Origin of the sequence: Fangia hongkongensis FSC776 = DSM 21703 (genome assembly GCF_000379445.1) — a bacterium.
Lineage (GTDB): Bacteria > Pseudomonadota > Gammaproteobacteria > Francisellales > Francisellaceae > Fangia > Fangia hongkongensis.
The window spans coordinates 1-51,277 of sequence record NZ_KB902247.1 but is presented as its reverse complement, the minus strand read 5'-3'; the positions used below and the strand labels follow the sequence as shown (position 1 = coordinate 51,277).

Annotated in this window: 38 protein-coding genes, 1 tRNA gene and 1 pseudogene; 29 read left to right on the top strand and 11 right to left on the bottom strand. The window is 37.2% G+C overall.

What is annotated here, in order from left to right:
• Both A37Q_RS0105445 and A37Q_RS0105440 read left to right on the top strand, forming a co-directional pair.
• Nucleotides 1–309 (top strand): IS1 family transposase (locus A37Q_RS0105445; RefSeq protein ID WP_018299271.1); only part of this gene is annotated, 309 nt, incomplete at its 5' end.
• Nucleotides 310–385: 76 nt separating this feature from the next.
• Nucleotides 386–814: a hypothetical protein gene (locus A37Q_RS0105440; RefSeq protein WP_035404797.1), complete on the top strand. Its 429-nt coding sequence runs from the start codon at nucleotides 386–388 to the stop codon at nucleotides 812–814.
• Here A37Q_RS0105440 and A37Q_RS0105435 read toward each other — a convergent pair.
• Genes A37Q_RS0105435 through tssK form a run of 3 tightly spaced genes read right to left on the bottom strand, consistent with a single transcriptional unit; the run spans nucleotide 792 to nucleotide 4,289 of the window.
• On the bottom strand, nucleotides 792–1,577 hold the full coding sequence (locus A37Q_RS0105435; protein ID WP_018299269.1) for a hypothetical protein: 786 nt from the start codon (nucleotides 1,575–1,577) through the stop codon (nucleotides 792–794). The genes A37Q_RS0105440 and A37Q_RS0105435 overlap by 23 nt on opposite strands.
• Entirely contained in the window at nucleotides 1,574–3,016 is a 1,443-nt protein-coding gene (gene iglH, locus A37Q_RS0105430; protein ID WP_018299268.1) for a type VI secretion system baseplate subunit TssF/IglH, read from the bottom strand. The genes A37Q_RS0105435 and iglH overlap by 4 nt, the downstream gene beginning before the upstream one ends.
• A 4-nt stretch (nucleotides 3,017–3,020) precedes the next feature.
• Nucleotides 3,021–4,289, bottom strand: a complete 1,269-nt coding sequence (tssK, locus tag A37Q_RS0105425) for a type VI secretion system baseplate subunit TssK (protein WP_018299267.1) — start codon at nucleotides 4,287–4,289, stop codon at nucleotides 3,021–3,023.
• Between the two features lie 475 nt (nucleotides 4,290–4,764).
• Between tssK and tssC the strand changes: the two genes are divergently transcribed.
• The 13 genes from tssC to A37Q_RS0105355 all read left to right on the top strand — a co-directional run bounded on the left by tssC (nucleotide 4,765) and on the right by A37Q_RS0105355 (nucleotide 25,996).
• On the top strand, nucleotides 4,765–6,369 hold the full coding sequence (tssC, locus tag A37Q_RS14690; RefSeq protein WP_018299265.1) for a type VI secretion system contractile sheath large subunit: 1,605 nt from the start codon (nucleotides 4,765–4,767) through the stop codon (nucleotides 6,367–6,369).
• A gap of 44 nt (nucleotides 6,370–6,413) precedes the next feature.
• Complete coding sequence (locus A37Q_RS0105410) at nucleotides 6,414–7,049, top strand: hypothetical protein (protein ID WP_018299264.1); 636 nt, start codon at nucleotides 6,414–6,416, stop codon at nucleotides 7,047–7,049.
• A gap of 35 nt (nucleotides 7,050–7,084) precedes the next feature.
• Nucleotides 7,085–7,654, top strand: coding sequence for a type VI secretion system contractile sheath small subunit (gene tssB, locus A37Q_RS0105405; protein ID WP_018299263.1), 570 nt, complete (start codon nucleotides 7,085–7,087; stop codon nucleotides 7,652–7,654).
• 115 nt (nucleotides 7,655–7,769) lie between these two features.
• Nucleotides 7,770–8,459 (top strand): DotU family type IV/VI secretion system protein, encoded by a 690-nt coding sequence (locus tag A37Q_RS0105400; protein ID WP_018299262.1) that lies wholly within the window; start codon nucleotides 7,770–7,772, stop codon nucleotides 8,457–8,459.
• Nucleotides 8,459–10,393 (top strand): hypothetical protein, encoded by a 1,935-nt coding sequence (locus tag A37Q_RS0105395; RefSeq protein ID WP_018299261.1) that lies wholly within the window; start codon nucleotides 8,459–8,461, stop codon nucleotides 10,391–10,393. Before A37Q_RS0105400 ends, A37Q_RS0105395 begins: the two co-directional genes overlap by 1 nt.
• 11 nt (nucleotides 10,394–10,404) lie before the next feature.
• On the top strand, nucleotides 10,405–13,656 hold the full coding sequence (locus tag A37Q_RS0105390) for a hypothetical protein (RefSeq protein ID WP_154648631.1): 3,252 nt from the start codon (nucleotides 10,405–10,407) through the stop codon (nucleotides 13,654–13,656).
• Nucleotides 13,657–13,665: 9 nt separating this feature from the next.
• Nucleotides 13,666–14,064: a type VI secretion system lipoprotein IglE gene (gene iglE, locus A37Q_RS14685; protein ID WP_018299259.1), complete on the top strand. Its 399-nt coding sequence runs from the start codon at nucleotides 13,666–13,668 to the stop codon at nucleotides 14,062–14,064.
• A 15-nt stretch (nucleotides 14,065–14,079) separates the two neighbouring features.
• Nucleotides 14,080–16,791, top strand: coding sequence for a PAAR-like protein (locus tag A37Q_RS0105380; RefSeq protein ID WP_018299258.1), 2,712 nt, complete (start codon nucleotides 14,080–14,082; stop codon nucleotides 16,789–16,791).
• A 30-nt stretch (nucleotides 16,792–16,821) separates the two neighbouring features.
• A complete protein-coding gene (locus A37Q_RS0105375) occupies nucleotides 16,822–17,289 on the top strand; it encodes a hypothetical protein (protein ID WP_018299257.1) in 468 nt (155 codons plus the stop codon).
• Nucleotides 17,290–17,299: 10 nt separating this feature from the next.
• Nucleotides 17,300–18,373 carry a type VI secretion system protein IglI family protein gene (locus tag A37Q_RS0105370; protein ID WP_018299256.1) on the top strand — a complete coding sequence of 358 codons (1,074 nt, stop codon included), beginning with the start codon at nucleotides 17,300–17,302 and terminating at the stop codon, nucleotides 18,371–18,373.
• A gap of 81 nt (nucleotides 18,374–18,454) precedes the next feature.
• Nucleotides 18,455–21,241, top strand: a complete 2,787-nt coding sequence (locus tag A37Q_RS0105365; protein ID WP_018299255.1) for a hypothetical protein — start codon at nucleotides 18,455–18,457, stop codon at nucleotides 21,239–21,241.
• Entirely contained in the window at nucleotides 21,238–24,582 is a 3,345-nt protein-coding gene (locus A37Q_RS0105360; RefSeq protein ID WP_018299254.1) for a hypothetical protein, read from the top strand. Before A37Q_RS0105365 ends, A37Q_RS0105360 begins: the two co-directional genes overlap by 4 nt.
• A gap of 46 nt (nucleotides 24,583–24,628) precedes the next feature.
• Complete coding sequence (locus A37Q_RS0105355) at nucleotides 24,629–25,996, top strand: hypothetical protein (protein ID WP_018299253.1); 1,368 nt, start codon at nucleotides 24,629–24,631, stop codon at nucleotides 25,994–25,996.
• Here A37Q_RS0105355 and A37Q_RS0105350 read toward each other — a convergent pair.
• The 4 genes from A37Q_RS0105350 to A37Q_RS0105335 form a co-directional block, all read right to left on the bottom strand.
• Nucleotides 25,990–26,508: a hypothetical protein gene (locus A37Q_RS0105350; RefSeq protein WP_018299252.1), complete on the bottom strand. Its 519-nt coding sequence runs from the start codon at nucleotides 26,506–26,508 to the stop codon at nucleotides 25,990–25,992. The genes A37Q_RS0105355 and A37Q_RS0105350 overlap by 7 nt on opposite strands.
• 2 nt (nucleotides 26,509–26,510) lie before the next feature.
• Nucleotides 26,511–26,978 (bottom strand): hypothetical protein, encoded by a 468-nt coding sequence (locus tag A37Q_RS0105345; protein WP_018299251.1) that lies wholly within the window; start codon nucleotides 26,976–26,978, stop codon nucleotides 26,511–26,513.
• 169 nt (nucleotides 26,979–27,147) lie between these two features.
• Nucleotides 27,148–27,648 carry a hypothetical protein gene (locus A37Q_RS0105340; protein ID WP_018299250.1) on the bottom strand — a complete coding sequence of 167 codons (501 nt, stop codon included), beginning with the start codon at nucleotides 27,646–27,648 and terminating at the stop codon, nucleotides 27,148–27,150.
• 131 nt (nucleotides 27,649–27,779) lie between these two features.
• A complete protein-coding gene (locus A37Q_RS0105335; protein WP_018299249.1) occupies nucleotides 27,780–30,122 on the bottom strand; it encodes a hypothetical protein in 2,343 nt (780 codons plus the stop codon).
• Nucleotides 30,123–30,349: 227 nt separating this feature from the next.
• Between A37Q_RS0105335 and A37Q_RS0105330 the strand changes: the two genes are divergently transcribed.
• Nucleotides 30,350–31,411: an efflux RND transporter periplasmic adaptor subunit gene (locus A37Q_RS0105330; protein WP_018299248.1), complete on the top strand. Its 1,062-nt coding sequence runs from the start codon at nucleotides 30,350–30,352 to the stop codon at nucleotides 31,409–31,411.
• 3 nt (nucleotides 31,412–31,414) lie between these two features.
• Nucleotides 31,415–34,447, top strand: coding sequence for an efflux RND transporter permease subunit (locus A37Q_RS0105325; RefSeq protein WP_018299247.1), 3,033 nt, complete (start codon nucleotides 31,415–31,417; stop codon nucleotides 34,445–34,447).
• A gap of 5 nt (nucleotides 34,448–34,452) precedes the next feature.
• Here A37Q_RS0105325 and A37Q_RS0105320 read toward each other — a convergent pair whose 3' ends face one another.
• Together A37Q_RS0105320 and A37Q_RS0105315 are read right to left on the bottom strand one after the other, a co-directional pair.
• Nucleotides 34,453–35,265 carry a class I SAM-dependent methyltransferase gene (locus A37Q_RS0105320; RefSeq protein WP_018299246.1) on the bottom strand — a complete coding sequence of 271 codons (813 nt, stop codon included), beginning with the start codon at nucleotides 35,263–35,265 and terminating at the stop codon, nucleotides 34,453–34,455.
• Between the two features lie 30 nt (nucleotides 35,266–35,295).
• Nucleotides 35,296–35,372 (bottom strand) — tRNA-Arg (locus tag A37Q_RS0105315).
• Between the two features lie 101 nt (nucleotides 35,373–35,473).
• Here A37Q_RS0105315 and A37Q_RS14680 point away from each other — a divergent pair.
• The 8 genes and pseudogenes from A37Q_RS14680 (at nucleotide 35,474) to nadB (ending at nucleotide 45,360) form a co-directional block, all read left to right on the top strand.
• Entirely contained in the window at nucleotides 35,474–35,752 is a 279-nt protein-coding gene (locus A37Q_RS14680) for a superinfection immunity protein (RefSeq protein ID WP_018299245.1), read from the top strand.
• A gap of 4 nt (nucleotides 35,753–35,756) precedes the next feature.
• Nucleotides 35,757–37,934: pseudogene (gene uvrD, locus A37Q_RS0105305) on the top strand (DNA helicase II); the annotation flags it as partial.
• Nucleotides 37,935–38,090: 156 nt separating this feature from the next.
• Nucleotides 38,091–39,683, top strand: a complete 1,593-nt coding sequence (locus A37Q_RS0105300; RefSeq protein WP_018299243.1) for an ABC transporter substrate-binding protein — start codon at nucleotides 38,091–38,093, stop codon at nucleotides 39,681–39,683.
• 72 nt (nucleotides 39,684–39,755) lie between these two features.
• Nucleotides 39,756–40,766 (top strand): ABC transporter permease subunit, encoded by a 1,011-nt coding sequence (locus A37Q_RS0105295; RefSeq protein ID WP_018299242.1) that lies wholly within the window; start codon nucleotides 39,756–39,758, stop codon nucleotides 40,764–40,766.
• A gap of 12 nt (nucleotides 40,767–40,778) precedes the next feature.
• Nucleotides 40,779–41,684, top strand: a complete 906-nt coding sequence (locus A37Q_RS0105290) for an ABC transporter permease subunit (protein WP_018299241.1) — start codon at nucleotides 40,779–40,781, stop codon at nucleotides 41,682–41,684.
• An 8-nt stretch (nucleotides 41,685–41,692) separates the two neighbouring features.
• Nucleotides 41,693–42,661: an oligopeptide/dipeptide ABC transporter ATP-binding protein gene (locus A37Q_RS0105285; protein WP_018299240.1), complete on the top strand. Its 969-nt coding sequence runs from the start codon at nucleotides 41,693–41,695 to the stop codon at nucleotides 42,659–42,661.
• Nucleotides 42,654–43,688 carry an ABC transporter ATP-binding protein gene (locus tag A37Q_RS0105280; RefSeq protein WP_018299239.1) on the top strand — a complete coding sequence of 345 codons (1,035 nt, stop codon included), beginning with the start codon at nucleotides 42,654–42,656 and terminating at the stop codon, nucleotides 43,686–43,688. The genes A37Q_RS0105285 and A37Q_RS0105280 overlap by 8 nt, the downstream gene beginning before the upstream one ends.
• A gap of 97 nt (nucleotides 43,689–43,785) precedes the next feature.
• Nucleotides 43,786–45,360 carry an L-aspartate oxidase gene (nadB, locus tag A37Q_RS0105275; protein ID WP_018299238.1) on the top strand — a complete coding sequence of 525 codons (1,575 nt, stop codon included), beginning with the start codon at nucleotides 43,786–43,788 and terminating at the stop codon, nucleotides 45,358–45,360.
• Here nadB and A37Q_RS14675 read toward each other — a convergent pair.
• Nucleotides 45,357–45,725: a DUF4870 family protein gene (locus A37Q_RS14675; RefSeq protein ID WP_018299237.1), complete on the bottom strand. Its 369-nt coding sequence runs from the start codon at nucleotides 45,723–45,725 to the stop codon at nucleotides 45,357–45,359. The genes nadB and A37Q_RS14675 overlap by 4 nt on opposite strands.
• Before the next feature lie 146 nt (nucleotides 45,726–45,871).
• On the opposite strand from A37Q_RS14675, the gene pheS reads away from it, so the two are divergent.
• The 4 genes from pheS to A37Q_RS0105250 all read left to right on the top strand — a co-directional run bounded on the left by pheS (nucleotide 45,872) and on the right by A37Q_RS0105250 (nucleotide 51,086).
• Entirely contained in the window at nucleotides 45,872–46,885 is a 1,014-nt protein-coding gene (pheS, locus tag A37Q_RS0105265; protein ID WP_026196539.1) for a phenylalanine--tRNA ligase subunit alpha, read from the top strand.
• A gap of 67 nt (nucleotides 46,886–46,952) precedes the next feature.
• Complete coding sequence (pheT, locus tag A37Q_RS0105260; RefSeq protein ID WP_018299235.1) at nucleotides 46,953–49,340, top strand: phenylalanine--tRNA ligase subunit beta; 2,388 nt, start codon at nucleotides 46,953–46,955, stop codon at nucleotides 49,338–49,340.
• Between the two features lie 433 nt (nucleotides 49,341–49,773).
• Nucleotides 49,774–50,415 (top strand): hypothetical protein, encoded by a 642-nt coding sequence (locus A37Q_RS0105255; RefSeq protein WP_018299233.1) that lies wholly within the window; start codon nucleotides 49,774–49,776, stop codon nucleotides 50,413–50,415.
• Between the two features lie 50 nt (nucleotides 50,416–50,465).
• Nucleotides 50,466–51,086: a hypothetical protein gene (locus tag A37Q_RS0105250; protein WP_018299232.1), complete on the top strand. Its 621-nt coding sequence runs from the start codon at nucleotides 50,466–50,468 to the stop codon at nucleotides 51,084–51,086.
• A gap of 29 nt (nucleotides 51,087–51,115) precedes the next feature.
• On the opposite strand, the gene A37Q_RS15815 is transcribed toward A37Q_RS0105250, so the two are convergent.
• Nucleotides 51,116–51,277, bottom strand: a 162-nt coding sequence (locus A37Q_RS15815) for an IS1 family transposase (RefSeq protein WP_018299231.1), incomplete at its 5' end; no start/stop codon positions are given.

Sequence of the window (51,277 nt, the reverse complement as noted above, 5' to 3'; positions counted from 1 at the left end):
CAGATTGTTGCTTATTGTTTTGGTAGGCGAACGGATAACACATTTGAAGTGCTGCTTAAAACATTACAGCATTTTAAGGTAAAGTGCTTTTTCAGTGATGACTGGGGCAGCTACACGAAATATATTCCTGAGAGATATCATGAGATAGGGAAGCGAAATACACAAAAGATTGAGCGTAAGTTTCTAACCTTTAGGACAAGGATTAAAAGGCTTGCTAGAAAGAGCATTTGTTTTTCAAAAAGCGAGTTTATGCATGACACTGTGATTGGTCTTTACATCAATCGAGTCGAATGGGGAAGAAACATATAAAAGACAAAGGGAAACACCACCTTATTATGAAGGTGAAAAGCGGCTATCCCAGTGTGATATGATGGAGTATTATCGTATGTGTCGGTACAGAGGTTTTGTGCTAAGTTGTTCACCTATGACTATGTTGTATGCAATGCATAAAAGCAACAATGTATATAGTGCGATGGAAGTTGCATATGCTGTTTCAGGTGGGGTTGTATATAAAGATACATATGCTCTTCAAGTGACAAAGAATACTTATGAAGAGATGGAGGAGAAACTCTATAAGCTTAAATTAGCAACTAAAGCTAAAACAGTTGCTTATAAGAAAGGGCTGCATCGGGCGGCAGAAGCCTTAATCTTAAAAGGGAAGCGCTTTATTTTTTCCCCTGATGGGCATGTCACATATGTAGATGACAGTGCAAGAGAGGTTTGCTGGAACTTGTCTGATGGAAATCTTCATCTACGCGTGTTGAATGTAAAAAAATATAGCGATAAAGGTATTATTTATCTTTGGGAAAATTAACTAGCGCCTTAGTCCAAAGACGTGACCCAATATGAAGCGCGCCAAGCTTACCGCCAACACCGTGATAATTATAGACTTGAACCGTATGTATAAGCTGGATTTTTTTGTTGGGTAAAAAAGTGTCTAGCGATTCTAAGAACATATCTGTTTGCGCATTTAAAGATTGAATATCCGTGCTACTGCTTAAGGCGGTATTAATATGTATTTGCAGCACTTTAGTAAGTTTTCTTTTACTGATTGAACTTCGGCCAATTTTGTATGACTTTTTGGTTATATTTGCTGGGATATAATTATTGGTTATATATGTATTGGAGGGGTGGATAATGATGGTCTGAAGGTGTTTTTGTATGTCATTTTGCGTGATTTTTTGCCTAGATCGCACATGTTCAAAGAATTGGGTAAGTTGTGGATTAAACTCAAGGATTAAAGAGCGAATAAAAATATTTAATAGCATATTATAAAAATGCTCAATTTTATCTTCCATGAGTGGAAACCGGCGCTTTATATGCTCAAATGTTTGAAATATTTCTCTTCCTTCAATTGGGATGAAGCAGTGTAAAGATAGTTTTCCATTTGACAGTGAGAGCTTTTGAACATAGCGAAATATGCTTTGAGTATATTTTTTTTCGCCTGCTAGAATAATCAAATCATGCGCTTTTAAGTTAAGTATTTTTAAACTATCCAAAATAAGCTCGGGGTGAATATTCTTATGTTGATTAAAAAAATCAACCAGCAATTGCAGCTTACTTCTTTCGGTTGTCATGATATATGACTCTCTAATATACTGATATCTTTGAGAAAAAGATCAATGTTGTCGATGATGTCTTCAATAAAGGCAGCATAATAGCTGGTAAGTTGTTTATAAGGCTTTTTTTGATAAAACTTTTGCCAATTCATGCTTGGCTCAAGGTTGCTTATGTAATTGAGTATTTCATCATAGAATGCGCAATCTTTAAGATGGGGAACAATCGTTCTGACTTCATTCACTGTTAATTGCTGATAGTTTAGGTTTTCTAACCCCTCTAGATAAGATAAAGATTTAAACTTAAAAGGAATTTGTGGGTAAAGGCGAAAAATATGTAAGTGGTACGCATCAATAGAGATGCTTTTAAAGTTTAGTTTAGCAAATTTAATCTCGCTGGGAGATAAGAGAATGTTGTCATGACAAGCGCTGTGGATAAGCCAGCGTTGATTGGTGGAGGGGGTGCTTTTTTCAGCTTGGTTAACATGGTGCAATAAGTAATGACCTGTTAGTGTGAGTTGATATTGACTGGTGTCATTGCAGGAAATTTTATAAAAGCTTTTTGGGATGAGTTGGTGATTTTCATCGGTAACTTTAAAGATCTGATTAATAGCAGTGTTCTTTTGATTATTTAGTTTAAGCTGATATTTTTTCTGAGCAAAGTGCGTTGATATGGTGTCAGGGTTGTCTCGATAGATATTCTCAAGGGGCAGCAAATTGGTGTGCAACATCTTTTGAATATCTGTGCCATTTAATGCATCACTATCTACATTGATGGGGAAGTGCAAGGAAAAATGACGGCAAGGGCGAAGTGCAATGTCACTTGGGAGGCTTATTGTTAGCCTTTGCTGTGTCTCAGGTGCCTTGAGAGTCTGATAGAGTGTATGATAAGAACACTGGTGGTGAAAGATGCTCTTTTGAATATTAATTTGGCCTGTATATCTAAATTGTGAAATGGTTATATAAGGCTCGGATTTAAGTAGTTTAAGATACAACCAAGATGCCAAGGTTTGCTCTTTTAGCGTGCTATTGTGCGAGGCCATGTGAAGATCAAATATCTCAGGCAATAAACATTCATGTTCCGAGTTAAAATCAATAACACACTCATGCGGCAATATTTTTACATTGGTAATGTTAAAGGGGTGTAGATAGGTGGCGCACATTGGGGTTAATGTGACGGTTTGTTTATTTGAAATCAGTGAGATCTGGTCTTCATAGCCCAGATAAATTGGTTTATTAACAAGAGAGTGAAAGTTTAACTTAGCCAAAACTTTAAGTGGGGAGCCGCCAAAAAACCAAGGGTACTGCTCAAGAAGGTGCGCGTTTCGCTCGTGTGTGAGTCGGTCATAAAAAGCCTGCTCTAATTTATCTTTTGTCTCTAGTAAAAGCTCCTCCAACGTTCTGACAAGCATGGCTTCTGTGTCAGGCAGTATATTTCCATGCGATGTGCTTTTTTGCATAAAACTACTCACTTTTAGTTGAATTTAAATCCATATATTGCTTAGGTAGCTCGTAGAATAAAAAGTAGTGACAGTTTTGATGCGCTGGATGATCAAAGTGTAAGCTGATTGATTTCTCTTCAATACATTGTTGCCATTGAGCGCTTAATTCAAGCTTATAAATATCGCACACAACCTTGTTAAATGTGTGATCTGATAGCTGTCCGTGATACTGGGTTAACTGAATGCCCGGCAAAGAGAGCTGCGCCATTTTTTGTATGTCACTGTTTGCAGACAAAAGTAGATCAGAAGGAAGAATATTTGCTTTAATATCTTGCTTGCGTAAGATCAAAAATACATTTTTAGCGTAGCGTGCAGCCTCATCAATATTGCAGCTATAGAGTGCTTTATCTTGTGAGTTTGGTAAAAGACGTGAATAGCTGTTGCTGGTGAGCTTCAGCTCAAATAGCGATTCAATATTATGAATGAGTTTTTTAAAGGCACCGTAAACATCCTCAGGTGTGAATGATAAAATCTCTGGGTCTTCTAACGCTTTGAGAAAGACAGTGTGTGTGTATATTTGGTACAAAACATCATAGAAAGAACTAATTAAAATTGAGCGTTTATGTGCCTTAATATCATTGATTATAGTCAGAATGCAAAAACAGCTGCGCTTGATATCTACAAGCTGTGTATAGGTGTTGATCTGATTCGCTGGAAGATGTTGAATTTCATTGTTTATAAAATGCTTAATCCTTTCAATGCAATGCAAAGTCTTCTCTAACATGGGTTGAAAAAGGGTGTGATTTGCATATAAAAGTGGGGGAATATAGCTTGTGTCAATGCTCCAGCTGTGCTCTTCTTTGGTAAATTTTAAAAGGCGGATGCAATACTTGGCGCTATCATCTTCACTAATAGCAAGCTTAGGATGTAGGCAATTAACTGGAATCTCTTTGTTATTATAAGGTATCTTTGTATTTTTTTCATGAAAATTAATAAACACATCAATACTTTCTTGGTCGCTATAAAGCTCAAGGTCGATTGGTGGTTGTTTTGTAAACCATTTGTCTGAAAAGTGGATAATTTTACCAGTGCTATCAATCAGGCATATTTCTGTTAGTTGAACTTTACTTTCTTTTAAGTAGCTATAATCAAAAAACAGACTTGAAATAAAATGTTTTTGATAAGGGAGAAAGCTAAGAGCCAGCGTAGATGCTTCATTTTGACGTATTCTATCATTCAGTTTTAATATTTGCTCTGATAGAATAAGCCCATTTTCCCAATTAATTAACATAACAAATCAACCTCTTTTTAAACACAACAAAATGCTTTGCAATGTGTATACCACCCGCAAACCATTTTACCCTATTTCTGCCATTGAATTTCTTGTTCTTTTGAGTCATCAAATATTGCTAATAGTCCCAGCTATTACCTGCAATCCAATGACTCAAAACTATCAAAAACTTCTTCAACATTAAACACCGCAAAATGATTCGCGAGTGATATATATCAAATGGATGTTACTTCTTATATTCATTTTGTGTCAATAAGAGATATGCGTTTTAGCTTCATTTATTACAAAATAAAAAATTTTAAAATATTTAGCATAATTTGCATTGATTTAGTTTTGCGTTAGGGTGTAATCTTTGTTTCAACAGATTTAAAGTTAATTTGATTACTAATATTCACATAATTAATTTTAAAGATGTGTATTAAAATAAGGCAAATAATGATTGCCTATCAATCAATTAGACTGCAGAGGTAGGATAATGAGTAAAACAGTAGAAGCATTGCTTGGCACTGCAAATGTTAGTCAGAATCAAGGCTTATTAAACCAAACGCTTGATCATACTGGATTTAATCAAATAGCGCTTGTCAAAAAAGAAGATTCAGAAAAGCAAGACACGCAAGAGTTTTTAATTGCGCTAAATACTATCTTGGCAGATTTACAAAATGGTGAGAACTTTTCTAAAGAGATTACCTCTAGAATCAAAGCAAAAATAGACCAAATCGTCGATGCACAATTAAATGAAGTCTTAAAAAATAAAGATTTTCGTTATTTTGAGTCTATGTGGCTTTCTTTAAATGATGTATTTATGGAAGCAGAGGACGCAGAAGATGTGGAAGTGTGTTTGTATGAGGTTACTAAGCAGGATCTGATTGATGATTTTGAGTTAAATAGTGCAGATTACACAGGCTCCAATCTGTTTAAAAACATTTACTCCTCTGAGTATGATCAGTTTGGGGGCGAGCCTTACTCACTGGTTGTCGGCATGTTTGATATTCAGCGTAATTATGATGATTTTTTCATGTTGTCAAATATTGGCAAAGTCTGTGCTTCTGCTCATGCACCTTTTTTGAGTAATGTGGGGGCTGAGTTTTTTGGTTATGAGTCATTTGATGCCTTCTCTGAAGTTAATGATGTTGCAGGCTTACTAGACAGCTCTAAATATTCACTTTGGAAGCGTTTTAGAAAAACAGAGGAAGCGGCATATGTTGGCTTAACCTTTCCGCGTTATTTGTTGAGAAGACCTTATGAAAGTGACTCTCCAGAGTTATTTGGCAATAGAGGTAGAAATCAATATTCAGTGAGCTTTTTTAGTGAAAAGCAAGATGATCCTTTTGATCAAAACTCATATCAGTGGGGGTATGCGTCTGGTTTGATGGCAAGAAATATCATCAAGTCATTCAAAAAAACCGGATGGACGCAGTATATTAGAGGACCTCTGGGAGGGGGGCTTATTGATGATTTACCAACGTATGAATTTGACTTGGCAGGGTATACGCAAAAAACAGGCAGCGTTGAGTATTTTATTTCTGACTCACAAGAATATGCATTTGCTAGATCTGGGTTTATGCCTTTTGTTGGTGACAAGCGAGCACAAGGCGGCTGTTTTTTCAGTGTGCAATCAGCGAAATATATTCCGGAGCATTTAGATGATTTAGATATGCTTGAGACTATTCAGGCCAATGCTAATTTGTCTTATACCTTATCGGTATCTCGTGTTGCACATTATTTAAAATCAATGGTGAGAGACAGAATTGGGAGCACCTATGACATTGAATCGGTTAACGGCTTTATTAGTGATTGGCTCAATAGCTATGTCACTATTGCAAGTAATCCAACTGATGTGACATTAGCATACTATCCATTTAAACAAGCCAGTGCACGTGTTGAGTCGCAGCCAGGGAAGCTTGGTTGGTATTCATGTAATATTGATCTTGTGCCACATATTCAATTGGAGGGAATTGATGTTTCACTTCGCTTGGCAACCAAATTGCCAATTGAAGGTGAGGTGGTTGAAGAAGTGGCAGAGGATGATGGTTCATCTGAAGAAAGCGAATCAGCAGAAGATACAGCAACAGAAGAATAATTGTAAAATATTAACACTAACTAACCTAAAAAGAGGATCAAAAAATGAGTGTATATTTTGAAGTAGAAGGTGGAACAGTTCTAAACTATCGCAGTGAAGCTGAAAATGCGGTAACAGGGCATTCCAGTTCATATCAAAATCAAGATGCGCGTATGTTCTTAACAAGCTTTGCTATTGGTGATAAAACTTGTAGCAAGCATATTGTAGCATATGATGGTGGCAGCGAAAGCACACAAAGCACCAAAGCTGCTTTTATTGTGGAAAGTATTCGTTTTCCATTGATTGCTCAGTCTCAAGATAATCATGTCAGTATTACAGGCTATGTTAATGTTGAGGACGCAAATGCGCTTAAACAGGCAATTGATGATGGCTCAAAAGGAACAACAGAGGGTTTAGTTGTTAAGTTTAACGGATTTAATGAAAAGCAAGTTGTATTAGCGGATGAACAGGGTAAGAATCAGACATTTATTCAAGCTGTAAAATCAGATGGTGAGGTGCAGCTTTCTTGTCAAACCAGTGCTATTCATATTAATACGGGTGCAGATGCGTCTTTGCAGCAGCAAGATGGTGGGAAAACACGAGTTGAAATTGATGGTGTTTATGCTCCAGGGCAAAATTTAAAGCTTCATGTTCAAAAAGGGCAAAAACAAAACACGCAAGTTTACTCGATTGAAACTTGATTTCTGACAACCCTAACCAAAACTAGGTGACTATGATGAGTTATAAACAAAAACTTCCGAAATCTCGCGTTAATATATCCTATGATATGGTTAGCGCAGATGGCGCAAAAAAAGAAAAAAAGCTTCCTCTTAAAGTTATGGTGATGGGTGACTTTTCTCAAGGAAGTTCAGTTGAGGCAAAAAAAGAGTACGTTGATCGGGAGATTTTAAATGGCAAAAAAGGCATTAATGCTGTGATGTCAAAGCTTAATATTTCTCGTGAATTTTCTGTTCCTAATCACATTAACCCTAACTCATCTCCACTTTTAAACTGCAAGCTTGATATGAAGCGGATAGACTGTTTCACGCCGGCATCATTGGCGAACAATATCCCCGAGGTAAAGCGCTTACTACGTTTGAAAGAGATTATTACAAATTTTGAGACGCTTTTTGATAATAATCGATCATTTCAGTCGAAAGTGCGTGAGATGGTTAATGACGAAGGTGGGAAAGCGGCTTTGAAATCTGAGATGAAGAATATTGAAGGTTATGCTGAGCTGTTAGCGTCGCAGAAAGATAAAAAAGCACTGATGCTTTCAGATGAAACGAACGCCTCAGAAAAATAGCCTTTTGTTAAAGGTTGAATGCTTTGTGTTCTGCTTTTGTCGCTGTAATTCTTTATGTAGAGATAACTAAGGAGTATGCCGGCAATTATATAAATTATAAGATTAAGGAATCTGTATGGATCAGCAAATATTCTGGCAGTTGTGGCTTTCGATTACAGGCAGAGCAAGTGCAACAGGTCAAATTATTACAGAGCTAAGTGCTGAGGCGTCCTTCTCTGATAGAATATTAAGGCACCGTTCAGAGCTGATTGATAATGTTGATGCCTTGAAGTCAATTGTAGAGGAAGTTTACGGTGAGCAAACTGCATTTAATATTGTCTTTCCGATCCTTTGTTTTTGTGATGAAAAAGTAAATTTAGCCATTTCTGAGTCCTTGGAGGAGGGATTCAAGTGGAATAGTTTACAAAGTTATTATTATCAGCGTGTTGACGGTGGGATGTATTTTTATACCATTATCGACGAGCTGTTATCAGGCGTTATTCAACTGCCTGAATTTTCAGTTGTTTCAATTAGCCTGCTTTTGGAGTCAGGATTTAAAGGGAAGTACTATTTAGCAAATCAGCATAGTGTGAAGTTTTATTTGGATAAGCTTAACAAGTACTTAGAGGATGCAAAGTCACAAAATCAGTCAACGGATCGCTTTATGCAGCTTCATGGCTACTTATCTTCGATGCCTGAAAGTGAGATAAAATATGATCGCCCACATTATTTAACGTGGCTGTATGATAGTCGTTTCTATTATAGTTTTGTTGGTGGCGCAGCACTTTTATTTTTGTTTATCTATGCCTTTATATGGTGGCTTTGATGATATCAGCTCCAAATAGGGAGAGGCAATCAAAGGGAAAAAAAGAAGATTTACGCGTAGCGGTTCACTATAATGTTCTGCGCGTTTCACTTATTCCTATTGACCAAAAAACCTTAACGTTAAAACAAGATAAAGAGGTGGTTCTTTTACCGAATTATCTTGATATGTTGATGCTTGATATGAATATCCATGGGTTTCAAGGCGTATTGCATTTTTCACTCTCAGCATTATCTAATAACAATAGCAAACTTGATTTTTTATTTTCTGATGGTGTCTTTGCGATTGATGTTACCATTGATATGGTCGATAAGTTACCAGTGAAAAAAGACAAACAAATTGTTAGTGATAAAAACAGTGATCAGCATACAATTAAGCTGACAGGACTTTGCACAAATGCATTTGAAAAAGTAGATACTGGAGATAATTTCTCATATGAGCTGAGTGATTTAGATTACACGTTGGATAATAGTGACATTAAAATCTTCAGTGCGCGTCAGCAGTATCAATTCAAATTCTTTGATCCGCTTTCAGCGATGCTCAAGAAGCTCTCTCCATTTACCATTTACAGTCAGTCAAATTATAAGGGTGTATTTGAAGATTTACTGTCACCGTTTTCGAAATTATTTGAATATAAAATAGATAACGCTTGGTCTGCGCTTAATAGTGATCAGCATCAAATGATCTGTGTGAATTGTATTGATAGAAGTCTTTATGATTTTCTATTAGAGGTTTTATATCAATATAATGGCTATCTGTTGTATGATGCAGCATCCAATCAGTATCTTTTGACTCATGATTTAAAACAAGAGATCGATAAAAAAAACACTGAGAGTGTAACCTTCCAGTATAATGATTTATATCGGATACATAATCTTTCTCTAAAGCGTAAAAGAGCTTATATTGGTCCTGAGGCCGTAGTGAATACCGATTATTTATTGCAAAGTACACAAAGTTTGATTAACCCTGTTTATATTGAAAAAGATCAGTTGATAAAAAGCCCGCGCTTGAGTTCTTATCGCGTACCTAATCAGTTTACCAATAGCTGGAATTTACATAGCAAAAAAGCAAAAAATCAACTCTCAAAAAACTATACATTAAAAGTTAACTTATATGAGAGCTTAACTTATATGAAGCTTCAGCCACTTACCATGTGTGATTTCAGTAAGCTTGTAACAAATTACTATAGTATGACGGGATTTTCAAAGGGGTATATTGCACGCGTGCTATTTAAGGTATTTCAGCCGGAGGATGCACAAAATGCTAGAGCTTATGATACACATGAGCGTTTAACAGCCAAGGTAAAATACCAATTGCCTGAACTTAGAACAATGACATCACTTGAGTTTGTTGATGATCAGGCACAAAGCGCCCTGATAGAAGACTACAAAAAGGCAAGTGAGGTGACAGTAACGGCAAAGATCGTCACCTTATCTCAAGATAATACAAAGCCTTATGATTATAAAGTGTTCAAAGGGCAGGATAATGAAGTGGCAAGCGTTGATGACATGGCAACGGAAAACGCCAGTGGATGGCAAGAAAATCCTTACTGTAAGGATGAACCAAGCTATCATGTTGAGTTGTCAAAAGAAATACTGTCTGAGAAAAGCACCAACCTTTTCCCACTTGTAGTGAAAAGAAAGCTTGAGAGCAATCAGACACTTTTTCCATTTCGTCGTGGGAGTATTATTTATGTTAATTGCCAAAGAGAGTATTTGCTTTTTCAGGCGGTTGATGGCTATCAGCTGAATAAAGAGAAGTTTGTCAGCACCCAATCACAAATTAGTGGCATTAATATGGGCGATAAAAATGAAGCCAATATTCGCTATCAAATTGATCAAGAGGATTCCCAGTTATTTATTGAGCAAGAAAACCAGTCAGGTCAAAAGGTGATCATTTTGAATAAAGATGGTATTGAATTAAGCGTAGGAGAGTAAAGGAAAAAACGATGTCTGTAATGAGTTTATTATCAAAATATGGTGTCCATTTAGCAATTGCGGGTGTAGGCATTGTCGTTATTATTTTATTGCTAAAGAGATATGGTAAAATATTTAATCCTTTATGGAATTATCTCAAAGTTAAATGTCAGGCACTTTTTAAGCGTTTTCATTTTAATAATGTCTATTATCGCTCATACAAAGAGTTTGTTGCTCAAGCGCCAACAAGCGTTGAGCCACGACAGTATAATAAGCAGCTTTATCTACTAATTAACCTTTGCTCAGATGAAATGCTACAACAAGAAACAGGTCTTGGAGAAATTATCACTGGACATAAAGAGTCGTATTTAAATGATAATTATCGTTTGAATATTTCAAGTGGATTCTTTGTGCAAGAACTAAGAAATATAGATGCATTTGATGCCGTGCAACTGAAGCAATTTTGGCTGTTGTTATCAAAACGCTATCGCAGGCAACCAATTGTTATTTTACATGCAAAACCAACACAACTATCCCAAAAAGCAGCGACTGTATCGGCGCTAATGTGCAGCTTTTTTTCAAACACAGTATTTGCGCTATCACTTGATACCTCTGAGGTTGAGGATTTTGAGAGCTATATGACATATGCGCATAATATTTTATATCATCCTTCTTGTGCTTTAGATGTTAGCAAAAATACATACCGTAGTGTACATAAGCATTTCAAATATGCTCTGACAAATTTAGTTAATGATAATATGATTGAGTTATATCAGTCGATTAAGGGAAATACAACAGCGCTTCAGGCAATTGAAAACTATATTAGTAAAAGTGTAGTATTCGCAGAAGATATGGAGCGGTTTTATCGCTATTTTGTTGAGGGGTCTCAAGATATTGAACTTGTTAAAAGCATTATTTATTTGCCAAGCTTCCGTTCAACCGCAAACCAGCACTTATTTAATTTCAAAATTAAACCGATAAAAGAGATTAAATCGACCAATTATAAAATGCTTTTCTCTTTAATTGGTGGTGGTGTGTTGACAGTTGGCTCTGTGTCACTTGTCATCTCAGCGATTAACTTCAGTCAGAATGTAAACCAGTTTGAATCAGTGTTAGAGCAAGGTGGTGCAACCCAGCCTGAAGATGTCTCAAATATGTACAATGCGTATATTAAGAAAAATCCTGTATCAGCTTCAGGAATTCTACCTAAGCGGTTTAAAAATAATTATGTTGAATCAGCGTATGCAGAGCATTATCTATCTATCCTTAGCAATAAAGATTATACAAAACTATCACAGGTGGATGCGGTTTTGTTATCTTATTTAGTATTGTCAGATAATAAAAAAGCAAAAGGGATTATTGCGAGAAACAGCTATCTTTGGGAGAAAATAACAGGGCTTGATCATGATGCTATTTTGGCAATTACCAGCACAAACAGCGTATTTTCAGGAGAAGAAAGGGAAAAATTCATTAGTGGAATAAGAGATAGTATTCAAAAAAATAGTCAAAACCTATATATAGACCATGCTTATTTTGACTACCTTCTTTATTCTAAATCAGTATCAATCAATGATTGGCAAAAATACATTGATACACAATTTATCCCATTATTAAAATCAGATGTCGTGATTGCTTTATTAAAAACAGATCATACGGCTATAGAGCCATTGGGAGGTAGTGTTGATATTAGCAAGTTAAATAATCCGCATGCTGGTGCATTTAAATATTTTTCAACCTTGCAGAGCATCTTTAACTCATCAACGATGCATACATTATTCTCAAGCGAAACAAACGTTTCATTAGATAGTGTGGTTGAGGGATTAAAATCGATTAAATCATTAGCTCAAAATTATATCGAAAAAGGCACACCGCTTGATAAAGAAGTGGGTCTTAGTATCGTTAGAGCCAAAATTAATACACTGACAAGCGAAGTGATTAATGCCAATTCACTTGTGGTTGTGTCAGGAGAAGGTGGACTTAAAGATATTAGTTTTCAAGGCAATAATGTTCCGCTTATTTATACACAGCTCGGTATTCAAAGCTATGTGTCAAAAATAATCACGGCATTTAATACACTCAGTCGATCGCTCTCTCGCTATGCGGATATGTCAAGCTTAGATGCTTGGAAGGATAATATCATAGCGCAGTATGTAGCATCGTATAAGCAAACCTACACACAACTGTTAACCAACACCATCGCTTCTGACAATATGGAGAAGATGGCAGGTCAGTCGGTTAATGCTTTAAAGGTATATTTAAGTCAGGTGGCTTCAAAAGAAAGGTGGAATTTGATACGTGCCTTTTATCAGGAGAATACAGAAAATATAGCAAGTAAGACCTTTCCTGAAGCAAAACAAATTGAAAAATATTTTAAAGATTTAAATGCGTATCTTGCCAATGAAAATAGCTTTGCCAACTACTTAGCAGTGTTCCATGAAATCTCTCAGGATTTAAGTCATGATGAATATGCTATCTATGAAATAACCTCTAAATTACTGCATCAAGATAAAGGCTCATATTTGCAAGTTTTAGATGGGTATTTAAAGCAATCTAAAGTCACAGGAAAGATCCAACAAAGCCTTTCAGCGCCGCTGATGGTAGTAAAATCTTTGGGGGTGATGGAGATGAAAGAAAACATTAATATCATGTGGCATGACTTACACGCCGAGGATTTCAGCATTTTAAACAGTTACTACCCGGTTAATATTAATGCTGATCAGTCTCTGACGCCGGCTGTATTAAATGACTATATTTTCAATGCAAATAGCAGATATAAGCAATTTTTGAATTACATTCAGGGGTTATATCAAGTTCAAAATGGTCAATATAGTTGTAAGCCATTGCCGCAGGTTGGCTGCTTATTAACCCCTGATCAACTATCAGAGCTAACAAAGCTTCAAGCATTAGTGCAAAAATTACAAAGTAAAGGAGTGAATAAAGCAATCGATGTTAAGGTTAAGCTTGGAAATCATGCCAGTGAGCTGCCATCAGGTGAAGGTGTGAAATTCTCTTTTGTTCAATTAAATGATTTTAATATTTATGGCATTAATGCTGATGTGGGTTGGATTGATCATCAGGTGAAATGGTGGAAACCTGTGGTGTTCACCGCTGGATTTATACTGACAAATGGTCAAGTGGTCAAGGTTCAGAAAAACTACCCTGATTTATTCGCTTTTCTTCTTGCCTACCATCAGCAGGAAAAGCAAGGTCTCTGGAAATTAGATATTCCAAAAACCCAGCAAAGTGTTGCATTTGAAGTTAGCTTACCGGGCATAGCGCTATAGGAGTTTTGAGTGAAAGTATATAGATATATCTTGTTACTAATTATCTTGATTCTTTCAGGATGTAGCACAGTAGATGAAAAAATATTGTCCGTACAGACACAACCGACGTTTAATAATAGTAACACGTTTTATATGGTGGTAAATCAAGATGAGTCATTAGATGGCTATATGAAGGCAACGCCAGTATCGGTGTATCAAAATCTTGTCGATCAAAAATGGCAGTCTTTTATGATAACACCCGGAAAAGGAACAAGTGTTAAAGTGAAAACAAATGAAGGCTCAAAATATATTGGAGTATATTTTTTATCAAATCAGTTAGATGCGAATTCATGGTCATTTTTATTACCTGCAAATAAATCTTCTGTAAACTTTTCTCAGCAACTGAATAAGATTGAGGTTCAATCATAACTAAAGGTGGAAATCATGTGTGAACATATGACATATGAACAGCTAAAGGCCTATTTTAAAGAATATGATTCTTTTGATCATTTCACCGCCTCACATCCTGAGGTGTCTGATTTTAAAACGCCTTATTATAAACTTTTCTTTCACCACTCAAAGTTTGAAAGTGCACTTGATGAGCCATTGTATCACTGCCCAGAGAAAGAGGTTTTTAATGAGAAATTCACCCAAGATCTCTCAACCATGCAATCAGCCGAAGAGCGAAAAAATTATGTTGATCAGTGCATTGAAAAAAGCACAAACGCGCATGCACTTTCCTCTAGATGTCCACTTGCCTATCATAATCTTCAGATGCACCAAGCATTAAGTGAATATACTTCCATGCTAGGGGGGTATTCTAGCGATCCAGAAATGAAAGCAAATATATTGGCGCTGCATCAACCGATTGAGCAAAATAATCTTCTAGCAAAAAACTATTTTGCCAAAAGAAAGGAAATAAAAGCGGAGCATCAGGATAATCCACAAAAGTCAGAAAAACTATTAAATGCTTTGGATGCACAGCATAAAGAACGTTTTAGTCAGCAAAATAATCATTTCTCGCAAAGTGCAACAGCTTTTAGTGAGTATGATAAAACCTCAAATCATGGTGATAAAATTACCTCACTTCGCCATAAAATGCGGACATATCGCAACAATGATCGTGAAATACAAAATATGCATCGTTTGCCTGAAGATCAAAGAGCATCTGATAAAGTCATTGAACATAAAGCAGCATTACAGCGAGAAAACGCATTACTATATCCAGAGATTATCGATGGTTTAGCCGACAATGCCAGTTATTCAAATAATCATGATTTAAAGGGGCAGTTAAGTGATTTAAAAGGCAGTCCAATACCAAGTTCTGCTGATCCGGTTGTAATTAAATCAGGCATTGAAGCCCCCGCGGCTGTAGGGATGACGTCTTCACTAAACCAACAAGCAAAAATAAGCCCAGCATTAGATATTCAAGATAAGCTTTTGATTGTTGATGGCTCACTTGCCGCGCTTGGTGGAATGATTGGTTGTTGCCAAGATTTACATGCCCCCAGTGCGCTTTCAGAGCTGAATAAAGCACAATCTGCAATGAATGATGCAACCAATATCGCAAATAATACCAACTTTGGCCAAAATGAAGCACTAAATGGTCTATCTGATCAGGTGGGTGGGTTTAATCAGCAGTTTACAGAGCAGGTAAACAATGCTGGAAATCTATCCTCATTATCCACTGATAGCTATACCAATGCAGCACAAAGTCAGTTTGATGCATTATCTCAAGCAGCTTCAATGGGTGATCTATCTGCTAATGAGCTTGGTAATATGAACCTAGATATGGACAGTGGATCAGGATCGCTAAGCCCCAATCTAAATTTAGGCAATGGCAGTGTGTCAGGCGGTAATGCCGGGCTGTCAGGTGGGAATATGAATATCTCTGGCGGTGACTTTTCTTCATTGTCCAATGCCTCATTATCAAGCAGTTCAAATGTAAACTTTGGCTCAAATGCAAAAGATCAGTTTGCAAGTTTAAGTAATATGCATTCAGGTTTAAGTAAAAATGACTTTAAACCTTCCTTCAATAAGGGGCAGATAGGTAGCATGAATGTAAATTTACCTAATAAGCCTGACCTTCAAAATGCATTCGGCTCATTTCAAGCATTGCCAGTGGCGCCTGATATTACAATGCCTGGTGTTAATATTCCGAGCTTTCAAACACCTACTTTGCCAAGCATTACGCCGCCCGCGATGCCAACGATTAATACACCTAATTTAGGTGCGCTGATGGCAAGCCAGCTACCACAGATAGATGATTTATGTGGCAATATTGATGCGAATTTATGTGATATCGCCTTGCCAGATATATTTTTAGCCTTTCCTGATTTATCACTGAGCCTACCATCGTTGCCTAATTTGAATTTTCTATTTGACTTTGATTTGTCTATGATGTTGGAGCTACCAGATCTAGCAGGCCTATTAATGGGGCTTCTAAGTAAGCTTTTAGATTTATTAAATATGCTTAAAAACTGCTTTAGCTTTGATTTGTCTATGATGTTTAGTTTTAACATGGACTTTAGCGCCATGATGTTAAGCATGCCAAACTTTAATATTCCTATTCCGCAAATGCCAAATATCTTCAAACCACAGTTTCCAAATATGCCAAGTTTTGATATGCCAACGATGAACTTTCCAGATTTAAAAGGAATGTTATCAGGGATGCTAAATGGCTTTATGAACCTTTGGCCAGTTGGTATGCCAGCGCTGCCATCTTTGGGGGGCGCGTTATCTTGTTTAAATTTTGCATTTGCAATGCCAAAGTTCTCCTCCTATGGTGTTGCAAATGGTGCAAGCTTTATGTGCCCTTCATCGGTACAGCCGTTTATGGTACATAAAGCACCCATTGGAATTAACTATGGCATTGGCAAAACAATGATTACACAAGTGGACTCCTTGCCGGGGGTGAATTTTATGCCAGGTGGTTTATGTTGTAATAACCCCTCAAATCCAAATTTAGCGGCGACCGTAACTTTACCAACAATGTGTTTAGCTACCTTTATGCCCTATGAGCAAACTTGTTTTAAGGTGCAAGCGGATTATTTACCCACGGTCACTGAAAAAAGCAAATTGACCTGTGCACTTTGTCCAAGTGTTAAATTACAAGCAACGAATCCAAACCAAGATGCCTCAGAGACACAGTATTAAAAGATAAAATAACATAAAAAGAGTAAAGCTATGAGCTCAAGTACAAAATCAAACATAAAACAAAAAAACAATAACATTACTTTAGAGTTAACAAGTGGTGGTAGTGCTAAGGTAAAGCAGGCACTGGATTTGGCAAATGAGTCTGTTTGTAGTAATGCCGCTAAAATTGAGATGGCAGCATCAAATGAAATTATTGCTGAAGTAGAGAGTGCCGCGGGAGTCATGTCATCACTTAAAATGAACGTGAAAGGTGAGACAACCTTAAAATCTGGCAAGTTGACAGTTGATGGCAGTAAGTGTGAGTTTGAGGTGGAATCTTTTTCTATTAAAGCTGGAATGAACTCACTGTCTTTAGATGCAGAAGGTTTCACCATTAATGTCGGGACGACCAAGTTAAGCATAGAAGCTGCGGCTATTAGTGCAACTGCTGCAGCACAAATCAAACTCAAAACAGATGGGCGCGTTGTTGTTAGTGCTCAGCAAATTGAAAATAGTTAGAGGTGATAGCATGAACACAATAGAAAAGTTACAGCAGATAGAGTTTGAAGAAGGTCGAATGGATCTTTTTATTAAATCAGAAGCAGCTAATCTGGCAGAGAAGTTTGAGTTTGATAAACTATATGATCTTTGCTTAGAGAGTTTTCAAGAAGAGCAAGTTTTGGATACGATGCTGTGGTTTTATCTGTTTTTTTCCGAGATAAAAAAATCACTTAAAACGAACAATCTCATTGAAACAATAGAATGCTATGAAAACTATTTCACCACACACAACTATTTTAATCAAACGACAGATAGCTTTGCCAAACAGCTGTATGCATCACTTAAGTGGTTTTATGAAAGCTTTGAATCATTGTTGACAAAAAAATCTATTCGCTTATCTGAGGAAAATAAGCAGGCTTTAATCTCTATTATTGAAGATTGGCGTGATTGCTTTAATGAAAAAGTCACACAAGAGAGCTTGAGAGAAACACTGCAAACACAGCATGATAAAATTACCCAAATGTCACGTTTATACATTCAATTGAAAGTGCAAAAAGCAAAAAAAGTAGAAAAAGAAAAGGCAGACCAAGAGGAAGATTTGTCAGTTGCTACAAATAAAGCTAATGCTGTAGATAACCTTAAAAAGACTTGCTCCAATTTATTAAGTGAAACAGGGTCATTTCATTGGCAGCAACTCATGGAAAAAGTAGTGCTTTTAACAACACTCTTGCAAGAAAACAAGCTGTTTGAATCTGCTATCTTATATCAGGATGTGGAAAAGCTATTTAAAAATTTTGACCCAAGAGTTTATTTTCCTAAAGCTTTTGAAGGATTGTACAAAGAGATTAATCAAGCAAGACTGTCAGAAATGCTTGAGATTATTCAAACTCAGCAAGAAGGAGTGCAGTGGCAGCTGGCAAAAATGAAATATCAAATGTCGCCAGAGAGTCTTAAAAAAGAAAAGCTAAGCTATAACGTGAATGTACAGGATGCTCAACAAAATATGCAATCCATGTATCAGCCACCAGAGCGCCTGCCGGACATGGAGGAGGGAGAAGGGAATTATCAAGATGAAGCTTTTCAGCAATTTTTAAATACATGATAAGCCTCTATTTAAAGTGTGGATTTTGCATTATAGGGAGTAAGTGCAGATATGTAAATTATCAAGAAAAAGTGAGGGCATATGAGTCTTAAAGAACGTATAGATGAGATTTTGTCTGAGTGTATTGCCAAGTATTCTGAGAGGAATGGCAATAGAAGTTGGCAGCGGATGGCAACAAGTAGTGCTACTAAGTCATTGCATGTAATTAATAACAATCAAGAGGAATTACATTTTTCTCCCGTAGAGCCTGAACGAGGGGTAGGTGGAAGCGCTCTTGAAATGCGGTTTTCGTTTCCTTTTAGTAATGGGGATTTAAAAGGCTATGTAGAGCAGTATATTGCTAGCATATCACGGGCAATTGTTCTTATTCGTGCAGCGGGATATAAAAAATCACGGCTAAGTCAGCTTCTTGGGCAAAGCATTTTAAAAGCAGTGAAGGCGTATTATATAGCTTTGCAAGAAAAAGAGCTGAAAGATGCAAATATGCTCTATGAAAAATTGGTTAATACAGCAAATCAGCAAACAGCAGATAATAGGAATAAGCTTGAAAGCTTTACTCGTCATTTGGGTGCTTTACAAGATGAGCTTAATGACTATATAAAGCTCACTGGCACTATCAAAGATCATAATAAGATCCTCTTGAATATGAACAGTAAGCTTGAAACCTGTGTTACGGGATTTTCTGCTTTTATTCAAAGCACTGCCAATCAGATGGAAAAAAGTAAACAGGATATTGTTAATTTAATGCATCGGGGAATAGAATCTAGCTTTGATTATCATCAAGGCGTGGTTATGCTTGCTGTGCATAATGCTTGCATTTCAAGTGGAGAGGGGGTTCAAAAGACCGATTTATACCACCAGATGATATATATCTGTTTTAATGCGCTTATCAATACCCTTAGGTGTTATATCGAAAAGCATGAGGGGCCCTTTTCTCGTCATGAAGAGATTCTCCCTCTTGTGGATGATGAGGCAGTCAGAAAAACTTTAGAAGAAATCATTCAAAAAGCTGGTAACATATTGACATTAACATTTCCAAAAGAGAGTGTTGCAGGCGAATTTGACAAGGAAAAACGGTCGCCAAATGAGAATGAGGAACGGTTAATTAATGAGAGTGAAATTCAGTTAGTTGATGAGTTTATATTATTTTCGCATGAACAAAGTAGGGCTTTTGAAGCCTACAAGCAAGAAGCATACATATTTTTAGATAACCTCAGAAAACAGAGTAATAGCTTTTCTTTGAATATATCAGAGGATGCTTTAACACAAGATGTGTTTAAATTATCACTTTTGAGTCTCGTGCTTTCATGGAATGAGGTTGCTAAAGTGATTAATAGTGTATTGGAAGAATTGCCAGAGGGGAGAGTGCTTCCAAAAGAGAGTATTTTAAGTTTGTTAAGTTTTAGTCAAGATGCCAAAGAGGGCTATTATCTTCGCTCACAATTAACAATAGATGAACGAGCGCTTCGTGAAATAAAACAAAAGGCAGAGGTGGATTTTAAAGAGGCAGTAGAGAAAGCTGCTCAGAACTTTACAAATCAGTATGATCAGATGATAAGGAAACTTGAAACTATCCAGAGCTCTTTTGTTCAAATCCATTCGCTAACATTAATGAACACTAACTATTTTGATGATATTAAGCAACAAATAGAAAGCCTGCAAAATGAGTATAAAAATGCGGTTAATTTGATCGATAAAGAGGCAGAAGTGATACAGGAGAATAATCAAAATATCCATCAGCTAGCTAGAGAGATGGATAAGCTTGAGCAAGGCAGAGTGATTGAGCTTAGATCTGCCGCGCCAAGCTTAAACGAATCCATGCAAAATGCACAAGTTGCACTATTTAATTCACTTTATGGTACGCTGATAGAATCAGGAATGATTGCAGAAATATCTTATCGGCATAGTCGAAAACGCATCTTACATATTATTAAACTTATTGCCACATTTGAGCATTTGATGCGTTATGCTAATGTTAGTGATCTTGATTTACCTAGAGAGATAGTACCGCTTAACTTATCTGATAAAAAGCAGGATCTTACAAATGCCGTTTTTTTTCAGCAACTCTATTGTTATTCGCTTAAATCACATCAAAAAAGTATTATTAAAAACACATCACTAGAGTTATATGAACAATTTAAAAATAGCTCTTATTTTGACTTTTTAATGAGCTTTTTCACCGTACAGCAAAATTTTATGTTGTTGGTCAAAGAGGATCAGAAAAAATACTTTCAAGTGCTTGATAGCCACCAAAGAGTCTATAAAACCATGTTGCTAACATTACAAAAGCTAATGAGTGAACAGGGGTATTTTAAGGACATGAAAGCCAATTATCATCACGCACAAAATACAGCGATTCAAAATATGCCTTTGGGGCAGCTTGAACGAACAAAAAATAAAACACTTTTTGGTCATGTTAAGCGCTTTTTTCGTGTTGTTAGCAATAATGCCACAGTGAGAGATTATGTGCCAAAGGCAGAGCATACAGCAGCATTTTCTCAAAAGCTTAAAGAGGCAATGGGCGATAGTGTATATAATAATGTGGGCTATGACTGGCTCTGTCTATTAGATACTTCAAAAGAGAGAATTCAAAAACAGGCAGTAGTAGATAAGACAAAGCTTTTACTAATCGGTGGTGTGTCAGGTGTTGTGACAAGGTTGGTTAGTGGTAGTGGAGCTCAAGGTTTACTTGGTGCTGCGATTGGTAGCGGTGTTTATTCAATCTCATCCACCCTAAGTGCTGTAATGTATAATAATATTTCCCGCCATTCGGCAATTCAACGTGAACTGCAAGCACGACAAGAACATATACAAGTGCAAGATAACACAGCGCAGAATATGGGGCGGATTCGAGAGGGGGTACTATGAAAGTATGGCTATGTAATGACTTATTAAATGATAATACGCTAGAGGTTGAAAATGTTCAATTGCACCTGGAAAACCACTATTTTATTTACAATTACTTACGTGGTTGTGTAGCAATTCAATTAAAGCCAGATGCTTCTTGGGAGCAGTTATACAAAAATGTAGATGCACTTTTTGGTCACATTGAGACAATTCAAAGTGCATTAAATCGTTTTCTAAATGGATTGAATTCAAATATTCCGGAGTTTAATGCACTTATCAGTATTCATGAGAATATCAACTCCAATGTTCTATTACATAATGAGAGCAGAATTACTAATGTAATTCAAGAGATTGAAATACTAATAAGCACAATTAAAACAGATATTATCACTTCAAAAAAAAGGCTTGATGAGATAGAGAGCGTCTCTAAAGTGGGGGAATTTAGGCAGCTCATTACCGAGCTAAACAATTATATTCCTAAGATAAGAGGAATTCAAATAAGTAGTAATGATGCTATTGTAGACAGTGATAACTTTCCAAAAGCCACACTTGATTTTAATGCCTTTGCCAGAGGCACATTTGGTGAAGGTTATGAGAAAATCGCAATCGATCAGTTAGCTGTCAGAGATTCTTTTAAGGGGTATCAGGATAAATCAGTGGTTTATCTTCCTATCAGTAAGCTCATTTATATTATGCAGGTTGTTAATATTGAGAGGCTGAAAGCCCAGAATCTAACAAAGCTAAAAGAGATCCCCATTGTCATTGATATCGATGCCGATAAAATCAATAAAAATGAGTTTCAAAAAAGGCTACAGGTAGAAGAAGGCAGAAATAGGCAGAAGAATCACTATGATTATCTGGCTCACTGGGGAGCAATTCCAAATGAGCGTGAATTTACAATTCATTCTCTTATTCAGGCACATAACTATGGTCAAAGGTTAAAATGGTCTTATCGAAAAAGCGTTAACCAGTATTTAAATAATGATAATAATGTCTCTCGAAATAGTTATACCTTAGAGCCAGAAGCAGGATTTAAATCAATCAAAGAATTAACAGGGAGAATGAACCAATGGGGCGCAAAAAACCGCTCTCGCTTGGCACGTAAAATTTGGATAGCGGCCGGATTGATATTAGAGAAAAAATATAAGTTTTATATTCCAGGGGGGGAGATTGATCTAGTTCAACGCCATAATATTGCTGATTATGACAGGTGGGCTCAAGATAGCCTTAATGCTATTGCAATTACACAAAATAATCTTCGTCGCAGTATAGCTCAGCTTCAAGGACATTTACAGAACATTGACGCTCAGTTGTCAGATTTAGCCAATAGTTTTCCAAGAGAAAACAATGAAGCTATTGAAATCTCTAGACAAAGAAGCGCTGTGTTATTACCGAGCATTTATGAAGCTGAAAGTGACAACAGTGTACCTGTTCCAAGAGAAAATATACCTGAAAGCTACCAAAGTACACATATCAAAGGCAATTTTAATGCACTTGATGAAATAAGAAAACTACCGCTTAGCTTAAAGGTTATAGAGTATATAGCAGGCAATAGACCTTTTAAGATTGCAGTACAAGATCATAATCAAGTTCAGCAGGTCACTGTAGGCTGTAAGGATATCATTCAGGTCAGTGCAGCGCATCTTGCAAGTTACATTAGAGCAAGGCAAAGCTATATGTATAGCGTAGTTGCAGGCTTAATGGAGGAATATCTTATGGTGATGGCAACTTCTTTGCCAGTTCATCTTTGTTTTATTAAACGTAATACAGTGGATTTTATTCATAGACCAAAGTCACAATACCTATATTTTCTATATGCAGGAAAGTGTTTCACAGAGATTATAACCTGTCTTTCACTACAGCAGTTTCACCGGCTATTTTGCCAGCAAAATAAAGCGCATCTCTCAACTCAGTATGACATCAAGCGATTGAGGGGTGATCTCGAAAGTCTTAAAAAAGAAGAGTTGGCTATTGACCACCCGCTTTACGGGCGCTTAAGCCGAGATGTGAGAAAACGAATTGGAAAGTATATCAAAAATACAGCCTCTCTTGTTGAATATAGTCTTTTTTCAATGAATCGCATCCAAAGCTCAGCACTTGATCATTTTGCAATGAGCGCTTCTTCTATTTACCTTTCAGGTGATAGAGGGATTTCGGCTAGTGGTGAGCTTGTAAGTGGCAATGTGATGCATTATACAGAGCATGAAATGCTGACAGGGAAAATGATGGGTTTTATGAAAACCATGCACTTATTCCCGTTAGTTTTTCGCCATAACACGCAAGGTGCGCAGGCGTTTATTGATGGGTATTTAAATATATTTAGACTGAAGTCATTGGATATTAAAAATGGTAAAGAGAGTCAGTTTATTCTCAAGGTTCAAAAGGAGTTTCTACTCTGCAAAAAGCAAATGACAACGCTCATATTATTAGTGGAAATGCGAGATAACTACTTTATTGAAGAAGAAGTCATTGAATATAAAGGAATATGCCAGCTGATGGGATTAATTATTGCCTCTTTGTATTTATATACCATTGATATAATTGATCAAATGGTTAGGGATAAAGAAAAGGTGTTAGAAAGTTATAATAAGCGGCTTGCAGAATTTTGTATAAAGCATAGTGGATTCACCTATATTAAAGAGTTTGACTATGCCGTTAATAAGAGTGAACGATTAGCCAACAGCGCTATAGTTGCATGGAATAATATACAGGCAAAGCTATATAATATACCGGTGACAAAAGTGGCTATAGGTCAAAAAAAATACCACGAAATCTTGTTTAATTATAAAACCTACACAGATGGACTTCTTGGTACACGCTATATAGAGGATCTTAAAAAAATTCAAGCACAGTGTGCGCAAGTGATGAATAGTGAGTACATTCTTGAGATGTTTAATATGACGTTAGAGGTCGCCTATAATGGAGTGGGTGGTTTTGAGCCAGATCAGTTCTATTTTAATATGTGTAATCACATTGCGACTGACATGTTGCCATCGTCACAAAAGTGCCAGCAGGAAAATGGTGAGTTTAGCAATAAAATTGAGATGCTTTATCAACAAATTAAGCTCTTTAAAGAGGAAAAGGTATCCATTTTTCTAGCAGTATTTTGTTTTCATCTACTGGGGATTATTCTGATTCGAATTATGGTGCAAAAAGATGGGGATATGAGAGAGAAAAACCATATTCAAAGAAGGTTGCAACGAACTTTAGCAATGTTTATTTTTCTTTGCTCCGTCATTAGGATAATGGATGTAAATGATCTGATTAAAGCTCAAATAGGCGAAATGTCTATGGGAGATAAAGCTCCGATTGAAGCTGTTTTAGAGTTCTATCAAAATTTTATTCATGAAATGGAAAATTAACCAAGGGAGAGACAGGCATATGATTACAATATAGGAGTATAAATCGATGTTATTAGACGAGCTGATGCATGAATTTCAAGACAATGAGATGGTAGCTAAATTTATTTGCTATCATCAAAGCAACCCTGCAAGTGACAGTGCAAATATTGAAAGTTACCTTTCACAGAAGCTACAGCTGATTAAAATGATTCGCACAAATAGAGATGCACTTAGTCGACAAAAGCAAACTGCAGAGAATGGGTCATGGCAGAAGATGTGCGTTACAAGAAATCAATATACTGCCATTGAACAATACTTGTGGGATTGTGAGCAATCAAAGAGCAAACCATCTTATGATAATTTGTTGAGCTCAAGACCACAGCTAAAAAATAGCGCCTGTGTCAAAGAGGCATATATGATTAGAAGTGCTGAAAGATATAGTTATGAGAACTATCTTAAATATATGAAACAACACTATAGAGGTGTATCACAAGGGATATTGCAAGAGATACAGCAGACACTTCTAGAAGCGGCATTAGTAATACATCAGCAAAAAATCTATATTTTGCAGGCTATTTCGCTTTATATGGATAAGTCATCACAAAGCCAGATGCTTAAAATAACTGAAATTATGCCAGCGCCTAAGGTAGATGCAAACCCATTTTTTTATGTTGTTGAGCACCAGATGGAAATGGAAGAAAGTGGCACGGTAGTACAGCCTAGAGCGCGAAGTTACTCGATGGTGAATAAAGAGATTGACTGGACGCAAATTTATCTTGATTATCATGCTTGGTTGAAAGAACAACAAATATTATGTGTCAAAAATGATCTTGAACAGCAACAACAGCGCTGGCGCAATAGGTTCGCAAATAGAAACGCACGTATAGGAGCAGAAATTACAGGTTTTAACGACCAGTTTCGATTTTTTGCAGGAAAGGTATTTCGTCAATATCAGCAAAAGTGGACATTTCTATCAAGGCATAGAACCACGGTTGGAAACTCCAGAAAAGCTGAAATATTGTTTTCTTTTTCATTATTGCCACAGATCAAAATAGAGCTCAAAAGATATAGGGATATTACAGATGTACTTCATAATTATATTGAGCTATTGAGCTTGGATCGCTCAAGTAATAGACATAAAACCTCCACTCGAGGCATTAAAGCGCTAATAGCTATATTGAATTCAGAGGACATGGCTAAGTATGGCATTATAGGAGAAAAGCTCTTTATGATGATAATAAATAAAGATAACAGTAACAGTAACAGTAACAGTAACAGTAACAGTCATAAATATAAAGAGAGTGACTTTGCTCCATTTGTTGGCGCTATTGCTGTAGGCAGAGGGCAAGCAAAAAACAGGGTGTATGAGCATTTTTTACCGCATTTGCCTAGGCATAATAACGGTAACTTTAATTACCAAAAACTGGACTATTGACTAAAAAAATTAAGTGTAAGTGCGTAGTTTCCTGCTTTAGCATTTCGAATGGTATTTCCTGAAAAGGTGATGGTAATATTTTCAAATACATGACAGCTGTCAGAGGCGCGATTATTCACACGGATGTAATTGACTTTTCCATATGAAATAGGTTGTTTATTAACATAAATACGATAAGCCAAATCACCTTGATTATTGATGCCTCTGGCTTTGAACTTTCCTTGATTTGAGCTCACACGAAGTGGGAATCTTTGCTTTGTGTTTTTTATATTTTGCATATAAGCACAAAAGGTGCCAAGTGGGAAGCTTTGATCTTTATGTGCTTCAATCATCTCCCCTGTAATGATGATTTTATCGCGCATCACTAAATCCCCTAAAATATATCTAGGGGAAGTGGTGACTTTTTGCGGCTTTTTGCTGTAGAATTTTGTGCTTTCAAGTGGCTGATAGCTATAGCCTAGTGTATAGCTTAAAAATACAGCACCAAGGGTCAGAAAATGTTTGTTTAACACTTTTATGACTCAACATTAATATGGACAAGATTAACAATAGCACCTTGCACCTGAATGCCTGCCTCTCCTTTAGCATTATCGGCACTACTCTCAGGCTTTTTATACTCTTTAATCGCAAGCTCTAACTGTATCGGAGAGCTTAGTTTTACACGAGGATTTCTAGTCAGTGTGATACGTTTTTTTGCTTTTGCCTTTAATTGATAAATCAGTATCGGTTTGATTAAAACAGGCAGTGATTTTAAATCCTTGTTTTCATAGTGTATGATGTGATCAGGATCAGTGACATTACTTACGGCCACTGTAAAGGTGCCGGCAGTATCGCCAATATTTTGAATGTTTACATAGGTGCGCTTTTGAGACTTGTTAAGCGTGACATCTGGGTTTGCAATGTCTAGAACAGCACCTGCGCTTAGTAAGCTAATGCTCAAAAGCATAAGGATTAATGTAATACTATATTTCACTTTTATCATATTTTGCACCTTTCAATAAATAAAGCGTAATCTATATCCTATATAAAGAACCCTTCAAAGTAGAAGGGTTAATATACTACACAACAACAATATAATGCTAGCCTTGCAAGATAAGTGTTGGATACAGTAGGCTTGAAATTTGGCTTAGTTTCTCTAACTGAGGTTCTATTCAGCCAACAGCAATATTAAATGAGGCATTATAGGTTCCAGCTTTTGCATTTTTAATTGCATCACCTGTTAGTGTCATGTAAACAGTTTCTTTTGTTTTGCAGCTGGCAGGGGCATCATTAGCATCAACGGTTAGCTGATTGATACCGTATTTCATTGAAGCTTTGCCTATGGTGAGTTTGTAATCAATATTTCCCTCTCCTTTGGTGCCAACAATTCTAAACCCACGCTCGTTATTTGTAATTTTGACACTGACTTTACCATCTTTACGATTGGTATAGGTGCAAAATGTCGCAACTTGGAAAGTTTGTGTTTTCGCATCAGCAATCATTTGAGGGGTGATGGTGACCTTGCTTGTCATTTTTAAATCACCCAAAATATGCTTCTCTTGAACAACAACTTGCGTTTTGCCTGTTTGACTATCTCCTGATTTTGCAGCAAAGGCGCTGCCAGCAGTAAATAAAAGTGAAGTTGCAAGTAAAGGGTATAAAACTTTTTTCATAACGTTCTCCTAAATGTTAAAACACCTGACTCCTTTTATATAAAGGTATGAGAGCATGTGATTTTTTTCAATAGCAGAACAAGAAAATAAAATTTTTTTTTGTTTTAAAAATAAATTGAAAAGACGAGGGCTTAGTTAGATATTGGCATTATAGAGAGTGCATTACCTAGTTGTATTGATTTGATTTTTTGGATGTCCGTTGTAATAGCACTCAGCTTACTAAAGCTTTGCGTGTCCGTGTTATACTGATACAATCCAAAGTGATTTCTATTATCCTCAGCAACAAAGTAAAAGCTTCTCGCCTTAGCATTATTGATGCTAATTAAACGTGGGAAAACTTGTTTAAATTGTCCTTTTGTAATGGCTTTTGGATGCTGCCAAAATCCTCTAGTATAGCTATATATCTCATGTTGATTTTGCTTAGTGGTATAATAGATAGTATCTCCCATTGCCACCATTGAGTTTGGCGTTGTAAAGTTGATGTTGTCATAACCTGTCAAGGACGGCTGGTTATCTTTTAAAGAATAGCTCCAAAGTGAGCTTACATTAAACAGAAGCTGCCAGCTTGGGAAAAACTCAATACTGTTTTTCTGTGCGTTATAAGCAAGTGCAGTAATTGCAACTAATGCATGAACATTAAGCGGATATTTGTACTTTTTAATAAGCTCCAACCCACCTGTTTGTGAATTAAGGGCAAAAATGCCGACACGATTAATTAGGACTGTCTGATCTTTCATTTTTACCCAGCGGCCAAATGCCATATTGCTGGTTGAGTAGCGAGAGGAAGGAATGCTTTCCCATATCGGTAGTTTTTTACTTTGCTCACCTATTTTAAAGACACTGCCGTAGATATCTTGTGATTTGGTGTACACAGGAAGCGTGGTTGTCATAAATAGCGTGTTATTATTGTCAAAGTGCAAAGAGTTTATTCTGCCACCGAGATAGCTGGTCAACAATGGCATTTGTATGTCAGAGCCAGGCTGCATGGTAGAGCCTTTAATTCCGTTCCAGCTAATTAAACCTAAGCTTTTGCTTAAACATGCTTGTGTTGTATAGCTTAGATAGAGATTCCCAGTGGTGCTATTAATAAATGCCTTGCGAAGAGATTTATTATCAAGCAGCGTTTTATCGAGTGTGATTTCTTGGAATGTTGATCCATTAAAGCGATTTAAGCTTACTTTGTTTGTTGTATTTTTTACAAGCATGTACATATTAGTATTTGCATTGACTTGGTAGCTGAAGCTTTCTCCTTGCGTTTTAATCTCAATTGGAGGCGTTTGCTTATTATTGATTAAACTATCAGCATCATTTGTATTTACCCAAACATTACAGCTTTGATTTTTATGTGTCAGGGTAACTTGGTATTGTAATGTTGCTGCATTGTTGTTCGAAGCCGCAGGTGTAATGTGGCAAATATTATTCCAGAGGGTAGAGTTTGTATCTGTGACAATATGATAATTAGCATCGCTTGGAATGCTAAGTGTGAATGTGTTTTTTTGCTCCAGTAAATTGCTCAAAGGAATTGCCTTTGCTGCTTGAAACTTTTTATTATCGTTTGTATCAAGCGCCTCTGGCATCGCCGTTAAAACTTGGCGCGAGACATTTGCAGGAGATGTTGCATTTTTAGCATTCACTGTGATGGTACAGTTGTTGCTGTCAATTGTTTTTTTATCCAATGTAAATCCAAGCGTAAATGGTGTGCTGTTGATTTGTTGATTAGGTAGTACAACACAGTACTTTCCGCTGCCATCATTACAATTACTAATAGTGTGTGTTTGACTCAGTGATGAAAGGGCTGCTTTACACTGAGAAAAATTAATCTGCATACCTGTTGCAAGAATACCATTATCACCATTTATGATATAGCTGAGTAAATACTTTGTATCCGGAAGGAGTTTACTGTCTGTAGGTGAAGCATTTTTCACGTTTGAGCTTTGCACATTGTTAATAGATAAACGACTAAAGTGAACATTTGGATTAGCTGCATTTTTATCGACAGAGTCACTGGCAATTTCTTTGTTAGAGTTAGGATCTTTTAATAGAGTTTCAATATTACAAGTCTGCTCGCCTTTATATGTTGTTTTTGTAATAAGCGGTAGATTCATATGGCTTGAGGCATGTACATTGGGATAAGTTACATCATTGCCAGAGAGGTGCATTTTCTCTTTATCAAGAATTGCCATACAGCCACTGTAGTTAACAACAAGTGTATAGTTTTTCTGTGCAGGGTTACTACCGATATTAAGGGCTTTTGCATCCCCTTCACTGACTTCGGTTTCTATGTTGTAAGTCTGCCCCGGTAGCATTTTACCATTTTGATTGAATTGACCAGATATCGCAGTATGAACTGTTGGGTTGTTTGTAGGAGTAGGAGTGGGTGTTGGATTATCTCCTCCACTCCCTCCACAGGCTGTAAGGAGTAGAGCAGGAAGTATAGCAAGTGTATATTTATAATAAGCTGATTTGTCTTTCATAGTTTCTTTCTGATTGTTATTTGTTCATTTCGGGTTGTTAAATATATATCTCAAGATCAAATTTTCATAGCGTATTAAATACTTATTTTGTATGAAATTTAATCTTTTGTGATTGTATAGATACATAAATGGTATGAATATACCCCAAAATTATGGGGAAAATATGTTTGAACTCTAAGATGGATTCACCTAATCTGAGAGTTAAAGGTTATTGACAGGGAAATCCAATGAAGCAATTTGCTTATGTTAAATCTTTAATTTATGCTGCTTTATTTGTCATTGTTATCGCAATTGTTGTATATGCCTACTGGCCACATAAAAGCACTCAAATGACAATAAAAGCTCAGCCTGTTATGGTGCAAGTAACTGAGTCTAAACTTGCTATTCGCCCAGATATTTTAAGCTCAATTGGCGTGTTAAAGGCAAGTAAGGCAGTGAATATTGTTTCACAAACAAGTGGTATTATTAGTAAGGTTTATGTGAAAAATGGTCAGAGCGTTTCAAAAGGGGAGCTACTGTTTCAGCTAGAGAATCGATCTTATCAGCTTCAGTTGGAAGCTGCAAAAATTCAACTCAAGCAGTATAAAAACACATTTGAAAAATCCAAAGCGTTATTTGAAAAAAGGGTATTAACAGAAGTCGATTATAACACAGCCTTAAGTAACTATCAGATGCAGAGAATTGATATTGCAAAACTACAAAAGAGTATTGAAGATACAATGATTCGTGCGCCATTTTCAGGCATTATTGGCAACCTTAATATTGTTGCAGGCAGTTATGTGGCAGCGGGAGATCAAATTACAACACTTGTTAATATCAATAAGCTGATTGCCCTTTATAGCGTTCCGGGTGAGCTTTACCCTAAATTAAAGGTAGGGCAGAAAATTCAACTTTCAAGTGATGCTTATCAAGGTATGCTATATCAAGGCGTAGTCAATTTTGTCTCTCCAATTATTGATGAGACAACAAATACGGTGACAGTTAAAGCACTGGTGGATAACACCCAACATAAACTGACCGCTGGAATGTACGTTACTATTTGGCAAAATATAGGTGATCAACTCAAAATGATTGAAGTGCCAAATATGGCATTAGTCCCCACAATATCAGGGAATCAGGTCTATACAATTGAAAATAATAAGGTGGTGGCAAAAACGGTTAAGGTGAGTGCGATTATCGGTAATTCTGCTTATATTCAAAGTGGCCTCAACTCAGGTGAAAAGGTTATTACAGAAGGGCAAGAAAAGCTGAAAAATGGTGACCTAGTAAAAGTAATATCAGCGGGGTAGAGGATGAAGCTATCAGAAATATGCATCAAAAACCCAGTATTTAGTGTGGTATTATCGATTTTAATTTTGATTGTTGGATTCATTGGGTATAGCCGATTACAAGTGACAGGTTATCCAAATATCACCAATAGTGAAATTGGGATACACACAACCCTCTCAGGCGCCAGTTCATCTTATATGCAACAAAGTGTCTCAGATGTGATTGAGAATGCAGTATCGAGCATCACGGGTGTTGAAGATATTGAATCAAATAGTCAAGATGGTGTTAGCGATGTTATTGTGCGATTTTCTGCGGGGGTGAATGTTGATGAAAAACTCAATCAAATTACCAATGCAGTAGCTAAGGTTGCAAGTCTTTTACCAGAGGGAGTTGAAGGGCCTGATATTAATCAGGCAAATCCAAATTCAACCCCGATTATTGATTTGTTTTTTAGCTCAAAAAAGATGAAAACAACAGAGCTAACTGATTATATTAATCGTTATATTCTGCCGAATTTCAAGAAAATTCAAGGCGTTGCTGAGGTGCAGCTTTTTGGTGATGAGCCTTATGCACTTCGCATATGGTTGCAACCACAAAAAATGGCAACGCTGCATGTGACAGCAGAGGATGTGCTAAATGCAATTGCTACGCAAAATATACTAAGTGCCAGTGGAGAGATTAAAACACCCTCACGCGATTATGCACTGGTGCCCAATGCAAAAATAGAAGACCTTGATGGGTTTAAGCGAATTGTCGTAACACACTATCAAGGGAAAAATATTCTCCTACAGGATGTTGCAAAGATTGAGCTTGGAGAAAATCAAACCTCAACAGCATCTTTTTTGAATAACAAACAAGGGGTTGGCATCGGCATTGTGCCAACAGATAATGCCAACCCACTTACTGTTGCTAAAGCGGTATATCATAACTTAGATCAAATTAAAGAGTCTCTGCCAGATGATATTCATTACAAGGTTGGCTTTGATCTGACAAGCTTTTTAAAAGCATCGATTGACACAACCTATGAAACCTTTGTGATTGCCATTATATTAGTGGTGTTAGTGATTATTGTATTTATAGGGTCAATTCGCGCCAGTCTCATTCCAATTGCAACGCTGCCAATTTGTTTAATTGGCAGTTTTATTTTTTTGTACTGGATGGGCTTTAGTTTAAATGTATTAACACTCTTATCATTGGTGTTAGCGGTGGGCTTGATTGTTGATGATGCTATCGTTGTTGTTGAAAATATTCACCGCCATATTCAGTTGGGACTCACGCCACTAGAGGCAGCGATAAAAGGCATGAGGGAAATTGGCTTTGCAATATTGGTGATTACCTTGACGTTAGCCGCGGTATTTGCCCCAATTGGATTTAGTCAGGGGCTAACTGGGCAGCTGTTTTGGCAGTTTGCATTTACAATGGTGGTAGCGGTACTTTTATCTGGATTTATTGCGGTGACATTATCGCCTATGATGTGTGCATATCTTTTAAAGAAGGATAAAACACAAGGCTATAGTGCACGTTTGAATATATGGGTAGATAAATTATCTCACTTTGTGGCAGAAGTAGTGAATCATATTTTAAGATATCGGGTTATCACCTTGATTAGTTTTGCTGTTTTTATTCTTTGTGGCGGGCTTATTTACAACATGCTGCCAAAAATGTTGGCGCCACAAAGTGATCAGGGTAATATTACGATTCCGCTTCAAGCATCACCTAATGCTAGTTTTTCATATATGAAAGAGCATGCGCTTCTTGTTAGTCATATTTTAAGTGAACAAGAGGAGGGGGTAAATACAATTATTAACCTTGGTCAACCAAATACCTATCAAGGAAATGCAAATCTTATTTTAAAGCCGTGGGATAAAAGAGATAAAACACAAAGTGAAATTGAGGCTGAGCTACAGAAGAAGCTTGCTAACATTCCGGGAATAATCGCCTCTCCAGCACCAGCGCCACCACTTGGTATTGGTGGACAAGGGGGCTTTAGCATTGAGTTTATTCTAAGCACGCAAAACTCTTTTGAGTATCTATATCATGTTGCACAGAGGATTATCTCAGCCATGCAAAAAAATCCGAATTTTATTGATATAGGAACAAATATTCAGTTTAATGAATCTGAATATCAAGCCAATATTAATCGTAGTTTGGCTGCTGATGTTGGTGTAAATGTTGAGGATATTTCTAATACACTGGCTGTGTTTATGGGAGATTATATTGCCGGTAAATACTATTATGATAACTACCCTTATAATATTATTGTCTCCTCGCATCCAAGCAATAAAAATTCATTAAATGCACTACAAAGCATCTATGTTCCAACCTCCTCTGGTGGAATGGTGCCCATTTCATCATTTATTTCCACAAAGATTAAAACGATTCCAACCGTGCTCACAAATTACAATAAAGAGCATGCGCTGCATATTATGGCAAACTTAAAAGGTGATTACAGTACTGGGCTTGCGATCGATGATATACAACAAATTTTAAAAGCAGATTTGCCGAATGATGTTGGTTATACTTGGTTTGGCCAGACAAAAAATTATATAGAGTCTTCGGGGACAATGCTGCAAAATTTACTGTTAGGTATTATTTTTATTTATCTTTTGTTATCAGCGCAGTTTGGAAGCTTTAGGCAGCCATTGATTATTCTTATCACGGTTCCATTAGCGTTAGTTGGTGCACTGATTGCGCTTTATATCTCATCCAGTAGCATCAATGTATTTAGTCAGATTGGTTTTATCACCTTGGTTGGGCTTATTAGCAAACATGGTATTTTAATTACTGAGTTCGCAAATCAGTTACGTCTTAAAGGTATGAAAAAGGAGCAGGCAGTTATCGAGGCACTGAAAGTGCGGATAAAGCCTATTTTAATGACAACTTTAGCAATGGTGCTAGGTGCACTACCGCTTGTTTTTGGTACAGGTGCAGGTCATGAATATGCACAGCAGCTAGGGATTGTTATTGTCGGCGGGTTGGTTATTGGAACTTTGGCAGCTTTAGTGATCGTTCCACTATTTTATCTGTTGATTTCAAAATCAGATGATTCGCTGTAGCGCACTTACTTTTGCACTACAACATACATTCTGGGCATAGTGATGTGGATTTGATTATTATGATCTAGTTGTAATGCCAATTTTTCTTTTATTTTATCTCGCAGTTTCTTAATATAACTTGAGCTAACCCTTTCAGGGTCGCTGTAGCAGCACGGATTAAATAGGCTCACTAAGAAATTTGATTCATATTGAGAAAATGCCTGATGTAAATCTAATGTGGTGACTTGTTCTTCTTCGTATGATTCAATGTGTTCAAATCCAGCAAGTGTTAGCTCTAATAGAAAGCTCTCTTTGTCAGAGTATAAGTAAATGGGGTTATTAAAAGTAGAAATTAAAGAGGCGATTTCATTATCTTCAGAAATAATTGCTTCAAGTGCTTGCATTAGTTGAGGTGTAAACATATCTCTATACATAATCTGAGCAATTAAATACCCATTTGGCTTAAGAGCAGCATGCATTTTTTGATAACATAACTGGCGATTTTTTAAGTAATAAAACGCAGAGTTTGAAAAGATAATGTTATATTTTTGCGTCTCACCTAGTGCTTCAGCTCCTTGCTGCACATAGGCGAGATTTGTCGCTGCATAGTTAGCTTTAGAGGCTGCTATCATTTCCTTAGAGATATCAATTCCCGTGACCATTCCTTTGGTTAGTTTTGAGATTTCATAAGTAATTTGTCCACTACCACTGCCAATGTCTAATACACAGTCGGTTGATTTTAAGTAATGACGTAGATAGTTTAAAGTTCGTATTGCCGCTTTTGACTGGGTGATTGCATTTTTTTCGTATGATTTTGCAATAAGATCAAAATTACTCATAATAAATTCCTTGTTGCAGCTTTATATAGATGGTGCACCCGAGGCGATTTGAACGCCTGACCTTTGGCTCCGGAGGCCAACGCTCTATCCAGCTGAGCTACGGGTGCTGATAACGAACAGGAACATTACCAAAAAAATACAATAAAAGCTAGAGATTGCGTCGTGAACTTTGTTATTATTGAGGAAATTTAAAGGATTATCGGATGTTATGCGCGTTTTGTTAAATTTGCTTCTTTTTATCGTAGTTGTTTTGGCTGTGCTATGGTTTTTGCCATTTTCACTTTTTTTAGTGTTGGCATTTATTTTGCTGCTTTTATACTTTTTGCCAAGCTACATTGCCTTTAAAAAGCACCATCCCAATAGTATTTTTATCTTTATTATTAACTTATTATTTGGCTTTACTTTGATTGTGTGGTTGGTGTGTTTAATCTTAGCTATCGTCTATAATCCGCCTGTTAAAGTGGTTGAACACCATTATCACAATTAATTGAACATCAACTTCTCGAGTCTGTTATATGTTAAATGAATTTCAACAAAAAGCGGTATTGCTACCCAATAAAAATGCGCTTATTTTGGCAGGCGCTGGAAGTGGGAAAACACGCGTATTAACAAGTCGTATTGCGCATTTATGTCAAAAGCAACGTATCTCACCACAATCTATTCTAGCGGTGACATTTACCAATAAGGCTGCCAGAGAAATGCGCGAAAGAGTTGAGCAGCTTTTGGGCTATTCGACGAGGGGAATGTGGCTTGGTACTTTTCATGGAATAGCTCATAGATTGTTACGCCAACATGCACAAGAGCTTGGGTTTGATCGGCATTTTAAAGTGTTAGATCAAGATGATCAGTTGCAAATGATAAAGCGCCTTGTTGCACATTTAAACTTGGATGACAGGCTTTATGCGCCTAAATATCTTCAACATTATATTAATGCTAAAAAGGATGAAGGGGTTCGTGCTGAGAGTCTAAATGATAAAAGTGTTGATCAAGAAGTCATTAGATTATACCAAGCCTATGAGTTAAGATTAAAAGCGGATAACGCACTTGATTTTGCGGATTTATTATTATGTGCCAACGAGCTGCTTACACATAATGAAGTGCTGAGATCCTATTATCAAAAGCGCTTTCAATATATCTTGATTGATGAGTTTCAAGATACAAATACAATACAATATAAGTGGCTTGAGAAGCTTTACTCTGGTGATAATACCGTTATGGCTGTAGGCGATGATGACCAGTCTATCTATGGCTGGCGTGGTGCTAAAGTTGAAAATATTCAAAAGTTTATCGATGATTTTGGTGAAGTTGAAGTGATCCGCTTAGAGCAGAATTACCGCTCAACACAGATTATTCTTGATGCTGCAAATGCTGTTATTACTAATAATATCGATCGCATGGGTAAAACGCTATGGTCTGAAAAAGAAAGAGGGGAGCAAATTGCCTTTTATGAGGCCTTCAATGAACGTGATGAGGCCGATTTTATTGCAGGAAGGATATACAACTTATGGAAAAATGAGCATTTGACATTGAAAGATATAGCTATTTTATATCGCTCAAATGCGCAGTCACGTGTTATAGAGGAGGCGTTATTAAAAGAGGGAGTTCCTTATCGGATTTATGGCGGAGTGCGATTTTTTGATCGAGCTGAAATTAAAGATGCATTGGCCTATTTACGCTTAATGGCGCTAAAAAGTGATAACCTTGCTTTTGAGCGCATTATAAATACCCCAACTCGTGGCATTGGTGCCAAGACTTTGGAAGTTATTCGTGATTATGCTGCTGATTATGATTTATCATTATGGCATGCAGCTAAGGCCGTGATTGAAAGAAAGTTGCTCTCTAGTCGTGCACTTAAAGCACTTAGTGAGTTTATCAATATGATTGAGGAGTTAAGTGAATATATTGATACACTGACGCTGGAAGATCTTATGCGACTGGTGCTTGAAAAATCTGGATTACTTCGATCATATGAAGCAGGGAAATCTGAGAAATCTCAGCAAAAGCTTGAGAACTTAAAAGAGCTTGTGAATGCTGCAAGCGAATTTATTCCCCCTGTCGAAGATGTTGAGACAAATGAAGCACGCCTTTTGGAGTTTTTATCATTTGCTGTTTTGGAATCAGGAGAAATGCAGGCAGATGAAAATATAGATAGTGTTCAAATGATGACGCTTCATAGTGCAAAAGGACTTGAGTTTCCCTATGTGTTTATGACAGGACTGGAGGATGGGCTTTTCCCTTCTTCAAGGTCGATTGACTCTCCTAAGAAGCTTGCAGAAGAAAGACGTCTTTGCTATGTCGGAATTACTCGGGCAATGGCAAAGCTGACTTTAAGTTATAGTAAAGTGCGCCATCAGTATGGGGATATAAACTATCAAATTAAATCACGCTTTTTACATGAGATTCCAGATGATTATATTAAGAGCGTGAGAACAAGTGTGAAAAAAAGTGAAACGCCATCTTTTGGGATCTCGCCTTTTGAGTTTCTTAAAAAGAATACGCCGGATTCAGCATTTAAAACAGGTGATTTTGTCAATCATACTAAGTTTGGTATTGGTGTTTTTCTTAAATCTGAAGGTGAAGGTGATGAGCGCCTTTATCATATCGACTTTAAAGCAGGCGGTGGTAAAAAGGTGCTGCTGGCTAAAATGGCAAAGCTCTCGAAGCTGTAGTTTGTGCTGCATTAATTTTTCTTTCGTTATTTTTCTACGATTATTTATTTATTTTATAGCAAAATCCCGTTAATTTTTGAGTTTGTTGTAGATAATTTTACAACAATCATGAGCTGTGATTACACAGATTCATTCAATGAGGAGGGAGCAAAATATATGAAACGTATCATTAATGGCATTAAATTGTCAGCATTTTTTGCATTAGCAATGAATGCTGCTGAAGCAAATAAAACACTTGTCTATTGTTCAGAAGCATCCCCTGAGGGATTCAATCCTGCGCTTTTTACAACGGGCACAACCTTTGATGCAGCATCCAAGACGCTGTTTAATCGATTGGTTGAGTTTAAACTTGGAACAACAGAGGTTGAACCGGGATTAGCAGAGCGCTGGGAAGTATCAAAAGATGGCAAGACATACACGTTTTATTTACGAAAAAATGTACAATTTAATAGCACAAAAGACTTCAAGTCAACCCGAAATTTCAATGCAGATGATGTTATTTTTAGTTTTGAGCGTCAGCTTGATGTCAATAATCCTTATCACAAGATTTCAGGTGGAAATTATGAGTATTTTAATAGCATGGGCATGGGCTCGCTCATTAAGAAAATAGATCGGGTGAATGATTATACGGTTCGCTTTGAGTTAAATCATGCTGAAGCACCATTTATCGCAAATCTGGCGATGGATTTTGCCTCTATCTTTTCAGCAGAGCAAGCTCAAGAGTATTTAAAAAATGGAACGCCAGAGAAGCTTGATCAAACGCCTGTTGGAACAGGTCCATTCCAGTTATTTCAATATCGTAAAGATGCAACAATCCGTTATATGGCAAATAAGCATTATTGGGGAGGGGTACCAAAGATAAGTAGGCTTATTTTTGCTATTACACCAGATGCTTCTGTGCGTTATGCCAAGATACAATCTGGCGAGTGTCAGGTGATGCCATTTCCAAATCCATCTGATATCGCATTGATGGAGAAAAATAAATCCATTCATGTTATGCAAAAAGAGGGGTTGAATGTTGGCTATTTGGCTTTTAATGTTCAGAAAAAACCATTTGATAATATTAAAGTCAGACAAGCGCTGAACATGGCCATTGATAAAGCGGCAATTATAAAAGCAGTGTTTGATAATAAGGCGACTATCGCAAAAAATCCGATTCCACCGACAATGTGGTCGTATAATGATGAGGTTAAAGATTATCCCTATGATATAGAAAAAGCCAAGGCGCTGTTAGCTGAGGCAGGTTATGAAAATGGCTTTACAACAACGATATGGGCGATGCCGGTGCAGCGACCATATAATCCAGATGCAAGAAAAATGGCAGAGATTATTCAGGCAGATTGGGAAAAAATTGGTGTGAAGGCAAAAATTGTCAGCTATGAGTGGGGAGAGTATCTCAATAGAGCACAAAAGGGAGAGCATGATACTATTTTGCTTGGCTGGACAGGGGATAATGGTGATCCAGATAATTTCCTATCAGTGTTATTAAGCTGTGATGCCGTGAAAGGAGCCAATTATGCAAAATGGTGTAATAAGGAATTTGATGCACTGATTGCTAAAGCCAAGAGGTTATCAGATCAGGGTGAGAGAACAAAGCTCTATAAAAAGGCACAGGTTGTTTTTAAAGAACAAGCGCCTTGGGTAACGATTGCTCATGCTAGAACTTATGTGCCTGTCAGCAATAAAGTGCATGGTTATATCGTTGATCCTTTAGGGACGCATCAATTTAAATCAGTCAGCGTAAACTAGGTTTATTAGCACTTTTATAGGATGGATTTATGTTTTTGAGTCCATAAGTTAGCTTTGCAAGGGAGATCATGCATGATCAAATTTGTACTTCGTAAGTTTGCATTAATTATTCCAACGTTTTTAGGTATTACCTTATTAACTTTTATATTAGTGCATCTTATCCCGGGTGACCCTGTTGAAATTATGGCAGGAGAGAGGGGGCTAGATCCTGTGCGCCATGCACAAATGATGGCGCAATTAGGCTTGGATCAGCCACTTGTTGTTCAATATTTTAAATATCTATGGGGATTGCTTCATGGTGATTTAGGTAAATCAATTGTCACAAATACCCCGGTGATTAAAGAGTTTTCAATACTTTTTCCTGCAACGGTAGAGCTCTCTTTGTTAGCGATTATCTTTGCAGTGGTAATTGGTTTACCATTAGGGATTATTGCAGCAATGAAACGAGGCTCTATCCTAGATCATGGTGTTATGGGTGTTTCCTTGGCTGGTTACTCAATGCCAATTTTCTGGTGGGCACTTTTGTTAATATTGCTTTTTTCAGTACAACTTGGCATTACGCCTGTTTCAGGCAGAATAGGTGCAGAATATTGGATTGATGAAGTGACAGGGTTTATGTTAATTGACACTTTATTAGCAGGGGATATAAGTGCCTTTTACTCTGCGTTGCATCATCTTATCTTACCTGCTATCGTGCTTGGTACCATTCCACTTGCCGTTATTGCAAGAATGACACGCTCTTCTATGCTTGAGGTGTTGGAAGAAGATTATATCCGTGCCGCCAGAGCAAAAGGGATTGCCCCTTGGCGCGTTATCGTTATTCACGCACTTAGAAACGCACTTATTCCCGTTGTCACAGTTATTGGGCTTCAAGTCGGTGTTTTGATGGCAGGTGCCATTTTGACAGAGACAATATTTTCATGGCCGGGGATTGGTAAGTGGCTAATAGAGTCGATTCAACGAAGAGATTATCCTGTTGTTCAAGGCGGAATTTTAATCGTTGCGACGATCATTATTTTAATTAATGCGTTAGTGGATATTACTTATGGAATAATTAATCCGCGTATTCACCATCAACACTGATAAGAGGTAGTTATGGCGCAAACATTAGTATTAGACAGTGCTACAGAAGTAGCTCCAGTTGGTCCTTTAAAAGAATGTTGGCAGCACTTTATTAAAAATAAAGGTGCGCTGATTGGACTTGTTTTTATCTGTATACTTATTTTATCAGCAATATTTGCAGGGGTTATTGCACCACATTCACCAACAATGCAATATCGTGATGCTATTTTAATGCCACCTGTGTGGAGTGAGGGTGGTAGTTGGCAGTTTATTCTAGGCACAGATTCGGTGGGCAGAGATATCCTATCAAGATTGATTTATGGAGCAAGAATGTCACTATTAATTGGCTTAATGGTTGTTATTGTTGCTGCTTTTTGTGGGGTAACACTTGGGCTTTTTGCCGGCTTTGTAAGAGGTAAGCTCGAGAGTGTTATTATGAGAGTTGCTGATATTATGTTGGCGGTCCCAAGTTTATTATTAGCTATTGCGATTGTTGCCGTTTTGGGGCCAAGCTTAATTAATGCGGTCATTTCAATTGCGATTGTTTCTATTCCGCACTATATTCGTCTAACGCGTGCCGCGGTTGTTGCCGAAAAATCGCGTGATTATGTTACTTCCTCCAAAATGGCGGGAGCGGGTATGTTAAGACTCATGTTCATCAGTATTTTGCCTAACTGTTTGGCGCCACTTATTGTGCAGGCAACGCTCGGATTCTCAAGTGCAATATTAGATATGGCTGCACTTGGGTTTCTTGGCTTTGGTGCTCAGCCACCCACTCCTGAGTGGGGGAGTATGCTTGCAGATGCTAGGCGCTATATTCAAAGCGCTTGGTGGGTGGTAACTTTCCCGGGAGTGTTGATTTTATTGACGGTTATCGCATTTAATCTGATGGGTGATGGTTTAAGAGATGCATTAGATCCTAAATTGAAAAAGCAATAGGGGGAAAGATGACACTATTAAATGTAAATAATTTATCGGTAAGCTTTAATGCATTTAAGGCGGTAGATCAGCTTTCACTATCTGTTTCAGAAGGGGAAGTAGTTGGTGTTGTTGGCGAGTCAGGTTCTGGCAAAAGTGTTATGTCCATGGCAATGATGGGGCTTTTAGATACACAGGCGAATGTTGAATTTGAAGCGTTTCATTTGGATAAAAAAGATATGCTTAGCCTCTCATCTAAAAAGCGAAGAGAGATGATGGGAAAGGATATTTCAATGATTTTTCAAGATGCGCTGACAAGTTTAAATCCATGCTATAGCGTGGGTGCGCAGATTGTTGAAGCATTAACAACGCATGAAAAAATAACAAAGAAAAAGGCCAAAGAAAAGGCTTTGCATTTATTAGAAACAGTGGGGATTCCTGATCCCAAAAAACGTATCGATAACTACCCACATCAGCTTTCAGGAGGAATGTGCCAACGGGTTATGATTGCAATGGCATTGGCCTGTAAGCCTAAGCTTCTTATTGCAGATGAGCCAACAACGGCACTTGATGTTACTATTCAGGCGCAGGTGATAGAGCTTTTATTAACGCTGCAAAAACAATACCAGATGGGAATGATCCTTATTACACACGATTTAGCACTGGTGTCCGAGGTGGCAGATAAAATTGTTGTGATGTATGCAGGTAAAGTGGTTGAATCTGGATCTGTTGATGAAGTTTTTCATACGCCAAAGCACCCTTATACTCAAGCACTTTTAAGATCGTTACCAGAGTTTGGTGAAAGTGGAAAGCGCTTATATGCACTTGAAGGGGTTGTGCCAGGTGCAAATGATCGACCAAATGGATGTTTGTTTTCACCTAGGTGCCAGTATGCAAATTTAGAATGCCAAAGAAAGCCGGAGCTAAAAACACAAGATGCCAGAGAAGTGCTATGCCACTTCCCGCTTAATCACTATGGGAGCCCTGTTTATGAGTGATACAATTCTATCTCAAATAAAAAATACAGCAGATGATACAGCTGGAGTTGAAGGGTTTAGTGACAGTGAAATAGTGCTTTCGGCTGAAAATGTAAAGCGTCACTATCAGGGCGCTCGTTCACTCTTTAAAAATGCAAATGTGGTTAAGGCTTTAGATGGTGTGTCTTTTGAAGCAAAAAGAGGAAAAACACTTGCTGTTGTGGGTGAGTCGGGTTGCGGAAAGTCTACCTTGGCAAAAAGTTTGACAATGATAGAGGAGCCAACCTCAGGCGTTTTGCGTTATAAAGGTCAGATACTGAGTCAAATGACAAAGCATGAAAAAAAGGAAATACGCCAAAAGATTCAGATGATTTTTCAAAACCCTTATGCGGCGCTGAATCCAAGGAAGAAAATAGGCACTATTTTAGAAGAGCCTTTGTTGATTAATACCAAATTAACCAAGTCAGAACGTAAAGCGCGTGCCTTAAGTATGCTAGCAACTGTGGGCTTAAAAAAAGAGCACTACAGTCGCTATCCGCATATGTTCTCAGGCGGGCAGCGCCAGCGAATAGTGATTGCCAGAAGTCTTATGTTATCGCCAGATATTATCGTTGCAGATGAGCCTGTCTCGGCACTTGATGTTTCCGTACAGGCACAGGTGTTAAATTTAATGATGGATTTGCAGTTAAAGCACAAGCTAAGCTATATTTTTATCTCTCATGATTTGTCTGTCGTCCGTCATATTGCTCATGAAGTGATTGTCATGTATTTGGGTAAAGTGGTAGAACAGGCTAATACTAAAGATTTATTTGATGCGCCAAAGCATCCCTATACCAAAGCACTTTTATCCAGTGTACCAACCTTGGAAGCGAAAGCCGTTGGAAAAGAGAGAATTCGTTTGCAAGGCGAACTTCCATCACCTTTAAATCCACCAGCAGGTTGTGCGTTTCATACACGTTGTCCATTTGCAAAAGGACTATGTGAAAATACAATGCCTGATTTACAGGAAAAAGATAAAAAACACTTGGTTGCATGCCATTTTGCTTAAAAGTAAAGTATTGAAAGAAAAATATAGCTGCCTATAAGCGTTTAAGTTGATTATAATTAGCAGACAATCAGAAGTTGTATAATACTTTATCTATTTTATGGAACATCATACAGATGTGTTAATTATTGGCGCTGGTACTGCTGGATTAACAGCGGCATTAGAGTTGGCTGAAAAGGCAAAAGTTACCATTTTATGTAAATCCACCTTGGGCGAGGGATCCAGTTTGTATGCCCAAGGGGGAATTGCCGCTGTCATGGATGAGGGTGACTCTTTGGAGTCGCATATACAAGATACCCTTATTGCTGGAGATGGTCTATGTGATGAAAAAGCGGTACGCTTTACTGTTGAACATGCAAAAGAGGGTATTGAATGGCTTATTTCTCAAGGGGTAAGCTTTACCGTTGATAGTAGTGATAACAGCACCTATCATTTAACGCAAGAAGGTGGGCACTCCTATCGCAGGATTTTGCATGCAGCGGATGCCACTGGAAAAGAGGTGCAAACAACCTTGGTATCACTGGCAAAAGCGCATAAAAACATCAGCATCTATGAGCACTATAATGTAGTGGATTTAATTTGCCATCAAAGAAAGTGTGTGGGTGCATATGTGCTTAATATCAAGACAAAAAAAGTAGAGACTTTTGCTGCAAAAGCGACTATTTTGGCAACAGGCGGCGCCTCTCGTGTTTATCAATACTCTACCAATCCAGTTGTCTCTAGTGGTGATGGAATCGCTATTGCCTATCGTGCTGGCTGTAAAGTTGCCAATTTAGAGTTTAATCAATTTCATCCTACTTGTCTTTATCATCCCAAAGCAGGCTCTTTTTTATTAAGTGAGGCATTAAGGGGAGAAGGGGCTTATTTAATTGCCAATAATAAGCGCTTTATGTTAGAGATTGATTCAAGGGCAGAGCTTGCCCCGCGCGATATTGTTGCCCGTGCAATTGATTTTCAGATGAAAAAATATGGTCTTGAGTGTGTTTATTTAGACATGCGACATAAATCTAAAGCATTTATTACTTCGCATTTTCCAATGATTTATCAATCACTGTTAAAATACGGGTTTGATCTTACAAAAGATCAAATTCCAGTTGTTCCGGCAGCGCATTATACCTGCGGTGGTGTGATGGTTGATCAGCGTGCAAGAACAGATATTACAGGCCTGTATGCAGCAGGTGAGGTAACCTATACTGGTCTTCATGGTGCCAATCGCATGGCAAGTAACTCGCTTTTGGAATGCCTAGTCTATGCTAAAGCAGCAGCTGAAGATATAACAAATCAGCTTGATAACTGGACGCTGGAGAGAGACTTACCCAAGTGGGATGATGCTTTGGTAGAAGACTCTGAGGAGGAGGTTTTTATCCACCATAATTGGAAAGAGCTCAGGCGTTTTATGTGGGATTTTATGGGTATTGTAAGAAGCAATAAACGTCTTGCCCGCGCATCAAATAGAATTAATTTATTACGACAAGAAGTATTTGAGTATTATTCGGATTTTACGATTACTTCAGATTTGCTCGAGCTTAGAAATTTAGTGTTGGTTGCCGAGTTGATGGTTGAGTCTGCCAAAAGGAGAAAAGAAAGTAGAGGGCTGCATTATACTTTAGATTATAAGCATAAAGATAAGCGTTATCTAAAACCGACAATCATTCGACCAGCTAAATCGCTCTAATTTCTCATGACTTGAACGGTATCAAATTCTCCAAGCCCCCAAAAGCCATCTTTGCCTGTGACCATGCCTTGATGGTTAATTGCAATTAAGCCCTTTATCCCGCGGGTAAATAGCCAGATGATGCCCCAGATATATACAAGCCATCCAATTAAGATAATAGAGAGTAAAATAGCAATAAGTAGGTAAGCAACACCATACCAGAACGTTTTAATTTGAAATTGAAAGTGAGTTCTTAACCAAAGTGGTGTGTCAGGGGAGTTTCGTTTTACATAAGCAATAATAACGCCGATAATAGCCAAAAGTCCGGTAAAAAAAGCGAAAAAATAAAGAATATATACAATTCTAGCAAGTGTTTGATCTTTCATTTTTATCCTTTGATGTTCTATATTTATTCAATTCACAGATAGTATAAACAACTTAAATAAGATCATTAAGTGCTTATAGCAAAGCTGTGTTTATTTCTTTATGATTGGTATATAATGTTGCCCATGAATTGATAATGGTAAAAAGAATGCAGATTGTTGAAGAGATTCGATCTGAAGCATTGGCTGAAGTTGAAAAGACATTAAATAGACAAGATCTAGATCAAATTCGTGTCCAATATTTGGGCAAAAAAGGCAAGCTAACCGCTATAATGAAAGAGCTTGGGAAGCTTCCTAAAGAGGAGAAACCAAAGCTTGGGCAAGCTGTGAATGTTGCAAAAGACGATTTACAAAGTGCAATTAATGCGCGCTTAGAGGCGATTGATGCCAAAGAGTTAAGTGAGCGATTGGCAAAGGAAAAAATCGATATTACCTTGCCGGGGGTTGGACAAGTTCAAGGACATATTCATCCTGTGAGTAAAACATTACAGCGCATTGAGCAGTTTTTTACTGAAATGGGCTTTAGTATTGAACATGGTCCTGAGATTGAAGATGATTATCATAATTTTGAGGCGCTTAACATTCCCTCTCATCATCCAGCCAGAGCCATGCATGATACATTCTACTTTAACCCCAATTCGGTTTTAAGGACACATACATCAGGTGTGCAGATTCGCACCATGAAAAAACAAGCGCCTCCTATCAGAATGATTGCCCCTGGCAGAGTATATCGTTGTGACTCCGATATGACACACTCACCTATGTTCCATCAGGTTGAAGGGCTTTGGGTTGATGAAGATGTGTCATTTGCTGATTTAAAAGGAATGCTTCAGGCATTTTTAAGTGCATTTTTTGAGAAAGATTTAAAAATGCGCTTTAGACCTTCTTACTTCCCATTTACAGAGCCATCGGCTGAGGCGGATATGGAGTGTGTAATGTGTAATGGAAAAGGCTGTCGAGTTTGTAAGCAAACAGGGTGGCTTGAAGTATTGGGTTGTGGCATGGTGCATCCAAATGTATTAGAAGCAGGTGGTATTGATTCAAAAAAATATCAAGGCTTTGCAATGGGAATGGGGGTAGAGCGCTTAGCAATGCTTCGCTATGGTATTAGTGATTTACGACTGTTTTTTGAGAATGATTTACGCTTTTTAAAGCAGTTTTAATTGATATATCAATGAGTAAGTTATTGTCATCAGTGTAAATTAAGATAGATTTATTTGAGGAAGAGTTATGAAATTTAGCCAATTATGGTTGAATCAGTATTTAGAGCATCAATTTGATGCGGATGAGTTATCTGAAAAGCTTACAGCTGCTGGGCTTGAAGTGGATGCTGTGGAACCGGTTAGTGCAAGTTTCACTAAAGTGGTTATCGGTGAAATACAGTCAATGATTAAGCACCCAGATGCAGATAAACTCAATGTTTGTCAGGTGGATATTGGCACGGAAATTGTCACAATTGTGTGTGGCGCTCCCAATGTGTTTGTTGGAATGAAGGCGCCAACAGCGTTAATTGGTGCCGTTTTGCCGGGCGATTTTAAAATCAAAAAAAGTAAGCTTAGAGGGCAAGAGTCATTTGGTATGCTTTGTTCTGAAAAAGAGCTTGGTATTTCAGATGAGTCAAATGGACTTATGATACTTCCAAATGATGCACCTGTTGGTCAGGATATACGCGCCTATTTACAGCTTAATGATGTTAGTATTGAAGTGGATTTAACACCCAATAGGGCTGATTGTTTGAGTGTTTATGGCATTGCAAGAGAAGTAGCTGCGCTAAGTGATAGTCATTGTAAGACATTTGAATTTAAAACAGTTCATCCTCAGATTAAAGATAAAAAAGAGATTCAAATCAAAGCGCAAAATGCCTGCCCGATTTACTATGGTCGTGTTATTAAAAATGTCGATACGAAGGCACAGACGCCAATTTGGATGAAAGAGCGTTTAAGACGTTCAGGTTTAAGGTCTATCTCAGTGATTGTTGATATCACCAATTATATACTATTAGAAATTGGCCAACCAATGCATGCCTTTGATTTTGATGTGCTTGATGGTGATATTCAAGTAAGAATGGCAAATGAAAACGAAAAATTGACCTTATTGGATGAGAATCAGGTTGTCTTAAAAAAAGATACGCTAGTTATTGCAGATGATAAAAAAGCGCTAGCAATGGCCGGCATTATGGGTGGGCTTGAAAGTTCAGTTCAATCTGGAAAAACCACGAATATCTTTTTAGAAAGTGCATTTTTTACACCAAGTGATATCGCTGGGAAAGCAAGAGGGTATGGGCTACATACTGACTCATCACATCGCTATGAACGTGGCGTTGATCCAAAGCTTGCTGAAAAGGCAATTGAATATGCCACTCAGCTTATCCTTGAGATTGCCGGTGGTAGTGTAGGGCCTGTTAGCGCATGTAAGTTATGGAGTGAGAAGGCAACTGAGATTACATTAACCCTAGAGAAAACAAATCGTTTATTGGGCATTAAAGTAGATGAGGCATTCATTGAGAATGTGTTAATGCGACTGAATATGCGCTTTAATCGATTAAACGATGGCGCTTGGCAAGTGAGCGCTCCTTCTTATCGCTTTGATATGGCGATTGAGGAAGATTTAATTGAAGAGGTGGGTCGTGTGTATGGCTATCAGAATATTCCCTTCACGTTACCAAAACTGCAAAGTGTTAAAAAGGAAGTCTCTGAGAAAAAGCTAATTAAGCATACACTGAAGTCTGTGTTGGTTAATCGAGGCTATTATGAAAGCATTAATTACAGCTTTATTGATCCAAAGCTAGATGAAATATTCTTTGATGTTGCTGGTATTTCTCTTCAAAATCCAATTTCTCAAGATTTATCAGTGATGCGCCAAAGTTTGATTCCTGGGATTCTTTTAAGCTTTAAAAATAATTTAAATAGGCAGCAATCAAGAGTTAGACTGTTTGAGGAAGGTGTTTGCTTTTATGAGCATAATGATAGCAGTATCAAAGACTCACCTTTTAATGAAATTGCAAAAATTGCAGGTTTAGCCTATGGTCCACTGACAACACCAAATTGGAAAGAGAAAAGTGTAAGTGACTTTTATTATGTGAAATCAGATGTTGAGGCACTGTTAGCATTAACTAGAAAATCCTATCGCTTTGATGTTTGTGATGATTTACCATGGCTGCACCCGGGACAATCTGCTTATATTTATCATCAAAATAAAAAAATTGGCGTGATCGGTGTACTCCATCCGCATATTCTTAAACAGATGAATATCAAATCAAAAGCACCTGTTGTCTTTGAACTTGATTTGGCAGAAATTGAAAACAAAGATGCAACCCAGTTTGAGCCAGTTTCTAAGTTCCCATCAGTGAATCGTGATATTGCTTTTGTGGTTGATCGTAAGATAAGCGTTGATGCGCTTGTTGCTTCAGTGAAAGCAAGCGAATTAAGTGCGCTTAAAAAGGTGGAGGTATTTGACCTTTATGAAGGGGAGAGTATTGGTCATGAAAATAAGAGTATTGCGCTTAATTTGACTTTTCAATGGCTTGAAAAAACCTTAACTGATACGGAGATTAATGCGTGGATGGATACTATTATTAAGCAAGTTAAAGCTGATGTTGGTGGTGAGATACGTTCTTAATGTATAAATGCAAATAAAGAGTCAAGTTGGTTACACACAAATTTTCATACTAGTAAAACTTAAATGTTGCGATTAAGCTAGGATAGCTTGACAAGAGACGTATAATTTCACCTTGGTAAATTTTTACGTGAGCATGTTTAAGATGGGATGTTAAAATTCGTGTAGCTTGGCATGCAGATAAAAGTGGAATTGAGCCATAAAAAAAGTATTAAGTATTTGAATATTGTCATGAAAGGTATGTCAATTATTTTTGTACCTTATGCAAGTTGGTAGTTTAATAATAGGTTTGCGTATATGACTAAGAATATGAAATACCAATAGTTCTTTGTTGCGTAAATTTACGCTATTTCTACGCAATTTTTCATTTATAATCTTCTGTTTTAATTTTAATCTAAAAACGAGAGAATATATGACGCAAAAAATAAAGAGATTTATGAGCAGGATAAAATTTTTAAGTATTATTTTATCATTGTTAATTGTTACTGATGCTTATAGTGGGGCGCATAATAATAAGATCAGTTTTATGACGTATTATCAGGTGGATAGTACGCATATGAAGATGGAGGATTATGTTGACGGAAAAATCACTATAAAAGAAGTGAAAATCTCTGAAGGGCAAGAGGATAAGGAGAGGAAGTATTCATCAGGCAGTACAGTCCCTGTTAAAGATGGTGAGGCTATCTTTAGAGTGGGTCGGCATGGCACTAAAGATGTCGCCAAATGGTTTAATGAGACTATAACTCCAAGCAATACCGTTTATAACCATGATCCAAGCGAGTTGAATTTTGCTTTTCTCGTAGACCTCCATCTCACTTTTCATGACCATTCTCTGACATTTAAGGATATAGTATTAGCTCAGGGTCATGCTAGTGCCAAAAACAATTGGTGGTTTGGAGGTAAGCATTGTGGCGCTATTCTGGGTGAGGGTCTTAATGGTGTTGTCTGTAAAGGTAGTGACCAAGAAGGTATTTTATATGATATTAGATTTATACGAAGTGCAGATAGTGTTTCCACAATATTAGTAGAGGATATCTTCAAGAGTGATGAAGAGTTAAACATCTCACCTGCATGCTAAAAGCTTAAAAGATCAATGGTTAATTTTATTATTAACAAATAGGGTGATAAATGTTCACATGTAGTTCTATAATTATTAAATTTTTCATTAGGGTAAGCCTATCTATACTGCTGGTATTTGGAATTGTTCACGCTGCGACGCTCCGGAATAATAAAATAACTTTCCATTACGTAACCAATCTCGGTTTTATTCCTGAAGACTATAGTTGCACTATATATCAACCGTGTTCCAATATCATAAGATATGAAGTTGATAAGTTAACTAAAGATCAGACATTAATATTAAGATCTGGTCGTAAGGATAGTGAAAAGGTAGCTAATACTTTTAAGGAATACGTGGGTGGTAATAATAACTGTTTTCCCGATTTGCCTAATGAGATGAACTTTGCTTATAAAGGATATTTTTCATTTTATTATCAAGGTATATACAATAGCTTTGCCGAGTTCACAATTGGGCAAACTGGGGAAGGGGGGAGTAATACATGGAGAATAGGTGGTCCAGAGTGCCATATAAAAAAAAATAGGAATGACAAAACCTATCTTGAATGCATAAGTGTTGAAGGTCATGTTGTTAATTTTACCCGTACTGTTGCTATTGGAGATAGCAAGGGATTTGATATAGATATGCCTCATTTAACAAAACGCCATAAACACAATGGTATTGAAGAATAAGAGTAGGTGGTGGTGTTTCCCTTTGTCTTTTATATGTTTCTTCCCCATTCGACTCGGTTGATGTAAAGACCAATCACAGTATCATGCATAAACTCACTTTTTGAAAAACAAATGCTCTTTCTAGCAAGCCTTTTAATCCTTGTCCTAAAGGTTAGAAACTTACGCTCAATCTTTTGTGTATTTCGCTTCCC

Coding starts and splice junctions, on each gene's coding strand:
- A37Q_RS0105370 (WP_018299256.1), top strand. CDS start 17,300: ATGAACACAATAGAAAAGTTACAGCAGATAGAGTTTGAAGAAGGTCGA.
- A37Q_RS0105295 (WP_018299242.1), top strand. CDS start 39,756: ATGATCAAATTTGTACTTCGTAAGTTTGCATTAATTATTCCAACGTTT.
- A37Q_RS0105365 (WP_018299255.1), top strand. CDS start 18,455: ATGAGTCTTAAAGAACGTATAGATGAGATTTTGTCTGAGTGTATTGCC.
- A37Q_RS0105325 (WP_018299247.1), top strand. CDS start 31,415: ATGAAGCTATCAGAAATATGCATCAAAAACCCAGTATTTAGTGTGGTA.
- tssK (WP_018299267.1), bottom strand. CDS start 4,289: ATGTTAATTAATTGGGAAAATGGGCTTATTCTATCAGAGCAAATATTA.
- A37Q_RS0105380 (WP_018299258.1), top strand. CDS start 14,080: ATGTGTGAACATATGACATATGAACAGCTAAAGGCCTATTTTAAAGAA.
- A37Q_RS0105395 (WP_018299261.1), top strand. CDS start 8,459: ATGATATCAGCTCCAAATAGGGAGAGGCAATCAAAGGGAAAAAAAGAA.
- A37Q_RS0105375 (WP_018299257.1), top strand. CDS start 16,822: ATGAGCTCAAGTACAAAATCAAACATAAAACAAAAAAACAATAACATT.
- A37Q_RS0105345 (WP_018299251.1), bottom strand. CDS start 26,978: ATGATAAAAGTGAAATATAGTATTACATTAATCCTTATGCTTTTGAGC.
- A37Q_RS0105300 (WP_018299243.1), top strand. CDS start 38,091: ATGAAACGTATCATTAATGGCATTAAATTGTCAGCATTTTTTGCATTA.
- pheS (WP_026196539.1), top strand. CDS start 45,872: ATGCAGATTGTTGAAGAGATTCGATCTGAAGCATTGGCTGAAGTTGAA.
- A37Q_RS0105255 (WP_018299233.1), top strand. CDS start 49,774: ATGAGCAGGATAAAATTTTTAAGTATTATTTTATCATTGTTAATTGTT.
- A37Q_RS0105355 (WP_018299253.1), top strand. CDS start 24,629: ATGTTATTAGACGAGCTGATGCATGAATTTCAAGACAATGAGATGGTA.
- A37Q_RS0105360 (WP_018299254.1), top strand. CDS start 21,238: ATGAAAGTATGGCTATGTAATGACTTATTAAATGATAATACGCTAGAG.
- A37Q_RS0105290 (WP_018299241.1), top strand. CDS start 40,779: ATGGCGCAAACATTAGTATTAGACAGTGCTACAGAAGTAGCTCCAGTT.
- A37Q_RS0105320 (WP_018299246.1), bottom strand. CDS start 35,265: ATGAGTAATTTTGATCTTATTGCAAAATCATACGAAAAAAATGCAATC.
- A37Q_RS0105390 (WP_154648631.1), top strand. CDS start 10,405: ATGTCTGTAATGAGTTTATTATCAAAATATGGTGTCCATTTAGCAATT.
- A37Q_RS0105280 (WP_018299239.1), top strand. CDS start 42,654: ATGAGTGATACAATTCTATCTCAAATAAAAAATACAGCAGATGATACA.
- tssB (WP_018299263.1), top strand. CDS start 7,085: ATGAGTTATAAACAAAAACTTCCGAAATCTCGCGTTAATATATCCTAT.
- A37Q_RS0105440 (WP_035404797.1), top strand. CDS start 386: ATGTGTCGGTACAGAGGTTTTGTGCTAAGTTGTTCACCTATGACTATG.
- A37Q_RS0105400 (WP_018299262.1), top strand. CDS start 7,770: ATGGATCAGCAAATATTCTGGCAGTTGTGGCTTTCGATTACAGGCAGA.
- nadB (WP_018299238.1), top strand. CDS start 43,786: ATGGAACATCATACAGATGTGTTAATTATTGGCGCTGGTACTGCTGGA.
- pheT (WP_018299235.1), top strand. CDS start 46,953: ATGAAATTTAGCCAATTATGGTTGAATCAGTATTTAGAGCATCAATTT.
- A37Q_RS0105435 (WP_018299269.1), bottom strand. CDS start 1,577: ATGACAACCGAAAGAAGTAAGCTGCAATTGCTGGTTGATTTTTTTAAT.
- A37Q_RS0105410 (WP_018299264.1), top strand. CDS start 6,414: ATGAGTGTATATTTTGAAGTAGAAGGTGGAACAGTTCTAAACTATCGC.
- tssC (WP_018299265.1), top strand. CDS start 4,765: ATGAGTAAAACAGTAGAAGCATTGCTTGGCACTGCAAATGTTAGTCAG.
- A37Q_RS14680 (WP_018299245.1), top strand. CDS start 35,474: ATGCGCGTTTTGTTAAATTTGCTTCTTTTTATCGTAGTTGTTTTGGCT.
- A37Q_RS14675 (WP_018299237.1), bottom strand. CDS start 45,725: ATGAAAGATCAAACACTTGCTAGAATTGTATATATTCTTTATTTTTTC.
- A37Q_RS0105285 (WP_018299240.1), top strand. CDS start 41,693: ATGACACTATTAAATGTAAATAATTTATCGGTAAGCTTTAATGCATTT.
- A37Q_RS0105250 (WP_018299232.1), top strand. CDS start 50,466: ATGTTCACATGTAGTTCTATAATTATTAAATTTTTCATTAGGGTAAGC.
- A37Q_RS0105335 (WP_018299249.1), bottom strand. CDS start 30,122: ATGAAAGACAAATCAGCTTATTATAAATATACACTTGCTATACTTCCT.
- A37Q_RS0105330 (WP_018299248.1), top strand. CDS start 30,350: ATGAAGCAATTTGCTTATGTTAAATCTTTAATTTATGCTGCTTTATTT.
- A37Q_RS0105340 (WP_018299250.1), bottom strand. CDS start 27,648: ATGAAAAAAGTTTTATACCCTTTACTTGCAACTTCACTTTTATTTACT.
- iglH (WP_018299268.1), bottom strand. CDS start 3,016: ATGCAAAAAAGCACATCGCATGGAAATATACTGCCTGACACAGAAGCC.